We start from the raw sequence: 51976 nt of genomic DNA, 5'->3' as shown, positions 1-51976 counted from the left end.
ACTTTTGGCACGCTGTTGAGTTCTCAAGGAACGGACGCTTCCTTTGTACTCACCCTCTCGGGCTTTCCTCCGGGCGCTTCCCTTCGGTGTTTCATGTCTTGCTGTTCTTGCGTTTCCGACTCTATCAGACTCTTTCGTGTCCGATTTCCTCGGCGCCTTTCCGGTTCCCGCTCCTGCCTTTCGGCTTTCGCGTTTCCCTTTCCGGCGGTTCCGACTTTATCAGAAGTTTTCGGCCGGTCTTACCAGCCTAGAGGATCCGATTTATCGGGTGCGGCTTCTTGGCTTATGAGATTCAAGAAGCAGGCAGATATTAACTGCCGCCGCTGGACTTGTCCAGCTCTAGGCAACTGTTCGAATCTACCTCCCCAGTCCTTCCGTGTCAACGGTTTTTCTGGGGCGTCGAGGACACTAGCAGGTCAGCAGGGGCGTACGCACATCACGCTGCAGTGGGGACCGTGGCGCTGCGTTCCGTGGGGTCGACGTCGCCTGTGGCTCCGGCTCGTGCCGCTCTGCCGCCCAGGACGTAGACGTACACGAGGAAGGCCAGTTCAGCGGCGATTCCGATGCCGATGCGGGCCCAGGTCGGCAGGCCGGAGGGGGTGACGAAGCCTTCGATGGCGCCGGAGATGAACAGGACCAGGGCCAGGCCCACCGCCATGCCGAGGGCGGCTCTGCCCTCTTCGGCGAGGGCGGTTCGGCGTGAGCGCGGGCCGGGGTCGATGACGGTCCAGCCGAGCCGCAGACCTGTGCCTGCGGCTACGAAGACCGCCGTGAGTTCCAGGAGGCCGTGCGGGAGGACCAGGCCGAGGAAGGTGTCGAGGCGGCCTGCGTCGGACATCAGGCCGATGCCTACGCCCAGGTTCAGCATGTTCTGGAAGAGGATCCAGATGACGGGGAAGCAGAGGAAGGCGCCCAGGACCAGGCACATGGCCGCTGCTTGGGCGTTGTTCGTCCAGACCTGGGCGGCGAACGATGCTGCCGGGTGGCTGGAGTAGTACGTCTCGTACTCGCCGCCGGGGCGGGTGAGCTCGCGCAGTTCGCTGGGGGCCGCGATGGAGGCCTGGACCTCGGGGTGCGTGGCGATCCACCAGCCGATGATGGCCGCGAGGACCGTGGAGAGCAGCGCGGTGGGGACCCACCAGTGACGGGAGCGGTAGACCGCTGCCGGGAAACCGTGGCTCAGGAAGTGCGTGGCGTCGCGCCAGGAAGCTCGGCGGGTGCCTGTCACGGCGCTACGCGCGCGTGCCACGAGGTGGGTGAGGCGGCCGGTGAGCTGCGGGTCCGGGGCGCTGGACTGGATGAGCGAGAGGTGGGTGGCGGTGCGTTGGTAGAGCGCGACGAGTTCGTCGGCCTCGGCTCCGTCGAGGCGGCGCTGGCGGCGCAGCAGGGCATCGAGTCGGTCCCACTCCGCTCGGTGGGCGGACACGAAGACGTCGAGGTCCATCAGGTGGCTGCTCCTCGTACTGCGGCGCGATGCTGCCTCAGCTTGGCAGACTGGCCGTTCCGAGGGCAGGGCAGGGAAGGGCGGCTGGCGTGAGTGAGCTTGTGACGGGCGAGGCGGTGGCGCTCGAGCTGCGCCCGGCGAAGCTGCCGAGTCGTGGGCTCGCCGTACTGATCGACTTGGTGGTGGCCTGGGCGGTCTACCTGGGGGTGACCGTGGCGATCGTGGCCTCTACGTCTTCGTTGGACGACGCGGCGGTTGCGGCGGTCGCCGTCGCCAGCTTCGTGCTGGTCCTGGTGGGTGGGCCGATCGCGGTGGAGACGCTCAGCCATGGGCGGTCGCTGGGCAAGATGGCGTGCGGGCTGCGGGTGGTGCGGGACGACGGGGGGCCGATTCGTTTCCGGCACGCGTTGGTTCGGGGTGCCGTGGGGGTCGTCGAGATTCTGCTGACGTTCGGGGTCGTCGCGTGCATTGCTTCGCTGGTGTCGGCGCGGGGGCGGCGGCTCGGGGATGTGTTCGCGGGGACTCTTGTCGTGCGGGAGCGGGTGCCCGCCGCGCACGCGGCTTTCATTCCTCCGCCGCCGCCTTGGCTGGCGGGGCGGTTCTCCGGGCTCGATCTTTCCGGGGTGCCTGAGGGGCTGTGGCTCGCGATCAGGCAGTACCTGACGCGGATGGGGCAGTTGGATCCGCAGGTGGGCTGGACGATGGCGGAGCGGCTTGCCGGGGATCTCGCGGAACGTACGGGGGCTCCGGCTCCGGAGGGGGTTCCGCCGGCGGCGTACCTGGCCGCGGTCGTGCAGGAGCGGCAGGCGCGGGACGCTCGGCGGGCGTTCGGTGGTGGCGGCGAGGGCGGTGGCGGTTCGGTTCCTGTCGCCGGGGCTGCGTACGCGGCGCCGCCTCCCCCGGCCTCCGTGCGGGAGCCGCGTGATGTGCCGTCGGCCGTGCGGCAGGACGATGCGGAAGCCGCGCCTCCCGGTACCGGGTTCGTGCCGCCCGCGTAGGGCTGGGGTCTCTCAGGCGAACGTCGAGGGTGGGGATTCGAGGTTCTCGAGCTCCATGCCGGGGGCGGAGAGTACGACGTCGCCGGCGATGTGGATGGTGTGCTGCTCGCCGGTGTCCAGGGCTGTGACCTGGTATTCGTCCACGATGAGCGGGCCGTTGTCAGTGGCGTGTGCTTCGCTTTTCAGCAGGGCCCAGGACTGGTCGAGGGTGCGGGGGGCGAGGACCGGGTCGGTGAAGGCGACGAGGCGGACGCGGGTCGCGGGGGAAGCGGGGGCGAGGCGCAGGAGTCGTGTGGTGGCGACGAGGAAAGCGGGGGATGTGCCGGTGAAGGCGTGGGCGGGGGCGTTGTCTTCGGTGGCGTGGGTGCCGGTGGGGTCGGTGCGTACCCACGTGACGCCGTCGATCGCCGCGGCGCGGATCTGCCAGTCCCCCGCGTGAAGTTCGAGGCGGATGGGGCGGCCGAGTTCATCGAGGGCGAGGTCGACGGATCCGGTGGGCTCGCCTGAGGGTGCGGTCCGCTGCGAGACGTAGCGCCAGCCGGAGGGGCCGGGGGCGCAGTGGAAGTGTTCTTCACCGAGGGGGGTGTGATCGTGCGGATCGTGAAGCGAATAGTGGCCGCGGGGCATGGGGCTCGGTCCTTGTAGGGGGCGGATTCTCGTCCGAGGGCCGGGGCAGGCTGTCGGTCGTAGGTGGGCCGGGGCGCGCTGTAGGGAGGGGCTGCTCGGTCGGTCCCGGAGCCCAAGGTAGGCCAGCCATGATGCCGTGACGCTTCGGGGCCGGGGGTACGTGCGGGTGCGAGCCTGCTGGGTCCCGGCCAAGCCAGCGGTGCCGGGTGGGGAGCCAGGGCCGGGTCCGGGGCCAGCAACGTCCGGAACCCGAGGCGGGATGGCCATGCGCGTGGCGCCTCGGGCCCTGGCAGCTACGGGTGCGGGCCTGCTCGGTGCCCTGCCATGCCAGTGGTGCCGGGTGGGCAGCCGGGGGCCAGGTCCCTCAGCCCAAGCCCGAGGCAAGACGGCCATGCACGCAGCGCCTCGGCTCCGGGCACCTACGGGCACGAGCCCGCTCGGCGCCCGGGCCAAGCCAACGGTGCCGGGTGGGGAGTCGGGGCCGGGGTCGGCAGACCAAGCCCCAGCCCCCGCAAGGCGAGACGTCGGCGCGCCCCCGGACCAGAGCCCGAAGCAAGCCCGACCGCGCATGGGGCGCCACAGGCCCCGGAACCCACGGGCGCGAGCCTGCGCAGACTGCGCCGCATCCCTGCCGGATCAGCGGTGTCCGGCGGGTCTAGCTGGGGCCAGTTCCGGCAGCCCGTCCCTGCAGCGAGGCAAGGCTGATGCTGCGGAGCAGAGCCTCGCCGCGCCCCCAGCAAAGCGAGGCCGTTGGTGCAGAGCAGAGCCTGGGGTTGGGGCTCGGCCAGCCAGGGGGCTGGGCTCCTTGAGGGGGGTGGGTTTCTGCGGGTGTGAGGCCGCTTGGGCTCGGTGGCGTTCGTACGCACGGGCGCAGGCCCCCGCCCGGGTGGGCGAGGGCCTGCGGTGAGCGTGGGCCAGGCCGTGATTAGCCGCGGCCGGGGTGGCTCAGTAGCGGTAGTGGTCGGGCTTGTACGGGCCCTCTACCTCTACGCCGATGTACGAGGCCTGCTCCGGGCGCAGCGTGGTGAGCTTGACGCCGAGGGCGTCCAGGTGGAGGCGGGCGACCTTCTCGTCCAGGTGCTTGGGCAGGACGTAGACGTCGGTGGGGTACTCCTCCTGCTTGGTGAACAGCTCGATCTGGGCCAGCGTCTGGTCCGCGAACGAGTTGGACATCACGAAGGAGGGGTGGCCGGTCGCGTTGCCCAGGTTCAGCAGACGGCCCTCGGACAGCACGATGAGGACCTTGCCGTCGGGGAACGTCCAGGTGTGGACCTGCGGCTTGACCTCGTCCTTGACGATCCCGGGGATCTTCGCCAGACCGGCCATGTCGATCTCGTTGTCGAAGTGACCGATGTTCCCCACGATCGCCTGGTGCTTCATCTTGGCCATGTCCGAGGCCATGATGATGTCCTTGTTGCCCGTCGTGGTGACGAAGATGTCGACCTGGTCGACGACGTCGTCCAGCGTCGCGACCTGGTAGCCGTCCATCGCCGCCTGCAGCGCGCAGATCGGGTCGACCTCGGTGATGATCACCCGCGCACCCTGACCGCGCAGCGACTCCGCACAGCCCTTGCCCACATCGCCGTAACCGCACACAAGAGCGGTCTTGCCGCCGATCAGGACATCCGTGGCACGGTTGATCCCGTCGATCAGCGAGTGCCGGCAGCCGTACTTGTTGTCGAACTTCGACTTCGTCACCGCGTCGTTCACATTGATCGCCGGGAACAGCAGCGTGCCGTCACGGTGCATCTCGTACAGACGGTGGACACCCGTCGTGGTCTCCTCCGTCACACCACGGATCTCAGAAGCGAGCTGGGTCCACTTCTGCGAGCCGTCGGTGATCGTGCGGTTGAGGAGCTGCAGGATGACGCGGTGCTCGTCCGACTCGGCGGTGTCCTCGGACGGGACCTTGCCGGCCTTCTCGTACTCGACGCCCTTGTGGACGAGGAGGGTGGCGTCGCCACCGTCGTCCAGGATCATGTTCGGGCCGCCGGTGGGGGTGTTCGGCCAGGTCAGCGCCTGCTCCGTGCACCACCAGTACTCCTCCAGGGTCTCGCCCTTCCAGGCGAAGACCGGGATGCCCTGGGGGTTGTCCGGGGTGCCGTTCGGGCCGACGGCGATGGCCGCGGCCGCGTGGTCCTGGGTCGAGAAGATGTTGCACGAGACCCAGCGGACCTCGGCGCCAAGCGCGACCAGGGTCTCGATGAGGACGGCGGTCTGCACGGTCATGTGCAGCGAGCCCATGATGCGGGCGCCGGCCAGCGGCTGGGTGGCGGCGAATTCCTTGCGGATCGACATCAGGCCGGGCATCTCGTGCTCGGCGAGGGTGATCTCCTTGCGGCCGAACTCGGCCAGGGAGAGATCGGCGACCTTGAAGTCCTTGCCGTTGATGAGAGTCGACATTGGTGAGCTGCTCCTCGTGGGGTTGGTCGAGGGTGGGTGGACATGGCTGACCTGCGACAACGGCACAGAAGAGCACCGGCGCGCAGCAGCGCAGTCCGTCGGAGGCCCTCTCTCCCTCGGCCGGCCCGTGCTGGCACCGCCCGACCGCCATCAGCAGCGACGTCTGGCTCGGTCACAAAGCTACACCGATTGGCCCAGCGAGCCCCAGCCCGCCTCCCCGGGGACCGGGGCGGGCGGGCAGTCGCTTGCGGGGTTGGGGACAGGGCGACCGGCCCGGTCATTCGGGACCTTTGCGCTTTTGAACCTGCGCTCGCGTGTTGCAGGATGCCTTGAGATCGGGAACATTTGCGCGATCTTGTTTGACGAAGGTGTTAGGAGATCCACGTGACCCATCCGGCCGATCCCCCCATAGGCGGGAGCAGCGGCGAGCGGAAGAAGCTCAAGCTGCTCGCCGTGACCGCCTGTCCGACCGGTATCGCCCACACGTACATGGCGGCGGAGAAGCTCTCGCAGGCGGCGGAGAGCCTCGGCATCGACATGAAGGTGGAGACGCAGGGCTCCATCGGGGCCGAGAACGTCCTGACTGACAACGATGTCAGGGACGCCGACGGCATCATCATCGCGGCCGACAAGGACGTCGACCGCGGCCGTTTCGTGGGCAAGCGCGTGCTGTCCGTCGGGGTGTCCGAGGGCATCAGCCGCCCTGAACAGCTGATCGAGCAGGTGCAGAGCGCACCCGTGCACGGCGGAGGCGGTGGCGGCAGGTCCGCCGAAGCGGCCGCCACCGGAGGCGGAGGCGGCAAGGAGCGGAGTCTCGTGTACAAGGCGCTGATGAACGGCGTCTCGTACATGATTCCGTTCGTCGTGGTCGGTGGTCTGCTGATCGCGATCTCGCTCGCGCTCGGCGGCGACGCGACCGCCAAGGGCTATGTGATCCCCGAGGGCACCTTCTGGGCGCACGTCAACGCCATCGGAGTCATCGGCTTCACGCTGATGGTGCCGATCCTCTCCGGCTACATCGCCTATGCGATCGGCGACCGGCCCGCGCTCGTGCCCGGCATGATCGGCGGCTGGATCGCCAACACCGGCGAGCTGTACGACTCCAAGGCGGGCGCCGGTTTCATCGGGGCCATCGTGACCGGCTTCCTCGCCGGTTATCTGGTGCTGTGGATCAAGAAGGTCAAGGTCCCGAAGTTCGCCCAGCCGATCATGCCGATCATCGTGATCCCCATCGTCGCGACGACGGCACTCGGCCTCTTCTTCATCTACGTCATCGGCAAGCCGATCTCGTGGATCTTCGAGCATCTGACCGACTGGCTCAGCGGGATGACCGGGACCAGCGCGATCCTGCTCGGAGCGATTCTCGGGCTGATGATCGCGTTCGACATGGGCGGTCCGGTCAACAAGACCGCCTTCCTGTTCGGTACGGGCCTCATCGCGACCGGCAACCAGACCGTCATGGGCATGTGCGCCGCGGCGATCCCGGTCATGCCGCTCGGTCAGGGCCTGGCCACGCTGATCAGGCGTCGGCTGTACTCCCAGCAGGAGCGCGAGACCGGCATGGCCGCACTGTTCATGGGCCTGTTCGGCATCTCGGAGGGTGCGATCCCCTTCGCGGCAGCCCGGCCGGCGCAGGTCATCCCGGCCAACATGCTCGGCGGTGCCGTCGCCGGTGCGATCGCGGGTCTCGCGAGCGTGAAGGACGCGGTGCCGCACGGCGGACCGATCGTGGCGGTTCTCGGCGCAGTCGGGGGCGTACCGATGTTCTTCCTCGCCATCGCCGTCGGCACCGTGGTCACGGCCGTCACCACGGTCACCCTGGTCGACATCAGCGAGCGCAAGCGGCGCGGGCAGCCGGTGGTCGACGTGCCGGGCGGTCCCGAGCCGGTGCTCGCCGGTGTGGGCGCAGGAGCCGTCGCCACAGGCGGTACTAGCACCCCGCAGAAGGCGCCCGCGCCCGCCCCCGCGGCACCGGCCTCCCCCGAGGAGGACGAGGTCCTCTCCGGCTATCTCACCGAACAGACCGTGAAGGTCCAGCTGGACTCCGCCGACAAGGACTCCGCGATCCGCGAGATGGCGAACCTCCTCGCGTCCACCGGCAAGGTCGACGACGTCGAGGAGCTCGTGCGGACCGCGCTGCGCCGCGAGGCCCAGGGCACCACGGGCCTCGGCGAGGAGATCGCCATCCCGCACGCCAAGACCGACGCGGTGACCTCGCCGGTCGTCGGGTTCGCGCGGTCGGCCGAGGGCATCGAGTGGGGTGCGCTCGACGGTACGAAGGCCAAGCTCATCTTCATGATCTCCGTGCCGGAGGCGGCCGCGGGCGACGAGCACCTGCGGATTCTCGCGCTGCTCTCGCGCAAGCTGATGGACACGGGCTTCCGTGAGCGGTTGGAGGCGGCGCCCGACGAGCGGGCGGTCCTCGAAGTACTGCGCGAGGTCCAGTAGGGCAGCTGCCTGTCCTGTACGCCGATGGGGCCCCGCACCTGCACGGTGCGGGGCCCCATCGGCGTACTCGGAAGATCCGAAGGTCAGTGGCCGCCCGGCGACTTGGCCGGGTTCGTGCCCTCGGCGGCGGCCGACTCGTCGTAGATGTCCGGCTCCAGGTAGATCACGCGGGCGATCGGGACCGCGGCGCGGATGCGCTCCTCGGCGGCGTTTATGGCGGCGGCCACCTGGGCGGCCGTCTCGTTCTGGTGGACGGCGATCTTGGCGGCGACGAGGAGCTCCTCGGGGCCGAGGTGCAGCGTGCGCATGTGGATGACGCGGGTCACCGTCTCGCCGTCGACCAGGGCCTTCTCGATCTTCTCGACCTCTTCCGTGCCCGCGGCCTCACCCAGGAGCAGGGACTTGGTCTCCGCGGCCAGGATGATCGCGATGAGGATCAGCAGGACGCCGATGCAGAGCGTGCCGATGCCGTCCCAGACGCCGTCGCCCGTCGCGAGCGCGAGGCTGACGCCGACCAGGGCCAGGATCAGACCGACGAGCGCGCCCAGGTCCTCCAGGAGCACGACCGGCAGCTCGGGGGCCTTCGCGCGGCGGACGAACTGCGTCCACGTGAGCTTGCCGCGCGTCAGGTTCGACTCCTTGATGGCCGTACGGAAGGAGAAGGTCTCGGCGATGATCGCGAACACCAGGACGCCGACCGGCCAGTACCAGGCCTCGATCTCGTGCGGGTGCTTGATCTTCTCGTAGCCCTCGTAGATCGCGAACATGCCGCCGACCGAGAAGAGCACGATGGAGACCAGGAAGGCGTAGATGTAGCGCTCGCGCCCGTACCCGAACGGGTGTTGCGGGGTCGCCTCGCGTTGCGCCTTCTTGCCGCCGAGGAGCAGCAGCCCCTGGTTGCCGGAGTCCGCCAGCGAGTGCACGCTCTCGGCGAGCATCGACGACGAGCCACTGAAGATGAACGCGACGAACTTCGCCACCGCGATCGCGAGGTTCGCGGCGAGTGCCGCGACAATCGCCTTTGTTCCGCCTGACGCGCTCATGTGTGCCCGTTGTCCCTTCGCCTGCGTACGTTCATGACCCAGCACCGGCATCGCTGCCGACCGGGGCGGTGCTTTGCCCGCCCTTTGCGGTGGGTCATTGTTGCAGCACGAGGCGCTGGTGGTGAGTCAGGCCACCACAGTGGCACGGAAGAGCGTGCCCACTCCGGACACTTCGGTCTTTTCGTCCGCGGGGACGAACACGGACTGTCCGGGCGTGAGTTGCCCGGCGTCGCCCACGCGGACGGAGCCCGCCGTGCAGAGCAGGATCTGCGGGGTGGCGGCGGTGAGGTCGTGCGGCGCCGCGCCATCGGCCAGGGCGAAGCGGGAGAGGCGGAACTCGTCGATCGGGGTGTCGTAGACCTCTTCGCCGTCGGGCGACGCCTCGGGGCGCAGGACTCCCGGGTCGGTCGCCTCGAAGCGGACGATGCGCAGGAGTTCGGGTACGTCGACGTGCTTGGGGGTCAGGCCGCAGCGCAGGACGTTGTCCGAGTTCGCCATGATCTCCACGCCGAGGCCGTCGAGGTAGGCGTGCGGGACGCCGGCGCCGAGGAACAACGCCTCGCCGGGCTGCAGTCGGACGTGGTTGAGGAGCATCGCCGCGATGACGCCGGGGTCGCCGGGGTAGTGGTGCGCGATGCCCGCGTACGGGGTGTAGGCGCCGCCAAGTCGCTCGGCGGCGTCGGTGACTTCGGTGACGGTCGCCGCCATCTCCTCGGGGTCCGCGGTCAGTACGGCCGTCAGGACCTCGCGCAGGGCGCCCTCTTCGGGCTTGGCGTGCAGCAGATCGACGTACGGCTTCAAGGAGTCGACGCCGAGCCCGGCCAGCAGGTCCGCGGTCTCGACGGGGTCGCGGAAGCCGCAGAGGCCGTCGAACTCCGTGAGCGCGCAGATCAGTTCGGGCTTGTGGTTGGCGTCCTTGTAGTTGCGGTTCGGGGCGTCGATCGGGACGCCCCTGCTCTCCTCGTCCTCGTAGCCCTCCCTCGCCTGCTCCAGGTCGGGGTGCACCTGGAGGGAGAGCGGGGCGCCCGCGGCGAGGATCTTGAGGAGGAAGGGCAGGCGCGGGCCGAACCTGGCGACGGCCGCCCTGCCGAGCTCGTGCCCCGGGTCCTCGTCGATCACCTCGTCGAGCGGGCCGCGCTCGGTGCGCGATGGCGCGCCGGGGTGGGCGCCCATCCACATCTCGGCCTGCGGTTCACCGGTCGGCTCGACGCCGATGAGCTCCGCGATGGCGGTGGTGGAACCCCAGGCGTAGGGGCGGATGGTGTTGGTGAGGCGGTCCACGGAGGGGTTCTCCCTTACGTACGTACGCGATGCGCTGCGGGGTCTGCTGTCATGACCGGGCTGTGGTCATGATCGGTCCCTCGGGGCGAGCGCCAGGTAAACGGAGGCGAAATCCGTGATGGCGATCAGCTCCGCGAGGGTCTCCAGGTCGTCGCCGTCCTCAGGCTCGAGCTCGCTGATCGCGATGTCGTGGCCGTGGGCGAGCTCGCGGGCCGCGGGCGCGGCGCTGAGGCCTCCGGCGTCCACCGGGCGGTCGCGGAGCAGGACGACGCGGGCGCGCAGCTGCTGGGGTTCATCGACGCGGTCGCGGAAGAAGTCGTCGCCGTCCTCGCTCGGGGCGAGGTTGCCCGCGAGCAGGGCGCCGTGCGCGGGCAGCGACTCGGGCAGCTCGCCCGCGACCGCGGGGTGTCCTGCCAGCTCGGCGAGGGTGGCGGCGAATCGGCGGCCCACGGGGCCCGCGAACCGGCCCTCGGTCCAGATCACCGGGAGGGCCTCGGCGAGTTCGGCGGCGAGCGTCTTGGCGGGGTTGCTGTACGTCGCGATGACGGGGCCGCAGCGTTCCGCGATGTTGTCGAGGCGGTCGGCGATCTTCTCCAGGGTCTCGGCCGGCGCGGTGATCAGGCCGGTGCGGTCCAGGAGGATGAGGAGCGGGGTGAGCAGGGCCCAGAGGGTGGCGGGGGCGGAGGCGGCGGCCTCGTCGTCCAGGCGGCGCGCCTCGTACGACTCGGAGGCGCGCTCTCCGTCGTGCGGGGCTTCGTACTCCCCGTACGGGGATGTGGCCATCGCGACCGTGAGGCCGTGCGAGCCCTCCACGCCCTCGGCCAGCGGGGAGCGGGCGGGGGCGACGGCCACGACCGTGCAGCCACGGCGGTAGGCCTGCTCCGCGAGGAGTTCGAGGCCCGGTTCCGTGCCGTCCGGGGTGGCGATGAGCAGCAGGTCCAGGGGGCCCGCCCAGCCGGGGAGCGCCCAGCGCAGGGCGCCTGCCGCGGGGGCTACGCCGGTGGGGGCGAGGCGGATCACGGGGCAGCCTGCCCCCGCGAGGGTGCCGAGCAGATCCGCCACGCAGGTGGCGGCCGTGCCGGGGCCCGCGATCAGGATGGCCCGGGGGCGGCCGTCCGGCTTGAGCTGCGTGAGGCCCGCCTCCGTGGCGTGCCGCACCGCTGTGCGGACGCGGGCGCCTGCCTCTGCGGCGCCGCGGAGGAGGCCGCGGCGGTCGGCCACGGCGAGGGCCTCGGGGGCGTCAAGGAGCGATTCGTCCAGCATTGGGGTCGGGCCTCCGATTCGCCGGGCGGCGGGGCGGGGCGCCGCCGGTCACACTTCTTGTCGTTTCGCCGTTACGCCTGGCTTTGCGAGCCCTTGGCAGGGGCCTTGCGGTGGCCTTACGCGGGGCGGCGGGCCTCGTCGACGAGGAGTACGGGGATGCCGTCGCGGACGGGGTAGGCGAGGCCGCAGTCCTTCGCGTCCGCCGTGCAGACCAGCTCCGTGTCCGCCTCCTTGAGGGGGGCGTGGCAGGCCGGGCAGGCCAGGATCTCCAGGAGGCCGGTTTCGAGCGGCATGGGGTGGGTCCCTTCGAGCGGGTGGGTGCGGGATGTGGCCTGGTCAGCCTACCGCTGGCCCCTGGGCCTTGGGCGGATGTACGGCCGGGGCTTCGCCCCCACCCGGAGGGTGGATGGACCGGGGCTGCGCCCCAGATCCCCCGGGTGGGGTGCCGGCCGTTGCTTATCTGCGGCCCGGTGGGCGTTTGTGCCCACCCGTTCCGCCCTGCGGAACGCCTGCCCACAAACGCGCGGCCGTCGCTCCTCTCCGCAGTCTTGGATCAGTCCCTGATGATTTTCAGGGCCTCGTCCCTCGTCCTCTTCATTGTGGCCTCGTCCCTTGCTTCCACGTTCAGGCGCAGGAGCGGTTCCGTGTTGGAGGCTCGGACGTTGAACCACCAGTCCGTGGACGTCACCGTGAGGCCGTCCAGTTCGTCGAGGGTGACGCCCTCCTGGGCGGCGTACGTCGTCTTGATCGCGGCGAGGCGGGCCGTCTGGTCGTCGACCGTGGAGTTGATCTCGCCGGAGCCCGCATAGCGGTCGTACTGCGCGACGAGCGCCGACAGCGGGCCGTCCTGGCCGCCGAGCGCCGCGAGGACGTGGAGCGCGGCCAGCATGCCCGTGTCCGCGTTCCAGAAGTCGCGGAAGTAGTAGTGCGCCGAGTGCTCGCCGCCGAAGATCGCGCCCGTCTTGGCCATCTCCTCCTTGATGAAGGAGTGGCCCACGCGGGTGCGGACCGGCGTGCCGCCGTTCTCCCGGACGACCTCGGGGACCGACCAGGAGGTGATGAGGTTGTGGATGACCGTGCCCTTGCCGCCGTTGCGCGCGAGCTCGCGCGACGCGACCAGGGCGGTGACCGCCGACGGGGAGACCGGGTCGCCGTTCTGGTCGACGACGAAGCAGCGGTCCGCGTCGCCGTCGAAGGCGATGCCGAGGTCGGCGCCCTCCTCGCGCACCCGCTTCTGGAGGTCCACGATGTTCTTCGGGTCGAGGGGGTTGGCCTCGTGGTTCGGGAACGTGCCGTCCAGGTCGAAGTACATCGGTACGAGCGTGAGCGGCAGGCCGTCGAAGACGGTGGGGACGGTGTGCCCGCCCATGCCGTTGCCCGCGTCGACGACGACCTTCAGGGGGCGGATGGAGGTCAGGTCCACCAGACTGCGCAGGTGCGCCGCGTAGTCCTTGAGGGTGTCCCGCTCGGTGAGCGTGCCGGGCGTGGCCGCCGGCTCCGGAGCGCCGGCCTGCGACCAGCCCTCCACGAGCGCGCGGATCTCGGCGAGGCCGGTGTCCTGACCGACCGGGGCGGCGCCCGCGCGGCACATCTTGATGCCGTTGTACTGCGCGGGGTTGTGCGAGGCCGTGAACATCGCGCCCGGCAGGTTCAGCGCACCCGACGCGTAGTAGAGCTGGTCCGTCGAGCAGAGGCCGATCTCCGTGACGTCGACGCCGAGCGCCGCAGCCCCGCGCGCGAAGGCCCGGGAGAGGCCGGGCGACGACGGCCGCATGTCGTGCCCGGTCACGATCGCCTCCGCGCCCGTCACCTTCGCGAAGGCCGCGCCGAACAGCTCCGCCAGCGTCTCGTCCCACTGGTCCGGGACCACCCCGCGCACGTCGTACGCCTTCACGATCTGGGACAGATCAGCAGTCACGGCCAACCCTCTCTACAGGTTCTGCGAGTTCAGCGGTTTTCAAGAACACTCGGCGAGTGCTCGTCGGTCACCCCAAACTACCCGCAACGAGTGACAACCAGCTGTGAGCCTCGAGAAGGCACCTGAGGCTCTGGTCACGGCAGCATCCAGCCCAGCACCACCGTGCTCTGCCCCACCACGATCAGGCACATCACCAGCAGCAGGCCGAGGCTCCAGGGCAGCACCTTGCGCAGCAGATCCCCTTCCTTGCCCGCGAGTCCGACCGCCGCGCACGCGATCGTCAGATTCTGCGGGGAGATCATCTTGCCGAGCACGCCGCCCGAACTGTTGGCGGCCGCGAGCAGTTCGGGCGAGAGCCCGGACTGCTGAGCCGCCGTCACCTGGAGTGCGCCGAAGAGGGCGTTGGCCGAGGTGTCCGAGCCGGAGACCGCGACGCCGAACCAGCCGAGCACCGGCGACAGGAAGGCGAGCCCCGCGCCCGCCGCCGCCACGAAGTGGCCGATGGTGGCGGCCTGTCCGGACAGGTTCATCACGTACGCGAGGGCGAGCACAGAGGTCACGGTGAGGATCGCGAACCGCAGTTCGTGCACGGTCGCCAGCCATTCCTTGACCGCCACGCGCGCGTGCACCCCGATGACGGCGGCCGTTCCGACCCCGGCGAGCAGCACGAGCGTTCCGCCCGTCGCCACGAGCGGCAGCGAGAAGAGGTTGCCGCCCACCGGCTCGCCGTCGGGAGCGGCGACGTTCAGGAAGGGCCAGTCGAAGGTCTGCGTCGCCTTGGCCAACAGGTCCTTGACCGGCGGGATTTGGGCGACCGAGAAAATGGCGACGATCAGGGCGTACGGGGCGTAGGCGCGCAGGATCTCGGGGCGTGGGTCGTCCTGGTCCAGGTCTTCACTGCGTACGCCGGTGAGGACGGCGACGCGTACGGGCTCGGCGGCGGGTTTGCGCGCGCTGGGCACCGCCATCAGAGCGCCCGCGCCGGCCAGCGCCGCCCCGATGTCGGCGAGCTGGGCGGAGACGTAGTTGGACGCGGCGAACTGCGCGGCGGCGAAGGCGAATCCGCACACCAAAGCGGGCACCCAGGTCTCGCGCAGTCCGCGCCGCCCGTCCACCAGGAAGACCAGGAGCAGCGGCACCACCAGGGCGAGCAGCGGCGTCTGGCGGCCGACGACCGTGGCGACGGTGTCGAGCGGAAGCCCGGTGACCTGAGCGAGCGTCACCACGGGGGTGCCCATGGCGCCGAAGGCGACGGGCGCGGTGTTGGCGACGAGGGCGACGATCGCGGCTTTGACGGGGTCGAAGCCGAGCGCCACCAGCATCACCGCGGAGATCGCGACGGGCGCCCCGAAGCCGGCGAGCGCCTCGAGGAGCGCGCCGAAGCAGAAGGCCACGACGAGTGCCTGGATGCGCGGGTCGTCCGAGAGCCTTCCGAAGGAGCGGCGCAGGATGTCGAAGTGCCGGGTGCGGACCGTCATCCGGTACACCCACAGGGCGTTGACGACGATCCACAGGATGGGGAAGAGCCCGAAGAGGGCGCCTTGCGCCGCGCCGGACGCTGTCTGGCCGAGCGGCATCCCGTACGCGATCCAGGCGACCAGGACGGCGACTGCGAGGCCGATGAGGCCCGCGTGGTGTGCCTTCATACGGACGGCGCCGAGCAGGACGAGGACGGTGAGGAGGGGCAGGGTCGCGATGAGGGCGGACAGGCCGAGCGAATCGGCCACGGGCTCCAGCTGCTGCACGTACACGGGCGACTCCCCGGTTCCGTTTGCGTATTCCGCGATGCGGAACGTGATCTCTCACGGGTGGGGGAATGGTCATGTCGCCGACATGCGCACGTCAATGGGGCGTGCGGGAGAACTTGTTCAGCGATGAACGACAGGGGTCTCCGGAGAGGGACGGTTCAGAAATCCAGGGAGGGACGGTTCAAGGAATCCGCGAGCGGCGGTTCAGGAATCCGGTGAGCGCAGCACCCGAAGATGGCCGCGGCGCGCGACCTCCATCGGGTCCGCCCTGCGGGCGCCACCACCGGCCTCCGCCGCGCGCTCCTGCGGGCGGGCCGCCTCACGCACCGCGTTGGCGAGCGCTTCGAGGTCGTCACCGCTGGGGCGGGCGGGACCGGAGGCGTCGGCGAGGCGGACGACCTCCCAGCCGCGGGGCGCGGTGAGGCGCTCGGAGTGCTCGGCGCACAGGTCGTAACAGTGGGGTTCGGCGTAGGTGGCGAGGGGGCCGAGGACCGCGGTCGAGTCGGCGTAGACGTACGTCAGCGTCGCGACGGCGGGACGGCCGCAAGCGGTGCGCGAACAGCGACGTACAGGGCTCACGATGTTGGACGGTACCGCACTCTTGAGCGGGCCGCGACGACTCTCCGCGAGGTCACCCCACCGTGTCGCCCTGTGATCCCCGCCACGGCACGCTCCCACGGCGCCTCGCTGACCTGCGGTGACACAAGGGGCCTGGGTGACCAGTGGTGTTGAATCCGGTCACCACTTGGCGCAAATCCCGTCATTCATCGCGAGATCGACGGTCCTGGAGAGATACGGAATCGGGCCCAACCCTGGCCGGAATGGTCATCGGGTGACATGCCGCGCGCCGGACGGAAGCCGTACGGAAGCAGTACGGAAGCCCGGCGGAAGCTGTGCGGAAACGGCGATCTCGAGGACTACTCTTCGTCAGTGATGGACGACCCCGTACAGCCCCGCACCGCAGACCCGAGGCCCCGCCGCCGCGACCGCCACGGCAGGGGCATGCGCGGCCCCGTGGCGCCTCCCCAGGTGCCGCTGTCCGCCAGCCGCGCCGAGGTCTTCACCGACCTGGTGCAGGACTCCGTGGAGCGCCTCGAGCGGCGGTGGCCGCAGCTGAGCGAGATCGAGTTCCTGGTCCTGGAGGTACCCGCGCTGGGGCCGGGCGGGGGCGCAGGCGAGGACGACTGGAGCGATGACGTCGTGCCGTTGGGGGGCACGATCGAGGCTTCCGACGACCGTCCCGCCCGGGTGGTCATCTACCGGCGTCCGGTGGAGATCCGGACCAAGGGGCGGGACGAGCGGGCCGCGCTCGTCCACGAAGTGGTGGTCGAGCAGGTCGCCGAGCTCCTCGGACTCTCGCCCGAGTCGGTGGATCCGCGGTACGGAGAAGACTCCTGAGGGCTCCCCCGCCCCGGCCCGCGGGCCTCTGACGCCTGCTTCCTACTTCTGCTTCCTACTTCTGCAGCACCTTCAGATCCTGTTCCGCCTCCGGCACCGACACCGTGCCCCTGTCGTCCGGCAGGGTCTGGATCGTGAACATCGGTACGCCGTCCTCCGGGTCCTCCAGCATGCGCGAGGCATGGACCTCGCCCCCCGACACCGGTTCCACCGTGAGCGCGTACGTGCCCTTGAGGCCGGTCGGGACGGGGGCCTTGACCCCCAGGGTCGTGCCGCCCTTGACCGTGTACGTCTTGCTCGTCGACGAGCCGCCCTCGCTGCCCTCCGACGCCGTGACCTTCACCTTCCCGGTCTTGCCGGGGGCCACGAGTGACAGCGTGGAACCCTTGGCCCGGTTGTCGGCCACCGTCGCGCGCGTGCCGATCGTGTTCGTGGCGGGGATGAACGCCGTCTCCTGGTCGGCGCCCTTGCCCCGGGTGACGCGCAGGGCCGCCACCACGGGTGCCGCGTCCTCGGTCGGCGTCAGGATCAGCGAGCCCGCCTCGCCCTTGGTGACGTCGCCGAGGTCGACGGCGGTCGTCATGCCGGACTTGACGTGCAGGTTCGCGTGTCCGGCCGGGCTGATCGAGCCGCTGGGCGCGGCCAGTTGGACCTTCATGTCGGCGTCGTCGGAGCCGGGCGCGAAGGCGACCAGGCGTACGGACGTGGCGTCCTTGGGGATGCCGGGCAGGACCACGCGGCTCGCGGGGTCGGCCGACGCGGGCAGCCAGTCGCCGCCGAGCTTGTCGTCCGACGACTGCACGGCGGCGGCGACCCGGCCGCTGCGCGCGGTCACGTGCATCGTGAGGTTGGTCTGTTCCTTGGGCGAGAGCGTGGACAGCAGGACCGGGACGCTGGAGTGCGGCTGGACCTGGATCGCCTCCCCCACCTCGGTCTTGATGGCGCCGTCCTTGCCGTACAGCTCGACGTCGACGACGGCCGCCGAGTCGTCCGGGTTGGTCAGGTGGACGTAGTCGCTGCGGTCCTTGGCGGTGCTCGCGCCCGGGAACCAGAAGTCCGTGTCGGGCGCGGTGCAGTTGGCGCCCTGGAGGCCGCGGCCGCTGCCCACCGCGTACTTGGTGGTCTGCTGGACGGTCCACCCGGGGGCCAGCTTGCCGTCGGCGGTGCCGAGGAGCGCGGGTGACTCCCCTCCGGACTCCTCACCGGTGACGGGCTTGCCCGGTGCCTTCGAGGTCAGGAAGGGCTTGTCGTCCTTCTTCTTTTCCCTGGGGGCGTCCTCCGGTGTGACCTTCAACGCCCTGGTGGCGGGCAGCAGTTCCGCCTTGCCCGTCGCGCCGGAGGCCTCACCCTTGGGCGTGAACGCCGTGTACGAGGTCTCGGCGAGGTCGGACGCGCTGGGCACCGGGCAGAGCAGGCTGGTGCGCTCGACGGGCAGCCGCGCGGCCGCCTTCGCGCCGTCGTCGCCGCTGCCGTCGGGCGTGTTGACCACGGCGAACCCGGTGACGGCGGCGAGCGCGGCCGCGGCGGCGATCAGGGACTGGGTCGTGCGGTTCACTGCTGGCTCCCGTCGGGGCGCTCACTGTCGGGGCTGTGCGGCGGCTGCGGGGGCTGGGGCGGCATCGGGGGCTGCTGCCCGTACGCGGCGTCGTACGACTGCCCGTACTGCTCGCCGCCGCCCTGTGCGCCTCCGTAGGCGTACGGGTCGTACTGGCCGCCCTGGTAGGGGTCCTGATACGCGGTCTGGTCGTAGGAGCCCGCCCCGTACTGCGCGTCCTGGTACTGCTGCTCGCCCTGATAGGTGCCGTAGTCGGCGCCCTGGTGGGCGGGGGCTTCCCACTCGCCGTACGACTGCGACTGCTGCTGGGGCACCGCCGCGTAGGCCCCTTCCTCCTCCGGAGGAGGAGGCGGAGTACCGGCGTCGTCCTGCCCGGCGCCTGCCTGCGCGGCCTCCTGCTCGGCCTGCGCGGCCCGCAGCCTGCGGGCCCTGCGGCCCTCGCCCTCGACGGGCTGCGCCGGGATGACGGGCTCGTCGGGGAGGTCGTCGTCCACGTGGCGGCGGCGTCCGGGAAGGGCGAGGACCACCAGGACCACGGCGAGCGCGCCCTGGGCCCACAGCCATCCCGTGTGGCCCGCGGGCGTCTCGTGCGTGACGTCCAGGCGGCCGCCCGACGCGGGCAGGTCGAAGCCCTGCGCCCAGCCGTCCAGCGTGGTCCTGGTCAGCGGGCGGCCGTCCAGGGTCGCCGTCCAGCCCTCGTCGGCGGCGTCGGCGAGCCGCAGGGTGCGGCCCTCGTCGCCCGCCGGGATGTTCGTGTGCAGTTCCACGGGGCCCGCGGCGACCGGCAGGGGGTCGCCGGACTCGGGCACGATCGCGGCGCGCGCGACCTGCCGGTCCACGCGCCACAGGGCGCTGCCGTCCTCCTGGCTGAGCCGGGTGAGGCCGGGGGTGGAGTCCAGGGTGCGGCTCATCTGGCGGGGCGCGCCGTCGCGTACGAGGACGTAGCGCACGGCGAAGCCGCCGAGCTGGTCGGCCTGGTCGGCGCCGGAGCCCGCGAGGAGCCGAGCCACGATCTTGTCGAGGTTCTTGTTCGAGCCGCCCGCGTCGGCGAGCTCGGCGTCACCGAGCCGGGCGCCCGATCCGCGGACGAGCGTGTACGACACCTGGGCGGCCGACTCGCTGTCCAGGACGAGCGTGCGTGCCTGGTCCTGCGTGCCGCTCTCCTCGGCGACGAACGCGGGCACCTGCACCGGGTCACGCCGCTCCAGAGGGCCGTCGGCGCCGCGGATCATCCATCCGGCGGCGACGAGCAGCGGCCCGGCGGCCGCGGCGAAGGCGATGAGGACGGCGACCGGCTGGCGCCAGCCGAAGCTCTGCTCGGCGACACGCGTGCGTGCCCCGTCGGCGCCGAGCGCGGCGGCGGCCAGGAGCGCGAGGCCGTACCCGAGGGTCGCGGGGCCCGCCCACGCCGAGCCGTTCGAGAGCGCGGCGAAGACCAGCGAGACCAGCGCGACGATCCAGGCGGTGCGGACGGCGCGCTGCCGCTCGGTACGCAGGAGCGCGGCCAGGGCGGCGAGCACGATGCCGATGAGCAGCAGCCCGTCCACGGTCCCGGGGCCGCCGGGGCTGCCCCCGAGCAGGTCGAGCCCGGTCGCCGATCCGGTGCCGAACTCAAGGCCCGCCTCACCGAAGAAGCCGAAGGGCAGCAGCGAGAGCGACCAGGGCGCGAGGATCAGGAGCGGGGTGCCGAGCGCGGCGAGGAAGCGCAGGCCGTACGCCGTGATGTCGCCCCTGCGTACGACGAGGAGCGCGAGGCCGAGCACCAGGGCGATCGGCCACACGATCGGCGTGAAGGCGGTCGTGATCGTCAGGAGCAGGGCGAACGCCCACGAGGCGCGCCAGCTCCCGCGCCTGCCCTCAGGGGAGGTGAGGCCGCTCGCCGCGATGCCCGCGCGTGCCATGAGCGGCAGCAGGATCGCGAGGACGGCGGTGCCGACGCGCCCGCCCGCGAGCGCGCCCGTGGCGGCCGGCAGGAAGGCGTACGCGACCGAGGCCCAGGCACGCAGCAGGCGCGACTCGACCAGTGGCCGTGAGGCGAAGTAGGCGGCGAATCCGGCCAGCGGAACCGAGCCGACCAGGAGCACCGTGACCGCGAGCCCGGTGGAGCCGAACATCAGGGTGCTGAGCCCCGCGACGAGCGCGAGGTAGGGCGGCGCCGACTGCGTGCCGCCGGTCCCGACCGGGTGCCAGGCGTCGAGATACCGCGACCAGAGAGCCGAGGAGTCGCCGGGAGCGGGAAGCAGGGCACCGCCCGCGAGCGCACCGCTGCCGAGGAGTTCGCGGCAGGCGATGAGGGCGGCGAACAGCAGCACCACGAAGAGCATCGGTCCCGGCTTGCGGGCCAGGCGCTTCAGCCGTGCGAACTGCTCGACCTGGAGGAAGTCCGCGTCGTCCCCGCCGGGGCCGGACTCGACGGCTCCGTGCCGCCCCGCTCCGGTGACGGCATCGGGGTCGGAACGGCCGACGACACTGCCAGCGACCTGTTCGACGGTGGCGCGCACGGTGGCGCCCGGCGGCGGGAAGAGCGGCCGCATCTCGGCGGCTTCGAGCGCCGATTTGCCGCGCTGCTTGCGGGCGCTGACGATCCGTCCGGGCCGCAGCAGCGTGCCAAGGAGACCGGCGACCTCGTCGACCGCCTGGCCCGGGACCTTGCCGACCAGATACGCGACAGTGCGCAGCAGGGTGCCGAGGACGAGCCGGAAGAGCACCCAGGGCAGCACGGCCGTACGGGCGTTGACGAGCAGGGTGTAGGCGGCGCCCGCCTTGTCCACGCGGTGCGGCGACGTCGACGTACGCCCGACGCAGTCGACGGTGCGGCGCTCGCGCGAGGAGGCCTCGGCGTGCCGCACGACGGCTTCGGGGGCGATGAGGACGCGGTGGCCCGCGTTCTGGGCGCGCCAGCACAGGTCGACGTCGTCCCGCATGAGCGGAAGGCGCCGGTCGAACCCGCCGAGTTCGTCGAAGACGTCACGCCGGATCAGCATGCCCGCGGTGGAGACCGAGAGGACGGGCCGCACGTGGTCGTACTGGCCCTGGTCCTGTTCGCGCCGGTCGATGCCGGTCCAGCGGCGGCCGCTGTTGGCGATGGAGACGCCGACCTCCAGGAGCTGGCGGCGGTCGTACCAGCCGCGCAGCTTGGGGCCGACGATGGCGACGTCCTTGCCGACCTCGCGTTCGTTCTCCACGACGCGGAGCAGTTCGGCGAGGGCGCCGGGCTCGGGCGCGCAGTCGTCGTGCAGCAGCCACAGCCACTGTTCGGGCTCGCCGTGGGGCAGTTCGGGGAGGTCGTAGGCGTCGTCGCGCCAGGACCTGCTGACCGGGTCCCAGCCGCTGGGGCGCTTCAGATACGGCAGCTCTTCCGGGGTCAGCACGCCGGCGGTGCGGTTCGCCTCGTCGACGGCGGTGCCGAAGCCGGAGCGCCGGGCCAGGTGCAGGACGCGGTCGGGGCCGAGTGCCTCGGTGACCAGGCGGGCGGAGTCGTCCGCGCTGCCGGTGTCCGCGGCCACGGCGTTCTGCACCGGGCGCTCCTGGCCGAGCAGGCCGGCGAGGGCGTCGGGCAGCCAGCGGGCGCCGTCGTGGGAGACGATCACGGCGGTGACGACGTGCCGCGGGAACTCAGGGGCGGCAGCGGCGTCGTGGTGACTGGCTGCCGAATGGCTGTGCACGGACATCGAGGTACGGGCCCCGGTTCGATGGACTGCGGTGGACGCCTGCGCTTCATGGGGGCGCCGGGGCGTCTCGGACGGGGCCCCACACTAACGGCTGGCATCACAACAGCCCGCCGCCTGTGGATAACCCACGGGCGACGGGCTGTTCCTTACGTAGGGGTGTGTGGCGTTTGGTCGGGCGAACCAGCTGGTGTTCAGACGGCGGCCTTCTTCAGTCGGCGGCGTTCCCGCTCCGAAAGGCCGCCCCAGATACCGAACCGCTCGTCGTTCGCCAGTGCGTACTCAAGGCATTCCGAGCGAACCTCACAGGCGAGGCAGACCTTCTTGGCCTCTCGCGTGGAGCCGCCCTTCTCGGGGAAGAAGGACTCGGGGTCGGTCTGGGCGCACAGCGCGCGCTCCTGCCAGCCGAGTTCCTCGTCCGCGTCCTCGACCAGCAGTTCCTGAACCAGCTCGGTCATGTGCGCCCCTCGTCTGTCTGTGCGTCCCCGTCGTGCTTGCCGTTACCGATTTCGGCTGAACGACACGAGTGAAATTACAAGTGTGCCGATCCGGGCCAGTCAAGCCGAGATCTGCTATTGGGTCCCTTATTCACCCTGCGGAACCAAGGTAATGCGGAAAGTGTTCAAATCGGCATAAACCCTGACACTTGCCAGTGACCCATCCCGAGGCGCCCCGCGGCCACCCTCACCAGGGAAGGACGCCACGGAGATCGATCCCGTTGCGACCGGTCCACCGAAGCGAAGGGGATCACATTCGGGTCACGGGAGCACGCCGGGGTTTACGCGCCGGTTGATGCGCCATGTGTCCGGTGCGCTCAGTGCACAAACCTTTCACCGCGGAGAACAACCGGATGAGGTGAAACATATCTCGCATAGCGGACATAGAGTTGACAGGGAAGGTGTGAGCCGCTGTTCTAGTGGGCATGCTCGCAAACTTGGCACTCTCGACGACCCGCACCAGCGGGCTCCTCGGTGCTGTCCACGCGCGCTGTCGCTGTTCCTGCTCCAGCTGTTGAGCCATACCGCTTCCAGCTGTTGAGCCCGCTCCGGCGCTTCATCGCCCGAGCCGCTTCACCCTCCCTCGCGACACCCCAGCACTCACGTTGAGGAACCACCGCACCATGAACAGCGACAGCGACCTCCAGATCGCCGGCGACATCCTCGAAGTCACCCACCTCCTCCAGCCCGCACGCGAGCACCCGGCCACCGTGGCCGAGTTCGTCGGCCTGGCCCGCACCATCGCGGCCGACCGCGCCCAGTGGGCCCACCTCGTCGAGTACGACGCGACGAGCCGGTGGTACCACCGCCTGCGCACCGGGCCGGGGTACGAGGTGTGGCTGCTCTCCTGGGTCCCCGGACAGGGCAGCGGAACGCACGACCACGGCCTCTCCTCCGGCGTACTCACCGTCCTGGAGGGCGAACTGACGGAGCGTACGGAGCGCGGACAGCGTGCGCTCGGCGCCGGGAGCCAACGCGTGTTCGCGCCCGGGTACGTCCACGACGTCGTCAACGACTCCCTGGAACCGGCCGTCAGCCTGCACATCTACTACCCCGGCCTGACCGACATGCCGATGCACGCGGCGCAGTGCGGCGTGCGGGCCGCCGCTCCGGCGGCCGGAGATGTCGTAACCGCCTGACGCGTTGTCGTACCTGCCTGACATGCTTGGCCCCATGCGCATTGTGGTCCTGGCCGGCGGTATCGGCGGCGCCCGTTTCCTCCGCGGGCTCAAGAAAGCCGCGCCTGACGCGGACATCACGGTCATCGGCAACACCGGTGACGACATCCACCTGTTCGGGCTCAAGGTCTGCCCCGACCTCGACACCGTGATGTACACACTCGGTGGCGGCATCAACGAAGAGCAGGGCTGGGGACGTACGGACGAGACGTTCAAGGTCAAGGAAGAACTCGCGGCGTACGGAGTCGGGCCCGAGTGGTTCGGGCTCGGCGACCGGGACTTCGCCACGCACATCGTGCGGACGCAGATGCTGGCCGCCGGATTCCCGCTCAGCGCGGTGACGGAAGCGCTGTGCGAGCGCTGGCAGCCGGGCGTGCGGCTCATCCCGATGTCGGACGACCGCGTCGAGACGCATGTCGCCGTCACGGTCGACGGCGAGCAGAAGGCCGTGCACTTCCAGGAGTACTGGGTGCGGCTGCGGGCTTCCGTGGACGCGCACGCCGTCGTGCCGGTCGGCGCGGACCAGGCCAAGCCCGCGCCCGGCGTCCTTGAGGCGATCGCCGATGCGGACATCGTGATCTTCCCGCCGTCCAACCCCGTGGTGAGCGTCGGGACGATCCTCGCCGTGCCGGGGATCCGCGAGGCCATCGCCGACGCGGGTGTGCCCGTCGTCGGGCTCTCCCCCATCGTCGGGGACGCGCCCGTGCGGGGCATGGCCGACAAGGTGCTCGCCGCGGTGGGCGTGGAGTCGACGGCCGCCGCGGTCGCCGAGCACTACGGAAGCGGACTGCTCGACGGATGGCTCGTCGACACCGTGGACGCCGGGGTCGTGGAGCGGGTCGAGTCGGCGGGCATCCAGTGCCGGGCGATTCCGCTGATGATGAGCGACATCGACGCGACCGCCGAGATGGCGCGCGCGGCGCTCGCCCTCGCGGAGGAGGTGCGGGCGTGAGCTCTTCCGGGGGAGGTCCTTCACCGTCGTTCCGTGTCTGGGCCGTGCCCGGACTGCCCGAGGTGCGCCACGGCGACGACCTCGCCAAGCTGATCGCGGCGGCGGAGCCGGGGCTCGCCGACGGTGACGTACTGCTCGTCACTTCGAAGATCGTCAGCAAGGCCGAGGGGCGGATCGTCGAGGCGAGCGACCGCGAGGCGGCCATCGACGCGGAGACCGTGCGGGTCGTGGCGCGGCGCGGGACCCTCCGCATCGTCGAGAACCGGCAGGGCCTGGTGATGGCCGCCGCCGGTGTCGACGCGTCCAACACACCTGCCGGGACCGTGCTGTTGCTGCCCGAGGACGCCGACGCCTCGGCGCGTGCGATCCGGGACGGGCTGCGGGACGCGCTGGGCGTGGACGTCGGCGTCGTGATCACGGACACCTTCGGGCGGCCCTGGCGCAACGGCCTGACGGACGTCGCCATCGGGGCGGCGGGCGTGCGGGTCCTCGACGATCTGCGGGGCGGCGTCGACGCGTACGGCAATCCGCTGAGCGCGACGGTCGTCGCCACCGCGGACGAGCTGGCCGCCGCGGGCGATCTGGTCAAGGGGAAGGCCGGGGGGCTGCCGGTCGCGGTGGTCCGCGGGCTTTCGCACGTCGTCGGGGAGAGCGGTGAGCCGGGTGAAGGGGCCCGGGTCATGGTGCGCGACTCCCGTGACGACATGTTCCGGCTCGGGACGTCCGAGGCCGTGCGGGAAGCGGTGACGCAGCGGCGGACCGTGCGCGAGTTCACGGACGAACCAGTGGACCCCGGGGCGGTGCGGCGGGCCGTGGCGGCCGCGGTGACCGCGCCCGCGCCGCATCACACGACGCCGTGGCGGTTCGTCCTCCTTGAGTCCGAGGCCTCGCGGGTGCGGCTGCTCGACGCGATGCGGGACGCGTGGGTCGCGGACCTCGAGCGGGACGGTAAGTCTTCGGAGTCCATCGCCAAGCGGGTGCGTCGGGGGGATGTGCTGCGCAGGGCGCCCTACTTGGTGGTGCCTTGTCTGGTGATGGACGGCTCCCATACGTACGGGGATGCTCGGCGGGACGCGGCCGAGCGGGAGATGTTCGTGGTCGCGGCCGGGGCCGGGGTGCAGAACTTCCTCGTCGCGCTGGCCGGGGAGCGCCTTGGGTCCGCGTGGGTCTCGTCGACGATGTTCTGCCGGGATGTCGTACGGGACGTGCTTGGGCTTCCGGGGTCTTGGGATCCGATGGGGGCTGTGGCTGTGGGGCGTGCGGCGGGCGAGCCTGCGGCTCGGGCTGGGCGGGATGCGGGGGACTTCGTCCGGGTGTTGTGACTTGGCTCGCCCTGGCGTTGGGCCGGGGGGGCTGCCGGGCTGTTTTCGACTGCGGGCCTGTGGGGGCTTGTCGCGCAGTTCCCCGCGCCCCTTACGGGGCCCCTCGCCGTTCCCCGCAGCCCCTTAGATCTTGGCTATGTCGAACTTTGGCATGCCCGGCTTTCTGCGCGACGGTGTGTGGCCGCTCAGGAGGATCAGGCGGGCCGCCCGGTGGCGTTGGCCCGCGTAGGGCTCCAGGAGCCGCAGCATCTCCTCGTCGTCCGCCGTGCGGTCGCCGGCCAGCGCGTAGCCGACGATGCCCGGCAGGTGGAGGTCGCCCACCGTGACCGCGTCCGGGGCGCCGTTGCTGCGCTGGATCGTCTCCGCCGACGTCCACGGGCCGATGCCCGGGACCAGTTCCAGGCGGGCCTGGGCCTTGAGGGGCTCCATCCCCGCCGCCTCCTCCAGGCGCGCTGCCACGCGTGCCGCCCTCAGGATCGTCGACGCGCGCTTGTTGTCCACGCCTGCCTTGTGCCACTCCCAGGACGGGATCAGGGTCCAGGTCCTCGGGTCCGGCATGACGTGCATGCGGAGCTGGGCGGGGACCGGGCCCGGGGCCGGTTCGCCGTACTTGCGGACCAGGAGGCGCCATGCGCGGTACGCCTCGTCCGTCGTGACCTTCTGTTCCAGGATCGACGGGATCAGGGACTCCAGGACCAGGCCCGTGCGGATCAGGCGGAGGCCGGGTCTGCGGTGCGCTGTCGCTGCGAGGAGGCGGTGGCGGGGGGTGAAGGCCTCCGGGGTGTCCGATTCGCCCAGTAGGTGCGGGAGTTGGTCCAGGAGCCAGGTGGCGCCCTGGCCCCACGCCTCGGCCTCCACTGTGTCGCCGCGTAGGGCCACCCTGAGCGTGCCGGGGCCCTCCGGGGTTCGGCTTGCCCGCCAGGCCTCGCCGGCCGGCGTCGTACGGAACGTGGGGTCCGCGGGGCCTCTGCGGAGGGGGCCTATCGTCAGGCCCAGGTTCAGGGGGTAGGGCGGGGTCCAGGTGCGGGTCTGCCCTGCCGTGGCCTGGCGGGGTATGCCCTGGCTCGCAGCCTGGGGGATCGCCGTTTCGCCGCCGCGCACTGTGGTGCGGGTGGGGGTGGAGCGGGGGGCGAAACGGGATGACATCTGTATGAGGGTAAGGGCTTCTATTTCCCCAACCCCGCCCCTTCCCGAAAACCCGCTGCGCGGGCGCCTTGCGTGCCGTCGATCACCGGCTTCGCCGAGTTCGTCCTCAAACGCCGGACGGGCTGAAGGACCAATCCCCGGCCCGAGCTGGAAACCTCGTCGCCCAGCCCGAGAAAGATCTACTGGTCCGACGAGAACCTCACCGCCCCCGCCGGCAGTCCCGCCCCGCACCACACCCGTACGCCCTCGCGCAGTTCGTTGTCGGCGCCGACGTCCGCGCCGTCGCCGATCACCGCGCCCGCGAGGATCGTGCGTGCGCCCACCCTCGCGCTCGCGCCGATCAGCGAGTCCGTGATGACCGCGTTCGGTTCGATGACCGCGCCCGCGAGGACCGTGCTGCCGTCCACCCGTGCGCCCTCGCCGATGACCGCGTGCTCGCCGACCACCGTGCCGCCGGTGAGCTTCGCGTCCGGGGCGACCGTGGCGGTCGGCAGGACCAGGCTGTCGCCGCAGCGGCCGGGGATGGCGGGGGACGGGGCGCGGCCGAGGACCAGGTCCGCCGAGCCGCGTACGAAGGCCTGGGGCGTGCCCAGGTCCAGCCAGTACGTCGAGTCGACCATGCCCTGGAGGTGGGCTCCGGAGGCCAGCAGGTCGGGGAACGTCTCGCGTTCGACCGAGACCGGGCGGCCTGTCGGGATCGTGTCGATGACCGAGCGGCGGAACACGTACGCGCCCGCGTTGATCTGGTCGGTGACGATCTCCTCGGGGGTCTGCGGCTTCTCCAGGAAGGCCTGCACCCTGCCCGTCGCGTCGGTCGGCACGAGGCCGTACGCGCGGGGGTCGTCGACCTTCGTGAGGTGCAGGGAGACGTCCGCTCCCGACTCCTCGTGCGTCGTGACCAGGGCGCGGATGTCCAGGCCCGTGAGGATGTCGCCGTTGAAGATCAGGACCGGCTCGTCGGGTCCCGAGCTCAGGTGCGATGCCACGTTGCGGATCGCGCCGCCCGTGCCGAGGGGCTCGGTCTCCGTGACGTACTCGATGTGGAGGCCGAGCGCCGAGCCGTCCCCGAAGTACGGCTCGAAGACCTCGGCGAGGTAGGAGGTCGCCAGGACGATGTGCTCCACGCCTGCCGCGCGGGCCCGCGCCAGCTGGTGGGTGAGGAACGGGACGCCCGCCGCCGGAACCATCGGCTTGGGGGTGTGCACCGTGAGCGGACGAAGCCGGGTGCCCTTGCCGCCGACCAGGAGGATCGCTTCTGTCACCTGTCGTCTCTGCTTCCTGCTGGGGCCGGCCGAACTTGAGTCGCGGCCGGCCAGTGTATGCAGATGGCTTTGCAGATCGTGCAGTGCGCTGTGCGGGTCGTGCGGTGTGCTTCGTGGTAGGGGGCCGGCCTCAGCGGCCCTGGTAGCGGGCCGACGCGGACCGGGCGCTGCCCAGCTTCTTGTAGAGGCGGATGCCGGGGCATTCCGTGGCGAATCCGTCGCGGTGCCCGGAGATCACGTTGAGCCGGACGTTGCTGCCTTTCTTGTACAGATTTCCTCCCCCGGACCTCAGGTATGTCTTCCCACGCGGATTCGCGCCGTACAGGCCGAGCTTCCAGGCGGTCAGCCGGGCGACGGCGTTCACGGCGGCCGATGGCGGGCTCGATGACCCGAAGCTGCCGAGGACGGCGATGCCCATGCTGTTGCTGTTGAAACCGAGAGTGTGGGCCCCGAGGACGGGCTTGGCCACACCTCCGGCACGTCCTTCGTAGATGTTTCCGCACTTGTCGACGGCGAAGTTGTAGCCGAAGTCACGCCAGCCGCTGCTCTTGACGTGGTAGCGGTAGATGCTGCGCAGGACGGAGCCCGCCTGTGAGCAGCGGTAGTTGTTGCCGGACGCGCTGTGGTGCACGAAGGCGGCCTTCACGGTCTTCGAGTACCCGAACTGCCTCTCGCGCAGCTTCTCGTTCGCGCCCCAGCCCTTGCGCGTGATGATGCGCGGCCGGGGTCCCACGTAGGGCTTTGCCTTCCCCGCGGCGTCCTCCGGGCCGCCGCGCGCGGCGATGAGGTCGGACTCCGTCTCCTTCTTGCTGAGCGCGGGGATGACGGAGGCGCCGAGCGGGGCGAGGTCCGCGTTGACCGCGGAGGAGGCGGCGGTCTCGGCGGTCAGGACCGGGGAGCGGGGACCTTCGGGGGCGGGGCCCTGCGGGGGCGGCTCGGCTCCGGGGTCGACGAGTTCGAGACGCAGGCCGGTCGGGAGGGCCCGCTCCACGGAGGGCTGTGCGCCGCCGCGGTGCTCTCCGCGATCCCGCGGCGCCTCGCCGCGTACACGGATCTCGACCCCGTCCGAGTCGCCGACCCACAGCGGCGCCGTGGAGCCGCGGACCCTGCCCGTGGCTCGCTCCGGGTCGTCCGGGTCGGCGGCGTGCTCGTGGTTGTGCGTCTCCACGGGCTGCCAGCCGGACCAGTTGTCGGTGCCGCTCGCACGGGTGCGGACCTGGACGCTGCCGTGCAGTTCGTCGTCCGGGTCGTCCCAGATGACGCCTACCAGGGAGAAGGGCCTGACCTCTCGCTGGAGCAGGCCCTGTTCGGTGGCCTCGCCGCCTGCCGAGCGGTCGGAGCCGAGTGGGGTGAGCGGGAGTGACTGGGTGCTGCCTGGGACGGGTTGGGCGGATCGCCCCACGGGCGACTCCGCGGCCGGGGTCGCGGCGCGGGCGCCGGACGACGGCAGGGTGAGGGGAAGGGCCAGGGCGGCCGCGCACGTGACGCCGATCGAGGAAGCTAGAAATCCACGCATACGTCTGATAGTTGGCATAGGTGGACAATTCTGTCCATTGGGGAATTGACGGGTCGTCGGTTCGTGTCCGCCGAACCGGTGGCCCGCGCTCCCCCGCCGCGCCCCGGGGCAACAGAGCACGCGCGTACCCTTGCGCCCGTGAACGCCACCGACCGCACCCCTGCCGACCTGCTGCGATCCGCGCTCGCCGCGGACCCGGGCCGCCCGCTGATCACCTTCTACGACGACGCCACGGGCGAGCGCGTCGAATTGTCCGTGGCCACCTTCGCCAATTGGGTGGCCAAGACCGCCAATCTGCTCCAGGACGATCTCGCCGCCCAGCCCGGCGACCGGCTCGCGCTGCTGCTGCCCGCGCACTGGCAGACGGCGGTCTGGCTGCTCGCCTGTTCGTCGGTCGGCGTCGTCGCTGACGTGGGCGGCGACCCGGCAGGTGCCGACCTCGTCGTCAGCGGGCCCGACGCGCTGGACGCGGCGCGGGCCTGCTCCGGGGAGCGGGTCGCGCTCGCGCTCCGGCCGCTCGGCGGGCGCTTCCCGCAGACCCCCGAGGGCTTCGTGGACTACGCGGTCGAGGTGCCGAGCCAGGGCGACCGCTTCGCGCCGTACGCGCCCGTGGATCCGGACGAGCCCGCCGTCGCCGTCGGCGGGGCCGGCGAGCTGACGGGTGCGGAGCTGGTGGAGCGGGCCCGCGCCGACGCCGCCGCGCTGGGGCTCACGCCCGGCTCCCGGCTCCTTTCGGGGCTTTCGTACGACACCTGGGATGGCCTGAGCTCCGGCCTGTACGCCCCGCTGGCGGCGGGCGGCTCCGTGGTGCTCTGCCGCCACCTCGACCAGCTCGCCGAAGCGGGTCTGGCGAAGCGGATCGAGGACGAGCGGGTCACCGCCACCGCCAAGTAGCCCCTCCCCCGTTCGGCCCACCCGAGCCCCTGGCCCGCAGGCCCCCGGCGTCACGTCGGTCCATGGTCGTAAGAGCGCACCATGCACCGACGTCGCTATGAGGGGTGGCCCTACACGTGTCCGACACCGCAGGCATGCCCGCCGGACCGGAGCGCCCGGGCCCCGACGGCGCCCCGCCTGAGCCACCGGCCACGTACGCACCCGGCGCGGGCTCCAGCCCCACGGGTGCGGGCGTCGCCCGGCGCAGGCGGCGCTGGCTGCGCTGGACGGCCATCGGGGCCGCCGGGCTCGTCCTGGTGGCGGGGGGCGCGGGGTGGGCGGTCTACAACAAGCTCGACGGCAACATCACCAAGGACACCGACGCCGCGGCCGAGCTCGCGCGCTACGAGAAGGAGCGCCCGACGGCGCTGGTGAACGGCGCGCAGAACATCCTGCTCATCGGCTCCGACACCCGGGCGGGCCGGGGCAACAAGAAGTACGGGCGCGACCCCGGCACCCAGCGCTCCGACACCACGATCCTGTTGCACCTCGCCGCCGACCGGGAGAGCGCGACCGCGGTGTCGATCCCGCGGGACGTGATGGTGGACATCCCCAGCTGCCGCACCGCCGACGGATCGCGGACGCGGGCCCGGTTCGCGCAGTTCAACTGGGCGTTCCAGTTCGGCGGGACGGCCTGCACCATTCGTACGGTCGAGAAGATGACGAAGATCCGCGTCGACCACCACATGGTCGTGGACTTCGCGGGGTTCAAGGACATGGTCGACGCGGTCGACGGCGTACAGGTCTGCCTCAAGGCCCCGATCAACGACAGGGCAGCGCGTCTGAAGCTCCCCGCGGGCCGGCACACCCTCAACGGCGAGCAGGCGCTCGGCTACGTGCGGGCCCGCAAGAGCATCGGCAACGGCAGTGACACCGACCGGATGGACCGCCAGCAGCAGTTCCTCGCGGCGCTCGTCAACAAGGTGCAGAGCAATGACGTCCTGCTGAATCCGGCGAAGCTCTATCCCGTTCTCGACGCGGCCACTTCTTCGCTGACCACGGACCCGGCACTTGCGAGTTTGCGTGGTTTGTACGAACTGGTGCGCGGCATGCGCAACATCCCCACAGAACAGGTGCAGTTCCTCACGGTGCCCCGGCGGTCGTATGTCTACGACGCCAATCGCGATGAACTCGTGGAGCCCGCGGCGGACGAACTTTTCACCCGGCTCCGGACGGACGCACCCCTCCAAGTGACGCGCAAGGAGCCCGAGAGCGCCGCCCAGGACGAGCGGTCGGAGGGCTACGAGGACTCCGAGGACGGCTCGGAGAGCTACGACTACTCCGGGGAGAACGGAAGCGACGAGAAGCCGGACGACCCTTCTCCCACACCGAGCCCCGCTCCCACTTTCCGCGGCAACACGGCCGCCGGAACGACCTGCGAGTAAAGCCATCCTCAAGCGCAAGACCGCCCACACAAAGAAATAGGGCGGATTGCCCAGTTGTAGGGGAGTGGAATTTGTCACCGGCGTCGTCCGGCGCTGAACTGGCCGGATAGTGTGAGCGATCCGGTGCGCCGGGCCCTTCGTGCCCGCGCACCGCTGGACGATTGACCGAGCGCCTTACTTGAGGGGGGAAAGGCGCCGCGTGGCCCCGACGGAGGACGCAGCTAACCGTGGACGCGCAAGGCCGTGGGCGGGCGGAGAACATCGACCCCGCAGACCAGTGGGTGCTCAACCCGAACACAGGCGATTACGAACTGCGACTGAGCCCTTCCGCAGGGCAGTCGACAGTGCCTGGACCTCGCAGATCACCGCGGTCCACGCCACGCAAGGGAACGCGCGGCCGCGATGGCCGACGCGACGAGCACCGTGACGAGCAGCGCGATGTGCCGCCGCAGCGCAGACGCCGGGCTCCGCAGCCGGAGGCCGCGGGCGGGCGGCGCAAGCAGAAGCCGAAGAAGACCAAGGGCAAGAAGGCCCTGATGTGGACCGGCGGCACGCTCGCCTTCGTCCTGGTCGCGGCGGGTGTCAGTGGGTACCTCTACTACCAGCACCTCAACGACAACATCAACTCGATCGCCGACGACGGCGCGAGCACCGGCGGCTTCAGCAAGGACCGCGCCATCAACATCCTGGTGATGGGCACGGACAAGCGCAGCGGCAAGGGCAACGAGAAGTACGGCGACAAGGGGAGCGTCGGCCACGCCGACACGACGATCCTGCTGCACGTCTCCAAGGACCGCACGAACGCCACCGCGTTGAGCATCCCGCGCGACATGATCACGGACATTCCGGACTGCCCGACCACGATGGAGGACGGCAGCAAGAAGACCATCCCGGGTACGGAGGGCGCCCGCTTCAACGAGAGCCTCGGGCAGAGCGATCGCACGCCGAGCTGCACCATGCGTACGGTCACGAAGATCACCGGGATCGTCCCCGACCACTTCATGGTGGCCGACTTCAACGCGGTCAAGACGCTCTCCAGCGCGGTCGGCGGCGTCGACGTCTGTCTGGCCAAGGACATCGACGACCCGGACTCGCATCTGAAGCTGCCCGCGGGCAAGCACACCATCGAGGGCGAGGACGCGCTCGCGTTCGTCCGCACGCGTCACTCCGTGGGCACCGGCGGCGACTTGAGCCGCATCGAGCTGCAACAGCAGTTCCTCAGCTCGCTGATGCGCAAGCTCAAGTCCAACGACACGCTGACCAGCCCGTCGAAGATGATAAAGCTGGCCGAAGCGGGCACCAAGGCGCTCACGGTCGACTCCACGATCGCGGACATAATGAAACTCCGTGACCTGGGCATGGAGCTCGGCAAGCTCGACATGAAGAACCTCAGCTTCGCGACCGTGCCCGTGATCGACAACCCGGCCGAGAAGGTCCACACGACGGTCGTCGTGAACAAGGCCAAGGCCGACCCGCTGTTCTCCATGATGCGCGCCGACGAGTCGCTGACCGCGGTGAAGAAGAAGGAGAAGAAGGAGAAGGCCGCGGTGGCCGCCCGCCTCAAGGGCAGCAAGTCCGCCGCCTCCGACGTACGGGTCAACATCTACAACGGCAGCGGGAAGACCGGCGCCGCTCAGGCAACTCTCACGTACTTGCAGAACACTGAGGGCATGTCCAAGGCCAGCCAGCTCGGCAACGCGCCGTCCGACCTCAAGAAGACGACGCTGGAGTACGCGCCCGACCAGGCCGACCAGGCCCGGCGGCTCGCCGACGTCATGGGGCTCTCCGGCTCCGCGATGAAGCCCGGCAAGAGCGAGAAGAACTCGCAGGGGCTTCCCGCCATCAAGCTGACGCTCGGCAGCGACTTCAAGGGGGCCGGGGTGCCCATCAGTACCCCGTCGAAGGCGCCGGAGGGCATTCAGAAGGTCGAAGCGGACAAGACTGTGTGCGCCAAGTGACCTGAGGCGGCCATTCTGCGTCTAACTGGGCGCAGGATGGCCGTATTTCGGGGTAGCGCGGGGAGGGGCAGGGGATGGGGAGAAGCAGCGTGCGTGGGGAGGGGGCGCGACAACGCGTCCCGCACGCCAGTGATCATGGCCTGGAAGGAGGCCCGTCGCACGAGGGAGGGGAGCCCTCGGCGAGCGGCGGGCACCGCAGGCGTGGCCGTGGGGGCGGTGGCTCAGGCAGTGGCGGTGGCGGCCGGGCGCCGCGTCCGAAACGGCGGATACTCCGCTGGTCGGCAACGATCCTTTCGGTGCTGATACTCGGCACGGCCGGCGCCGGATATCTCTGGTACCGCCACCTGAACAACAACCTGGAGACGGACGACCTGAACCTCGGCGAGCACCGGGCCCCCGAGCCCACGCCGAACGCGGCGGGCCAGACCCCGCTGAACATCCTGCTGATCGGGTCGGACGCGCGGGACTCCAAGGAGAACCAGAAGCTCGGCGGCGCCAAGGAGACCTTCGGGGGCACACCGCTCGCCGACGTCCAGATGCTGCTGCACCTGTCGGCCGACCGCACGAACATGTCGGTCATCAGCATGCCGCGCGACACGCTCCTCGACATCCCCAAGTGCACCGACCCGGACGACGGCAAGGTCTACGAGGCCTCCACGCAGCGGACGATGACGAACCAGACGCTCGGCCGCGGTGGCCCCGGCTGCACGGTCGCCACCTGGGAGAAGCTCACCAACATCCACATCAACCACTTCATGGAGGTGGACTTCGCGGGTGTGGTCTCCATGGCCGACGCCATCGGCGGCGTACCGGTCTGCGTGGACGCCAACATCCACTCGCGCGACAGCCAGGGCCACGGCTCCGGTCTGAAGCTGGAGAAGGGCACCACGGCCGTCAAGGGCGAGCAGGCCCTGCAGTGGCTGCGCACCCGCTACGGCTTCGACGGCGGCACCGACATCAGCCGCGCCAAGGCCCAGCACATGTACATGAATTCGCTGGTGCGCGAGCTGCGGAACAACGCCAACCTGAGCAGCCCCAACAAGCTGCGCAGGCTCGCCGAGACGGCCACCAGCGCGCTCAAGGTCGACGACGGCCTCGGCAGCGTCAAGAAGCTCTACGACCTCAGCAACGAGCTCAAGAAGGTCTCGCCGGAGCGGACGACGATGACGACCATGCCGTACGAGTACGTGGGCGCGCGCGTCATTCCCAAGCCGGGCGACGCCGAGCAGCTCTTCCGCCTCGTACGCGACGACATCCCGCTGGACGGCAAGGGCAAGAAGAAGCCCGCCAAGGAGAAGGTCTCGGACGACCCGGCGGCCGCGGACGACGAGATCGCCGTGCAGGTGCAGAACGGCACCCGCACGGATGTCGAACCGCCGGTCAGCGGGCGCGCGAACGCGGTCACGCAGATCCTCGCCGGCAAGGGCTTCACCAAGGCGGCGGCCGACACGGCGACGCTTCTCGCCCAGGAGAAGACCGTCATCAGGTTCCCCAGCGCCGACCTGGAGGGCGATGCCCAGCGGGTCGCCAAGTCCCTTGGCATGAAGCTGAGTTCGGTGAAGAAGTCGACGGACGTCTCCGGGGTCACCCTGATCGTCGGCGCCGACTGGCGGGAGGGGAACGCACCTCCCAAGTCGAAGCAGGACGACAAGACGCCGGACTCGGCCGAGGCGCTCAACGGCTCGGACAAGAAGGCGTGCATGCACGTGGACCCGGATTTCACCTGGAAGTGAGTCCCGGGCCCGCGGCACGCCGCGGGCCCGTCGGCCGCGCTCAGGCCTCGCTGACGCGCTCAGGCCTCGCTGAGCACGGCCGGACGCCGGGAGGCGATGACCCTCTTGGCGAGGGAGCGCGGGCTGGTCAGGAAGCCCCAGCCCCACGCCATGTGCATGGTCGCGAGGGCCACCGGGATCTGGAGGCGCGCCTTCAGCGGCAGGCCCTTGCCCGCGGGCAGTGAGCCCGCCGTGATCGCCGCGAGGTAGCCGGCGGGGACGACGAAGCCCCAGGGCGTGACCAGGGCGCCCACGACGACGCCCGCCGCGATGGCACAGACCGCGGTCGGCGGCGCGAGGTAGCGCAGGTTGATGGAGCCCTCGTGGTAGCGGGCGACGACGTGCCGCCAGCGGCCGTAGTCCTTGTACTGCTTGGCGAGCGCCTTCACGCTCGGCCGGGGGCGGTACTGCACCTTCAGCTCGGGCGAGAACCAGATGAGGCCGCCCGCCTCACGGATGCGGAAGTTCAGCTCCCAGTCCTGGGCGCGGATGAACTCCTCGTTATAGCCGCCCTGCTGCTCAAGGGCCTCGCGGCGGAAGACACCGAGGTAGACGGTCTCCGCCTGCTGGGCGGCGCCGCCGGTGTGGAAGGCGGCGTTGCCCACGCCGATCTTCGACGTCATGGCGGCGGCGACCGCGTGCTCCCAGTCGTTCTCGCCCTCGGCGTGCATGATGCCGCCGACGTTCTGCGCGCCGGTCTCCTCCAGGAGACGTACGGCTGTGGCGATGTAGCCCTGCGACAGGATGCCGTGGCCGTCCACGCGCACCACGATCGGGTGACTGGAGGCCTTGATCGCGGCGTTCAGAGCGGCAGGCGTGCGTCCCGTGGGGTTCGGTACGGTCTGCACCCTCGCGCGGTGCCCCGCGGTCTCGGCGACCAGTTCGGCGGCGATCTCGTCCGTCCGGTCCGTGGAGGGACCGAGCGCGACGACGACCTCCATCTCACCGTCGTAGTCCTGCTCAAGGATCGCGGTGACGGCAGCACGCAGATGCCGTTCCTCGTTGAGCACCGGCATGATCACGGATACGGCAGGAAGCTGCTCGTCGGGCGTCGCGTTCATCGGCGCCACGTTACCGCGAATGGGGGACACGGGCGCGCGCCGCCCGGCCTGCTGCCCCGGGTCGCAGATCGTATGGGCCTACGGTTCTCGCATTCCCCGGCCCCCCACGAGTCCCCCTGCCCGTCCGGCCAGGCCCGCCCGTCACCGCGGAGGTGTCCCCCCACGTGCCCACACCGCCCCGCCGCTCCCCCACCCCGCCCCCGCATGGCCCGCGCCCCCCTCGTGCGAGGCAGCCCGTGCAGCAGTCCGCGGGGCGGCCGGTCAAGCAGCGCAGGCGGCCGCGGTGGGCCATGCGGGTGGCGACCGGGTTCTCGGTGACGGTGCTCGCGGCGGCCGGGATCGGGCACGGCGTCGTCACCAGTCTCGACACCGAGATCGCGCGGGTGGACGCCTTCAAGGACATGAAGAACCGGCCCAAGGGCGGCAACGGCATGAACGTCCTGCTCGTCGGCACCGACGGCCGGGACAAGATCACCAAGGTGGAGAAGGAGAAATACCGCCTCGGCGGCGCGCCCTGCCACTGCACCGACACGATCATGATCGTGCACATCTCGGAGGACCGGAATCGCGCCAGCGTCGTGAGCCTGCCCCGTGACAGTTACGCCGAGATGCCCGAGCACATCGACCGGAACTCCGGCGACCGGCACAAGGCACATCCGGTCAAGCTGAACGCGGCGTACGCGGAGGGCGGCCCCAACCTCACCGTGCGGACGGTCGAGAACATGACGAAGGTCAAGATCGACCACTATCTCGAGGTCGACTTCACGAGCTTCATGAAGACCGTGGACGTGCTCGGCGGCGTCGACATCTGCACGACCCGCCCGCTGAAGGACTCCTACACCGGGCTCAACCTGCCCGTCGGCACGCACAGGCTGAACGGCGGCGCGGCGCTCCAGTACGTCCGCACGCGGCACGTCGACGGCTCGTCGGACCTGGGGCGGATGCAGCGCCAGCAGCGGTTCCTCGCGGCGCTGATCTCCAAGGCGACCAGCAGCGGGGTGCTCCTCAACCCGCTCAAGTTCCGTGACGTGTCCAGGACGCTGCTCGGCTCGGTCCGGGCCGACAAGGGCTTCGGTACGAACGAGATGCTCGCCCTCGGCCGGGCGATGCGCGGCTTCTCGCCGCGGTCGTCGGAATTCACCACCGTGCCGCTGCTCAGCAAGGGGGTGCAGGTGCCGGGCATCGGGTCGACGCTGAAGTGGGACCCGAGAAGGTCCGCGAAGCTCTTCCAGGCGCTGCGCGACGACCGCCCCCTGGCCGCGCACAACACCGGGCGCAAGGCCATCGTCGACGTGTCACCGCAGCAGATCCGGGTGCAGGTCGACAACGCCACGGGCGTGCCGGGTCTCGGCAAGCGGGTCGACAGCGGTCTGCGGGCCACCGGCTTCCGTACGACGCGAACCCCCGGAAACGTGCCGGCCAATGTGCCCGGCATGCCGCTGAAGCGCACGATCGTCGCGTACGACCCGCGCTGGGACCGCTCGGCGAAGTCCCTGGCGACGGCGCTGCCCGGCTGCCAGATGCGGGCGATCAGGGGGCAGGGGGCGACCCTGAAGGTGCTCGCGGGCCAGGACTTCAAGCAGGTCAGGCCGGTACGGGCGGAGGATGCCTACCAGGGCGAGTTCGGGGCGGTGACCGGTGACCAGGTGATGTGCCAGTAGGAGGCGACGTGCAGCGGGAGGGGTGCGCGCCCGTCCTACCGGGATTCAGTCGTCGAGACCCTCCGCGGCGCGTGCCTGCCGCAGCTCCTTGATGGCCCGGCGCCGCGCGAGACGGTGCGTACGCCGGATCTGCGCCTCCTGATAGCGGCGGCGGTCCCGCTCGGTCTCCGGGAGCACCGGCGGCACGCCCCGCGGCTTGCCGTCCGCGTCGACGGCGGCGAAGACGAGGTACGCCGACCCCACCTGCTGCGCGGGCGTCGACTCGTTCCAGCGCTCGGCGAGGACCCGGACGCCGACCTCCATGGAGCTGCGTCCCGTCCAGTTCACCTGCGCTTTCACATGGACGAGGTCGCCGACCCGCACCGGCTCGAGGAAGGCCATCTCGTCCATGGACGCGGTGACCGCGGGTCCGCCCGAGTGCCGTCCCGCGACAGCCCCCGCGGCGTCGTCCACCAGTTTCATGATCACACCGCCGTGCACCGTTCCGAGGAGGTTGGTGTCGCTGTGGGTCATGATGTGGCTGAGAGTCGTGCGGGACGCCGAAGTCGGCTTGCCCGGAATCTCCGATTCCGCGCCAGGGGCCAGGTCTGTCATGGGCTCTACCCTAAGTCGGACGAATGTCCTGGCCGCGCGCGGCCGCTTTGCATCAGCTCTGCAACAGCCCTGAACCGAAATCACGCCTGCCCTGTATGGCGCATAGGCAGAGACGGCACACTGGGCCACATGAGCGATTGGCCTGACGACCAGGGGAACGGCCGGGCATACGGCCGTGGCAGCGGGAACCCGCAGCCTGAGGGCGCCCGCGTGATGCGGCATGTCCAGCGCGGCGGCCCCTCCGGCCGACCGGGCCAGCAGCAGGGAGGCGTCCCGCAGCAGCCGTCGTACGACGACGGGTACGGCCAGCCGTACGGCGACGCGCGCGACGACATGTTCGAGCCCCGCAGCCCCCGTCGGGGGAGCTACGACAGCGGCTACAACACCGGACAGGTCTACGGCACGCCGAACGGCCAGGGTCAGGGCGGCGGCTACCGCCAGGGCGGTGAAGGCGACGACGGGTACGGCACCCGCGCGCCCCGTCCCGCCCCGAACTGGCGGCGCCGCCTCAAGATCGGTTCGCTCACCCTCGTCGTGGTGCTGCTCGCCGTCTCCATCGGCACGTACTTCTGGGCCGACTCCAAGCTCAAGCGCGAGGTCGACCTCTCCAAGGTCATCGAGCGCCCCGAGGGCGGCGCGGGCACGAACTACCTGATCGTCGGCTCCGACAGCCGCGAGGGCATGTCCGACCAGGACAAGAAGGATCTCCACACCGGCTCCGCCGCGGGCAAGCGCACGGACTCGATGATGATCCTGCACGTCGCGGACGACGGCGGGAACACGATGATCTCCCTGCCGCGCGACTCGAACGTGACGATCCCCTCCTTCAAGGGCGCCGAGTCCGGCAAGCTCTACCCGAACCAGGGCCGCCAGACGAAGCTCAACGCGGCGTACGCGGAGGACGGCCCCGAGCTGCTCGTCCGCACCGTCGAGTACAACACCGGCCTGAAGATCGACCACTACGCCGAGATCGGCTTCGGCGGCTTCGCCAAGATCGTGGACGCGGTCGGCGGCGTCGAGATGGACATCCCCAAGGGCTTCAAGGACGAGAAGTCCGGCGCCGACTTCGAGGCGGGCAAGCAGACCCTCGACGGCAAGCAGGCGCTGGCCTTCGTCCGTACGCGCTACGCCCTGCCGGGCAGCGACCTGGACCGTACGAAGAACCAGCAGAAGTTCCTCGCGGCCCTGGCCAACCAGGCGGCGACGCCGGGCACGGTCCTCAACCCCTTCAAGCTCTACCCCACGATGGGCGCGGGCCTGGACACGCTGATCGTCGACAAGGACATGGGCCTGTTCGACGTGGCGTCCATGTTCTGGGCGATGAAGGGCGTCACCGGCGGCGACGGCAAGTCCATGAACATGCCACTCGCGGGCTCGACCGGCGGCAATCTCCTGTGGGACAAGGCCAAGGTCAAGCAGATGGTGGAGCAGCTGAACAACGACGAGAAGGTCACCGTCTCGGGCGGCTGAGCCGTTTCTCGAGTACGTCCAAGGGGCCCCGCCGGTCGATCGGCGGGGCCCCTTCGCGTGCCGCCGCCACGGCCCCGTACCCCGAACGCTTCGCCCGCCGCGAAGCCGCGGCTCCCGCGTGTCACGGTGGACCGGACCCTCCCTGAAGCCGGAGCGCAGCCATGGCAGATTTGCAGGTCGAATACGACACCACCGCCGAAGCCGGACTTGACCGGCCCGCCGAGCGGCCCCCCGAGTCCCCACCCATATCCGAGCCCGGACCGGAGCCGACCGCTCAGGAGCCGCCCGCTCCGGAGCCCCCCGCGCCGGACCCGCTGCGGCATGCCCGTGCCCTGCTCGCCGCGCATCCCGTCGCCGACGGCTACAGCGGGCTGCCCTGGGCGTTGCGCGCACTGCCCTGGTACGACCTGGAGCTGGGCGACAGCGCCGTGGACGCCGACGTGCCGCGGCTGCGGGCGGGCGGCGTGGGGGCGCAGTTCTGGTCCGTACACGTCCCGGAAGACGTCCCGGACGGCGTCACCGGTGACCGCGTACTCGGCGCGACCCTCGAACAGATCGACCTCGTCAAGCACGTCGTCGGCGGCCACTCCGAGGGGCTGCGCCTGGCCCGCACGGCGTCCGAGGTGGCCGACGCCCGCCACTGCGGCCGCATCGCCACCCTGATCGGCCCGGCGCGCGCCGAAGCCATCGGCGACTCGCTCGCCACGCTGCGCGCACTGCACGCCCTCGGCCTGGTCTCGCTCACTCTCTCCGGTACGTCATGGGCGGGCCCTCAGGGGCTCACCCCGTTCGGCGAGGAGGTGGTGCGCGAGCTGAACCGGCTCGGGGTGCTCGCCGAGCTGTCCGGCGCGTCCGAGGCCACGGCGCACCGGGTGCTCACCGTCTCCAGGGCGCCCGCCGTGTTCACCCGCTCGGGGGCCCGCGCGCTGCGGGACGCCCCGGCGAACCTCCCGGACGACCTGCTCACCGCGCTCGGCGCCGCCAAGGGGCTGTGCCTCGTGCCCCTGGCGGCCGAGCAGACGGGTTCCTCGATCAGCGAGGTTGCGGACCACGTCGATCACGTACGCCGCCTCGCGGGCCCGGAGTGCGTGGGCCTCTCGGGGATGTACGACACCGCGGTCGCGCACCCCGAAGGCCTGGCCGACACCTCGCGCTATCCGCACCTCGTCGCCGAGCTCGTCGAACGCGACTGGTCCGACGACGACTTGGCGCGCCTCACGTGGGGCAACGTCCAACGGGTGCTGCGCGGTGCGGACTTCGCGGCACGGGCGGCGCGGGACAGGCAGCAGCGGCAGCAGGCGGCCGGCTGAGACCTCAGCCCTGGTCGATCCAGCAGAGGCAGAAGGGGTGCCCTGCCGGATCGGCGTAGACGCGGAAGTCGCGCTCGCCGTTGTCGTCGTCCACGTCGAGCGGCTTGGCGCCCAGGGCGAGTACCCGTTCCTGGGCGCGCTCGACGTCCTCGACGGTCGGCCCCACGTCGATGTCGAGGTGGATCTGCTGGGACCCGGCGTCCGCGTGCGGCCAGTCGGGCGGGCGGTGCCCGGGGGCTTCCTGGAAGCAGAGACGCAGGCCGCCGGGGGTGTGGAGGGTGACCCAGTCATCCTCCTCCTCGGTATCGCTCTCGATCTCGCCGCCGAGCAAGTGGCCGTAGAACGCGGCGAGTTGGTGGGGGTCCTGGCAGTCGAGCACGATGTTGCGCAGGCGTCCGACGGGTGCCATGGGCGTTCCTTTCTCCAGCGTGCGTGGGTTCAGCAGGCGCAGAGGCAGAAGGGGTGTCCGGCTGGGTCGGCGTACACGCGGAAACTCCGTTCGCGGTCCTCCGCGTCGAGCGCGGTGGCGCCGAGCGCGAGCACGTCCTTCTCGACGGCGTCCAGCTGCGCCCGTTCCACTTCGAGGTCCAGATGGAACTGCTGGGAGCGCGTGGCCTCGGGCCACTGCGGCGGTACGTGGCCGGGGGCGGCCTGGAACGCGAGCGGTGTGCCGCCGGGGACTTCGAGGTTCACCCAGCCGTCGCCGTCGTCCTTGGGGGTGCCGCCGAGGACGGCCGCGTAGAAGGTGGCGAGCGCGAGGGGGTCGGGACAGTCGAGTACGACGACGCCGAGTTTGGCGAGGGGCATGACTACTTCTCCTCGTTCGCGGGTGGGTTACCGGATGCTTGGAGCTACCAGTAACGGTTACTGCATACTCCCGCACAAGAGGTAACGTCGCAAGCATGAATGACAGAGCACCCGCTCCCGGGGGCCTCGCGCTGATCCAGGCGCTGGTGAACACCTTGGATCTGGAGTCGGGCGCCGACGCGCTGGACTCGGCGGAGGGGCGCGCGCCGTTCGGCATCTCCGCGGGGCCGGGGGAACTGGCGGGGGCGCGGGAGCTGCGGGAGTCGCTGCGGGTGGCGTGCCTCGCCCATGCGGGGCACGGACCGCACGCGCCGACGACTCCCCTGGGTCAACTCCTCGCTGCTGCCCCGCTGTTGGTGAGGGTCTCCGAGGAGGACGGCTCGGCGTCACTGACTCCCGCGGAGCCGTCCGCGCTCACCTCGCGGGTGGCCGCGGCCATCGCGGAGGCGGTGACCGCGGGCACCTGGTCCCGGCTCAAGGCCTGCGAGGCCGCGGACTGCCACTGGGCGTACTACGACCGGAGCCCGGCCGGACGGAGCCGGTGGTGTGACATGGGGGTGTGCGGGGCCCGCGCCAAGATGCGGGCGTACCGGGCGCGGAAATCCCCGCCGGGCGCCCGGCGCTAGGCCTTCACCCGCATCCGCCTCGCGACGAACAAGCCTTTCCCGCCCACCCACCCGATTGCCCCGCAGCGACAAGGGCAGGCGGGAAGCCCGCCAGGCCTCAGGCCGAAGGCCGGCCCATAGCCCGGTAAGTCCACCCGGCCGCCCGCCACACGGCGGGGTCAAGCGCGTTGCGGCCGTCCAGGATCAGTCGCTGGGAAGCCACCTCGCCCAGCGTCTCCGGGTCCAGCTCGCGGAACTCCCGCCACTCGGTCAGGTGCAGTACGACATCGGCGCCCCGCACCGCCTCCACGACCGTCTCCGCGTACGCCAGCGTCGGGAAGAGTCGCCCCGCGTTCGCCATCCCCTTGGGGTCGTACACGGTGACCTGGCCGCCCTGGAGGTGGATCTGCCCGGCGACGTTCAGCGCGGGCGAGTCTCGGACGTCGTCCGAGTCCGGCTTGAACGTGGCGCCGAGTACCGCGACCCGCTTGCCCAGGAAGGAACCGCCGCCGAGCGCCTCGCGCGTCATCTCCACCATCTGCCCGCGCCGCCGCATGTTGATGGAGTCGATCTCGCGGAGGAAGGTCAGGGCCTGGTCGGCGCCCAGCTCCCCCGCCCGCGCCATGAACGCCCGGATGTCCTTCGGCAGGCACCCGCCGCCGAAGCCGATCCCGGCCCGCAGGAACTTCTTGCCGATCCGGTCGTCGTACCCGAGCGCCTCCGCCAGCTTCACGACGTCCCCGCCCGCGGCCTCGCACACCTCGGCCATCGCGTTGATGAACGAGATCTTCGTGGCGAGGAAGGAGTTGGCCGACGTCTTCACGAGCTCTGCGGTCGGGAAGTCCGTCACTACGAAGGGCGAGCCCTCGCCGACGGGGCCCTCGTACACCTCGCGAAGCAGCTTCTCGGCGTGCGCGCTGCGTACGCCGACGACGATGCGGTCCGGGTGCAGCGTGTCCTTGACGGCGAAACCCTCCCGCAGGAACTCCGGGTTCCAGGCCAGCTCGGCCTCGGCGCCCACCGGCGCGTTCGCGGCGAGCTCGCGCGCCAGGCGGTCCGCCGAGCCGACCGGCACGGTCGACTTGCCGACGACCAGCGCGGGCTTCGTCAGATGCGGGGCGAGCTGCGCGAAGGCGCTGTCGACGTAGCTCATGTCGCAGGCGTACTCGCCGTGCTTCTGCGGGGTGTTCACGCACACGAAGTGCACGTCACCGAAGGCCGCGACCTCCGCGAAGTCCATGGTGAAGCGCAGCCGCCCGCTGGAGCCCTCGATCCCGGCGACGTGCTTGCGCAGCAGTTCCTCAAGACCGGGCTCGTACATCGGGACCTCGCCCCGCTGCAGCATCTCGATCTTCTCGGGCACGACGTCGAGGCCGAGCACCTCGAAACCGAGCTCGGCCATGGCCGCTGCGTGCGTAGCGCCGAGATAGCCGGTGCCGATCACGGTGATCTTGAGGGCCATGCGGTGCTCCAGGGGTCTACGGCGTCAGTGCGGTGCCCGAGCATAGTCGGGCCTCTGGCAGGGCACGTTTCCGCCATCGCCACCCGTCGGATGCCCGCTGTCGGGAAGCTCACGTATCCCTCGCGTGAGCCGCCCTCTAAAATTTGGGTTACTTAACGGTAATTAGCCCCTTGGAGCGTGAGAGACCTTGGCCGGATCGGCTGATTTCGACCTGTACCGCCCGTCCGAGGAGCACGACATGCTCCGTGACGCGATCCGTTCGCTCTCCGAGGCGAAGATCGGTCCGTTCGCCGCCGCGGTGGACGAGGAGGCCCGCTTCCCGCAGGAGGCGCTCGACGCCCTCGTCTCCTCCGACCTGCACGCCGTGCACGTACCGGAGAGTTATGGAGGCACGGGCGCCGACGCGCTCGCCACGGTCATCGTGATCGAGGAAGTGGCCCGCGTCTGCGCCTCGTCCTCCCTCATCCCGGCCGTGAACAAGCTGGGCTCGCTCCCCGTGATCCTCTCCGGGTCCGAGGAGCTGAAGAAGAAGTACATGACGCCGCTCGCCAAGGGCGAGGGCATGTTCTCGTACTGCCTCTCCGAGCCGGACGCCGGTTCGGACGCGGCCGGCATGAAGACGAAGGCCGTCCGTGACGGGGACTTCTGGGTCCTCAACGGCGTCAAGCGCTGGATCACGAACGCGGGCGTCTCCGAGTACTACACGGTGATGGCCGTGACCGACCCGACCAAGCGCTCGAAGGGCATCTCCGCCTTCGTCGTCGAGAAGTCGGACGAGGGCGTCTCCTTCGGCGCCCCGGAGAAGAAGCTCGGCATCAAGGGTTCGCCGACCCGCGAGGTCTACTTCGACAACGTCCGCATCCCCGCCGACCGCATGATCGGCGAGGAGGGCACGGGCTTCGCCACGGCGATGAAGACCCTGGACCACACCCGCATCACGATCGCGGCCCAGGCGCTCGGCATCGCGCAGGGCGCGCTGGACTACGCCAAGGGGTACGTCCAGGAGCGCAAGCAGTTCGGGAAGCCGATCGGCGACTTCCAGGGCGTGCAGTTCATGCTCGCGGACATGGCGATGAAGATCGAGGCCGCGCGTCAGCTGACGTACGCGGCCGCGGCCAAGTCGGAGCGCGGCGACGCGGACCTCACCTTCCAGGGTGCGGCCGCCAAGTGCTTCGCCTCGGACGTCGCGATGGAGGTCACCACGGACGCCGTCCAGCTGCTCGGCGGCTACGGCTACACCCGTGACTACCCCGTCGAGCGGATGATGCGTGACGCGAAGATCACGCAGATCTACGAAGGCACGAACCAGGTCCAGCGGATCGTGATGGCCCGCAACCTGCCGTAGCCAAGGGCGCGTTGACGCCTCGGCCTGCCCCGATCGCCCTTCCCTCGCTTCGAGGGGAGGGCGTTCGGTGTTTCAGGCCTGGGGGCGGGCCAGTACCGGCGGACTCCCCCAGGGGGTCTCAAGAGCCGCCCGCAGCGCCCGAGTCGCCTCCGGGCCGATCCGGTCGGCTAGTACCTCCTCCAGGCGGCGCAGGACCAGCTCCGCCTCGCGGTGCGTCCGCTCCCCCTCCGCCGTGCGCCGGATGAGCCGCTGCCGACCCGACGACGGGTCGGGGACCTGCTCCAGGAGACCGGCGGCGACCAGGCCGTGCACCGCCTGATGCGCGGTCTGCCGGGTGACGCCCATGCGGCGGGCCAGCTCGGAGACCGTCGTGCCCTCCTCGTCGAGTACGGCGAAGAGGCCCGCCTGGGTGGGCGAGACGTGGACCTCCCCCGCCTCCTCCAGGGTCGCGAGGAGCGCGTCCTCGAACCAGCGGCGGGCGTCGCCGAGGAGCTGGGGGAGGTTTCGGCCGGTGGCGTGCATGCGGTGAGCCTATGGGTTCGGGGCCGGCGCTTGCCCGTCGTGAACTCATTATGTCAGGCTACCTGACATTCTACGTTTCACTCCGCACCCCCTCCGGGAGAGCCATGACCATCGAGTACGCCACCCGCCACCGGCGCTCCTCACGTATCCCCGCCGAACCGGGCAAGCCCTACGTCATCGAGAAGGGCGAGGGCGATCGCGCCCATCTGTTCGGCGACCTCATCACCATCTACGCGGGCGGCGAGCAGACCGAGAACGCCTTCAACTTCTTCACCGTCGAGGGCCCCAGGGGCAACGTCATCCCGGCCCACCTGCACCCCGACACGTACGAGGTCTTCTACGTCACCCAGGGCGCCGTCCGCCTGTTCGTCGAGGACCTGGAGGGCGAGCAGCAGGAGAAGCTCCTCACCCCCGGCGACTTCGGTTTCGTACCCAAGAACTGTCCGCACGCCTATCGCATGGAGCGCCACCACAGCCAGGTCGTCGGCGTCGCCGCGGGGCCCGGTGGCACCTTCGAGCGGTTCTTCGAGACCCTTGGGGCGCCTGCCGACGGGCTCGGGCTGCCGCGCGAGCCCGTCGTACCCACGCCGGAGAAGTTCGCCACCGTCCCCGAGCGGTACGACGTGCGTTTCCTGCCCGAGCACCAGTGGCGCACGCGGTGAGCGACGCTCTGCGGGCGTTGATCGCCGCGCCCCACCCGGATGTCGCGCCGCTTCCGGCACCGGATCCGCGGGTCCTACGCGGCGTCCCGTACGGGGATGTCGATGGCGGCCGTCCGCTGGAGCTCGACCTCTGGCTGCCGGAGGCCGGACACGGGCCCGCCCCGCTCGTCCTGTTCGTGCACGGCGGCGCGTGGCGGCGAGGGCGCCGTGATGACATGGGGCTGCGGACCCGGCACTGGAATCCCGGTCCGTTCGCGCGCATCGCCGCGGCGGGCTTCGCGGTGGCGTGCGCCGACTACCGGCTCAGCGGCGAGGCCCGTTTCCCCGCGCCGCTGGAGGACCTGCGAACCGCGCTGCACTGGCTGGCTCTGCGCGGCCCCGAGCTCGGCGTCGACCCCGCGCGGACCGTGGTGTGGGGCGAGTCCGCGGGCGGGCACCTGGCCTCGCTCCTGGCGCTCGACCCCGAGGTCTCGGCCACCGGCGCGGTGATCTGGTACGCCCCGAGCGACCTGACCGTCCCCCGCGGCCCGTTCGACCCGCAGAGCGCCGAGACCCCGGAGGCGCTGCTGCTGGGCGCGGCCCCCGCCACGGTGCCCGAGCTCGCCCGCGCGGCAAGCCCCGTCGCCCGGGTCCACCGCGACGCCCCACCGTTCCTCCTGATCCACGGCGAGCAGGACACGATGGTCCCGGCCACGCACAGCGAGGCGCTGGCAGCCCGGCTGCGGGAGGCGGGCGCCAGCGCCGAACTGCGCACGATCCCGGACGCCGACCACGCCTGGCACGGCGCGCCCGACGCCACGGTGGAGAACCTCTTCACCCACTCGCTGCGGTTCGCCCGAGCACTCGTCAGCTGAAGCAAGGCGAAGAGGATAAGGACCGCCGTCCGGCCACCCCACCCCTCCTCCCGCCCGCCTGCGGGAGGTGAGCGCCCGCGCCGAGCCGCGCACTCTCCGCGGTTCGCACGGCGGAGGCGTCAGCTGAAGCAAGGCGAAGGGCGGGGGCGGCCGATCGGCCGCCCCCGCCCTTACCTCAAGTGCCTGCCTCAGCCGTCCAGTTGCTGGAGCGTCGCGTTCGACGGGCCTCGTCGGGACTGTTCGTCGCGTGCCACGTCCTCCGCCGCGCCCAGTACGCGGACCGCGTTCTGCCACGTCAGCTTGGCCAGGTCCGGCTTCGACCAGCCGCGGGTCAGGAGCTCCGCGATCAGGTTCGGGTAGCCGGCGACGTCGTCGAGGCCGTCCGGGGTGAACGCCGTGCCGTCGTAGTCACCGCCGATGCCGATGTGGTCGATGCCCGCGGCCTCGCGCATGTGGTCGAGGTGGTCGGCGACCGTCGCGGCCGTGGCGACCGGGCGCGGCGTCGACTCCTCGAAGGCCGCGTGGACCTTCATCGCCTCCGGCGTCGTGTCGAGGTGGTGGAAGCCGTGCGCCCGCATGTTCTCGTCGGCCGCCGCCGTCCAGTCGACGGCCGCCTGGAGAACGAACTTCGGGACGAAGGTCACCATCGCCACGCCGCCGTTCGCGGGCAGGCGTTCCAGGACGTCGTCCGGGATGTTGCGCGGGTGGTCGCACACCGCGCGCGCCGAGGAGTGCGAGAAGATCACCGGAGCCACGGAGGTGTCCAGGGCCGCCCGCATCGTCGTCGCCGCCACGTGGGAGAGGTCCACGAGCATGCCGCTGCGGTTCATCTCGCGGACCACCTCGTGGCCGAAGGCCGACAGGCCCCCGACCCCCGGCTCGTCCGTCGCCGAGTCCGCCCACGCGATGTTGTCGTTGTGCGTCAGCGTCATGTAGCGGACGCCGAGCGCGTGCAACGCCCGCAGTGTGGCAAGGGAGTTGTTGATGGAGTGGCCGCCCTCGGCACCCATCAGGGACGCGATGCGGCCCTCTGCCCGCGCCTCCTCCATGTCCGCGGCCGTCAGCGCGCGCCGCAGGTCCTTCGGGTAGCGCGTGAGCAACTGCTCGACGCAGTCGACCTGTTCGAGCGTCGCGCTCACCGCCGCGTCGCCCGTCAGGTCCGTGCGGACGTACACCGACCAGAACTGCGCACCGACACCGCCCGCCCGCAGGCGCGCGATGTCCGTGTGGAGGTGGCCCGTCTGGTCGGCCGCGATGTCGAGGCGGTCGATGTCGTAACCGGCCTTCTCGCGCAGCGCCCAGGGCAGGTCGTTGTGGCCGTCGACCACCGGGAAGTCGGCGAGCAGGGCCCGGGCTTCGGCAAGAGCGGGAGAAGTCATGCCGCTCACTTTCCCGAGCCGAAGCCGAAGCCGGAACCCATGCTTTCGACCTTGCTACGGAGCCGCTTGCCCTTCTCCGTGGCCTGTTCGTTCAGCTCCTGCTGGAACTCCCGCATACGGGCCAGGAGTTCGGGATCGTGCGCGGCCAGGATGCGTGCCGCGAGGAGGCCCGCGTTGCGCGCGCCGCCCACCGAGACCGTCGCCACCGGCACGCCCGCGGGCATCTGCACGATGGAAAGGAGGGAGTCCATGCCGTCGAGGTACTTGAGCGGTACGGGTACTCCGATCACCGGCAGCGGCGTCACCGACGCCAGCATGCCCGGCAGGTGCGCGGCGCCGCCGGCCCCCGCGATGATCGCCTTGAGGCCGCGGTCCGCCGCTTCCTCGCCGTACGCGACCATCTCGCGCGGCATGCGGTGCGCCGATACGACGTCGACCTCGTACGGGATCTCGAACTCGTCGAGGGCCTTGGCCGCGGCCTCCATGACCGGCCAGTCGGAGTCCGAGCCCATGACAATGCCAACCACAGGTCCTACAGGTGCGGTCATTCCGTGATCGTCCCTCTGAGATAGCCGGCCGCGTGACGCGCGCGTTCGAGCACGTCGTCCAGGTCGTCGCCGTAGGTGTTGACGTGGCCGACCTTGCGTCCGGGCTTCACGTCCTTGCCATACATGTGGATCTTCAACTGCGGGTCACGCGCCATGCAGTGCAGGTACGCCTGGTACATGTCCGGGTAGTCGCCGCCCAGGACATTGGCCATGACCGTCCACTTCGCCCGCGGGCGCGGGTCGCCGAGGGGCAGGTCGAGCACCGCGCGGACGTGGTTGGCGAACTGGGACGTGATCGCACCGTCCTGCGTCCAGTGGCCGGAGTTGTGCGGGCGCATCGCCAGTTCGTTCACCAGGATGCGGCCGTCGCGCGTCTCGAAGAGCTCGACCGCCAGGTGGCCGACCACGCCGAGCTCCTTGGCGACGCGCAGGGCCAGTTCCTGCGCCTGGCCCGCGAGGTCTTCCGAGAGGCCGGGAGCGGGGGCGATCACCGTGTCGCAGACGCCGTCGACCTGCTGCGACTCGACGACGGGGTAGGCCACGGCCTGGCCGTGCGGCGAGCGCACGACGTTCGCCGCGAGCTCCCGTACGAAATCGACCTTCTCCTCGGCCAGTACGGGGACACCGGCCCGGAAGGGGTCTTCGGCGTCCTCGACGGAACGTACGAACCACACCCCCTTTCCGTCATAGCCGCCACGCACCGTCTTGAGGATCACGGGGAAGCTGTCGCCTTCGGCCGCGAAGGCCGCCACGTCGGCCGGATCGCGCACGATCCGGTGGCGTGGACACGGCACGCCGATCTCCGTGAGCTTCTCGCGCATCACGCCCTTGTCCTGGGCGTGCACCAGCGCGTCGGGCCCCGGACGCACGGGGATGCCGTCCGCCTCCAGGGCCCGTAGATGCTCGGTGGGTACGTGTTCGTGATCAAAAGTGATCACGTCGCAGCCCCTCGCGAACTCACGCAGCGTGTCGAGGTCGCGATAGTCGCCGATGACGACATCGCTGACGACCTGCGCCGCGGAGTCCTGAGGGGTGTCACTGAGGAGCTTGAACTTAAGGCCGAGGGGGATGCCCGCCTCGTGGGTCATGCGGGCGAGCTGACCGCCGCCGACCATGCCGACTACCGGGAACGTCACACCCCCAGGGTATCGGCCTGTATCGGCCACCTCGGAACGGCCGGTTTCCGTGCACCGCACGGGCTCTCCCGTCACAGAGCCGCCACAGTGTGGAGGCGTCCCCGCGCGACGGACGGGGGTCGCTGGTTAGCATGGCTGGGTTGACGCGACCGAATCACCACATACGTCGACGAGGACGAAACCGAACGAATCGACGACGGGGGTTGAGGCGACCACCATGACGGAACGTGGCGCACTACGGGTGCGACTGGAGCAGCTCGCGCGCGAAGTGGCCAAGTTCGGTGCCGTGGGGGCGCTGGGCACGCTGGTGAATTTCAGCGTCTCCAACCTGCTGTGGCACACCACGGACCTCCAGGCCGTGCGCGCGAACGTGATCGCCACCGTCGTCGCCATCGCCTTCAACTACGTGGGCTTCCGTTACTTCACGTACAGGGACCGTGACAAGACCTCCCGCACCAAGGAGCTCACGCTGTTCCTGGCCTTCAGCGCGGTCGGCCTGGTGATCGAGAACGGCGTCCTGTACGCGGCGATCTACGGCTTCGACTGGGACAGCCCGCTCCAGCGCAACATCTTCAAGTTCGTGGGCATCGGCATCGCCACCTGCTTCCGCTTCTGGTCCTACCGCACCTGGGTCTTCAAGGCACTGCCCGCGCGGGAGACCGTCGCCCGTGCGGAATCGTTCCTGGAGGGCGGGTCCAGCGGCTCCACGGTGGCGCCGCCCACCCCGAAGCGTCCTGCCGGGCGCGGCACGCGCTAGGCCCCCTCTAGCGCACCGTCTCCTCGTGCTCCCGGTCGCGCTTCTGCGGCGGCGTACGCGACAGGAAAAGACCGAAGACCGGCGGCTT

General features: G+C 70.6%; 44 protein-coding genes (1 of these 44 running past the window's edge). 18 read left to right on the top strand and 26 right to left on the bottom strand.

All coding sequences use genetic code 11. From position 1 onward, the window contains the following. Positions 1-436 precede the first annotated feature (436 nt). A complete protein-coding gene (locus ACWGI2_RS30870) occupies positions 437-1444 on the bottom strand; it encodes a stage II sporulation protein M (protein WP_453698873.1) in 1008 nt (335 codons plus the stop codon). 89 nt (positions 1445-1533) lie between these two features. On the opposite strand from ACWGI2_RS30870, the gene ACWGI2_RS30865 reads away from it, so the two are divergent. Then, positions 1534-2442 carry an RDD family protein gene (locus tag ACWGI2_RS30865; RefSeq protein WP_453698871.1) on the top strand — a complete coding sequence of 303 codons (909 nt, stop codon included), beginning with the start codon at positions 1534-1536 and terminating at the stop codon, positions 2440-2442. Between the two features lie 12 nt (positions 2443-2454). Here ACWGI2_RS30865 and ACWGI2_RS30860 read toward each other — a convergent pair whose 3' ends face one another. Then, on the bottom strand, positions 2455-3069 hold the full coding sequence (locus ACWGI2_RS30860) for a hypothetical protein (RefSeq protein WP_453698869.1): 615 nt from the start codon (positions 3067-3069) through the stop codon (positions 2455-2457). A gap of 945 nt (positions 3070-4014) precedes the next feature. Further along, complete coding sequence (gene ahcY / locus ACWGI2_RS30855; RefSeq protein ID WP_453698867.1) at positions 4015-5472, bottom strand: adenosylhomocysteinase; 1458 nt, start codon at positions 5470-5472, stop codon at positions 4015-4017. 384 nt (positions 5473-5856) lie between these two features. Between ahcY and ACWGI2_RS30850 the strand changes: the two genes are divergently transcribed. Then, the gene (locus ACWGI2_RS30850) at positions 5857-7920 is read left to right on the top strand and encodes a fructose-specific PTS transporter subunit EIIC (RefSeq protein ID WP_453698866.1); all 2064 of its coding nucleotides are present in this window, start codon (positions 5857-5859) and stop codon (positions 7918-7920) included. An 83-nt stretch (positions 7921-8003) separates the two neighbouring features. On the opposite strand, the gene ACWGI2_RS30845 is transcribed toward ACWGI2_RS30850, so the two are convergent. From ACWGI2_RS30845 to ACWGI2_RS30815, 7 genes are all read right to left on the bottom strand, one after another. After that, on the bottom strand, positions 8004-8963 hold the full coding sequence (locus tag ACWGI2_RS30845; RefSeq protein ID WP_453698865.1) for a cation diffusion facilitator family transporter: 960 nt from the start codon (positions 8961-8963) through the stop codon (positions 8004-8006). Between the two features lie 126 nt (positions 8964-9089). After that, complete coding sequence (gene manA / locus ACWGI2_RS30840) at positions 9090-10244, bottom strand: mannose-6-phosphate isomerase, class I (RefSeq protein WP_453698864.1); 1155 nt, start codon at positions 10242-10244, stop codon at positions 9090-9092. Between the two features lie 66 nt (positions 10245-10310). After that, on the bottom strand, positions 10311-11507 hold the full coding sequence (locus ACWGI2_RS30835; protein ID WP_453400293.1) for an SIS domain-containing protein: 1197 nt from the start codon (positions 11505-11507) through the stop codon (positions 10311-10313). A gap of 116 nt (positions 11508-11623) precedes the next feature. Further along, positions 11624-11800, bottom strand: coding sequence for a Trm112 family protein (locus ACWGI2_RS30830; RefSeq protein WP_453400292.1), 177 nt, complete (start codon positions 11798-11800; stop codon positions 11624-11626). 260 nt (positions 11801-12060) lie between these two features. Further along, a complete protein-coding gene (locus tag ACWGI2_RS30825) occupies positions 12061-13425 on the bottom strand; it encodes a phosphomannomutase/phosphoglucomutase (RefSeq protein WP_453698863.1) in 1365 nt (454 codons plus the stop codon). Positions 13426-13559: 134 nt separating this feature from the next. Then, positions 13560-15176, bottom strand: a complete 1617-nt coding sequence (locus ACWGI2_RS30820; RefSeq protein WP_160505392.1) for a lactate permease LctP family transporter — start codon at positions 15174-15176, stop codon at positions 13560-13562. A gap of 201 nt (positions 15177-15377) precedes the next feature. Beyond that, entirely contained in the window at positions 15378-15752 is a 375-nt protein-coding gene (locus ACWGI2_RS30815) for a DUF3499 domain-containing protein (RefSeq protein ID WP_030793262.1), read from the bottom strand. 354 nt (positions 15753-16106) lie between these two features. On the opposite strand from ACWGI2_RS30815, the gene ACWGI2_RS30810 reads away from it, so the two are divergent. Beyond that, positions 16107-16571, top strand: coding sequence for a metallopeptidase family protein (locus ACWGI2_RS30810; RefSeq protein ID WP_453400290.1), 465 nt, complete (start codon positions 16107-16109; stop codon positions 16569-16571). 55 nt (positions 16572-16626) lie between these two features. Here ACWGI2_RS30810 and ACWGI2_RS30805 read toward each other — a convergent pair whose 3' ends face one another. The 3 genes from ACWGI2_RS30805 to ACWGI2_RS30795 all read right to left on the bottom strand — a co-directional run bounded on the left by ACWGI2_RS30805 (position 16627) and on the right by ACWGI2_RS30795 (position 22252). After that, a complete protein-coding gene (locus ACWGI2_RS30805) occupies positions 16627-18126 on the bottom strand; it encodes a DUF5719 family protein (protein ID WP_453698861.1) in 1500 nt (499 codons plus the stop codon). Next, complete coding sequence (locus tag ACWGI2_RS30800) at positions 18123-21797, bottom strand: glycosyltransferase (RefSeq protein WP_453698860.1); 3675 nt, start codon at positions 21795-21797, stop codon at positions 18123-18125. Before ACWGI2_RS30800 ends, ACWGI2_RS30805 begins: the two co-directional genes overlap by 4 nt. Before the next feature lie 191 nt (positions 21798-21988). Continuing rightward, positions 21989-22252, bottom strand: a complete 264-nt coding sequence (locus ACWGI2_RS30795; protein WP_016642094.1) for a WhiB family transcriptional regulator — start codon at positions 22250-22252, stop codon at positions 21989-21991. Between the two features lie 662 nt (positions 22253-22914). On the opposite strand from ACWGI2_RS30795, the gene ACWGI2_RS30790 reads away from it, so the two are divergent. From ACWGI2_RS30790 to ACWGI2_RS30780, 3 genes are read left to right on the top strand one after another with little or no spacing between them, the layout of a single operon-like run. Then, entirely contained in the window at positions 22915-23430 is a 516-nt protein-coding gene (locus ACWGI2_RS30790; RefSeq protein ID WP_453400287.1) for a cysteine dioxygenase, read from the top strand. Between the two features lie 34 nt (positions 23431-23464). Beyond that, positions 23465-24421, top strand: a complete 957-nt coding sequence (gene cofD, locus ACWGI2_RS30785) for a 2-phospho-L-lactate transferase (protein WP_453400286.1) — start codon at positions 23465-23467, stop codon at positions 24419-24421. Continuing rightward, the gene (locus ACWGI2_RS30780; protein WP_453698858.1) at positions 24418-25743 is read left to right on the top strand and encodes a coenzyme F420-0:L-glutamate ligase; all 1326 of its coding nucleotides are present in this window, start codon (positions 24418-24420) and stop codon (positions 25741-25743) included. Before cofD ends, ACWGI2_RS30780 begins: the two co-directional genes overlap by 4 nt. A 123-nt stretch (positions 25744-25866) precedes the next feature. Here the strand turns inward: ACWGI2_RS30780 and ACWGI2_RS30775 are convergent, their stop codons facing one another. The 3 genes from ACWGI2_RS30775 to ACWGI2_RS30765 all read right to left on the bottom strand — a co-directional run bounded on the left by ACWGI2_RS30775 (position 25867) and on the right by ACWGI2_RS30765 (position 29667). Continuing rightward, a complete protein-coding gene (locus ACWGI2_RS30775; protein WP_453698857.1) occupies positions 25867-26889 on the bottom strand; it encodes a DNA-3-methyladenine glycosylase family protein in 1023 nt (340 codons plus the stop codon). 179 nt (positions 26890-27068) lie between these two features. Beyond that, on the bottom strand, positions 27069-28151 hold the full coding sequence (locus tag ACWGI2_RS30770) for a sugar phosphate nucleotidyltransferase (protein ID WP_453698855.1): 1083 nt from the start codon (positions 28149-28151) through the stop codon (positions 27069-27071). A 130-nt stretch (positions 28152-28281) separates the two neighbouring features. Next, positions 28282-29667, bottom strand: coding sequence for a peptidoglycan recognition protein family protein (locus ACWGI2_RS30765; RefSeq protein ID WP_453400282.1), 1386 nt, complete (start codon positions 29665-29667; stop codon positions 28282-28284). A 138-nt stretch (positions 29668-29805) separates the two neighbouring features. Here ACWGI2_RS30765 and ACWGI2_RS30760 point away from each other — a divergent pair, with 138 nt between their 5' ends. The 4 genes from ACWGI2_RS30760 to ACWGI2_RS30745 all read left to right on the top strand — a co-directional run bounded on the left by ACWGI2_RS30760 (position 29806) and on the right by ACWGI2_RS30745 (position 35676). Continuing rightward, on the top strand, positions 29806-30561 hold the full coding sequence (locus ACWGI2_RS30760) for a TIGR03089 family protein (RefSeq protein WP_453698854.1): 756 nt from the start codon (positions 29806-29808) through the stop codon (positions 30559-30561). Between the two features lie 116 nt (positions 30562-30677). Continuing rightward, a complete protein-coding gene (locus ACWGI2_RS30755; RefSeq protein WP_453698852.1) occupies positions 30678-31985 on the top strand; it encodes an LCP family protein in 1308 nt (435 codons plus the stop codon). Positions 31986-32212: 227 nt separating this feature from the next. Then, a complete protein-coding gene (locus tag ACWGI2_RS30750; RefSeq protein WP_453400279.1) occupies positions 32213-33943 on the top strand; it encodes an LCP family protein in 1731 nt (576 codons plus the stop codon). A gap of 74 nt (positions 33944-34017) precedes the next feature. Continuing rightward, positions 34018-35676, top strand: coding sequence for an LCP family protein (locus ACWGI2_RS30745; RefSeq protein WP_453698851.1), 1659 nt, complete (start codon positions 34018-34020; stop codon positions 35674-35676). A gap of 59 nt (positions 35677-35735) precedes the next feature. Here the strand turns inward: ACWGI2_RS30745 and ACWGI2_RS30740 are convergent, their stop codons facing one another. After that, the gene (locus tag ACWGI2_RS30740; RefSeq protein ID WP_453698849.1) at positions 35736-36776 is read right to left on the bottom strand and encodes a glycosyltransferase family 2 protein; all 1041 of its coding nucleotides are present in this window, start codon (positions 36774-36776) and stop codon (positions 35736-35738) included. A gap of 164 nt (positions 36777-36940) precedes the next feature. Between ACWGI2_RS30740 and ACWGI2_RS30735 the strand changes: the two genes are divergently transcribed. Beyond that, a complete protein-coding gene (locus tag ACWGI2_RS30735) occupies positions 36941-38437 on the top strand; it encodes an LCP family protein (RefSeq protein WP_453698848.1) in 1497 nt (498 codons plus the stop codon). Between the two features lie 45 nt (positions 38438-38482). Here the strand turns inward: ACWGI2_RS30735 and ACWGI2_RS30730 are convergent, their stop codons facing one another. Then, positions 38483-39031, bottom strand: coding sequence for an acyl-CoA thioesterase (locus tag ACWGI2_RS30730; RefSeq protein WP_453400275.1), 549 nt, complete (start codon positions 39029-39031; stop codon positions 38483-38485). 129 nt (positions 39032-39160) lie between these two features. On the opposite strand from ACWGI2_RS30730, the gene ACWGI2_RS30725 reads away from it, so the two are divergent. Beyond that, positions 39161-40501 carry an LCP family protein gene (locus tag ACWGI2_RS30725; protein ID WP_453400274.1) on the top strand — a complete coding sequence of 447 codons (1341 nt, stop codon included), beginning with the start codon at positions 39161-39163 and terminating at the stop codon, positions 40499-40501. A gap of 161 nt (positions 40502-40662) precedes the next feature. After that, entirely contained in the window at positions 40663-41811 is a 1149-nt protein-coding gene (locus ACWGI2_RS30720; protein WP_453698847.1) for a dipeptidase, read from the top strand. Positions 41812-41815: 4 nt separating this feature from the next. On the opposite strand, the gene ACWGI2_RS30715 is transcribed toward ACWGI2_RS30720, so the two are convergent. Both ACWGI2_RS30715 and ACWGI2_RS30710 read right to left on the bottom strand, forming a co-directional pair. Further along, positions 41816-42220, bottom strand: a complete 405-nt coding sequence (locus ACWGI2_RS30715) for a VOC family protein (RefSeq protein WP_453698846.1) — start codon at positions 42218-42220, stop codon at positions 41816-41818. A 29-nt stretch (positions 42221-42249) separates the two neighbouring features. Then, complete coding sequence (locus tag ACWGI2_RS30710; RefSeq protein WP_453698844.1) at positions 42250-42618, bottom strand: VOC family protein; 369 nt, start codon at positions 42616-42618, stop codon at positions 42250-42252. 95 nt (positions 42619-42713) lie between these two features. Here ACWGI2_RS30710 and ACWGI2_RS30705 point away from each other — a divergent pair, with 95 nt between their 5' ends. Next, complete coding sequence (locus tag ACWGI2_RS30705) at positions 42714-43244, top strand: CGNR zinc finger domain-containing protein (RefSeq protein ID WP_453698842.1); 531 nt, start codon at positions 42714-42716, stop codon at positions 43242-43244. Between the two features lie 97 nt (positions 43245-43341). Here ACWGI2_RS30705 and ACWGI2_RS30700 read toward each other — a convergent pair whose 3' ends face one another. Beyond that, the gene (locus ACWGI2_RS30700) at positions 43342-44685 is read right to left on the bottom strand and encodes a UDP-glucose dehydrogenase family protein (RefSeq protein WP_453698841.1); all 1344 of its coding nucleotides are present in this window, start codon (positions 44683-44685) and stop codon (positions 43342-43344) included. A gap of 187 nt (positions 44686-44872) precedes the next feature. On the opposite strand from ACWGI2_RS30700, the gene ACWGI2_RS30695 reads away from it, so the two are divergent. Next, positions 44873-46030 (top strand): acyl-CoA dehydrogenase, encoded by a 1158-nt coding sequence (locus ACWGI2_RS30695; protein WP_160505415.1) that lies wholly within the window; start codon positions 44873-44875, stop codon positions 46028-46030. 72 nt (positions 46031-46102) lie between these two features. Here ACWGI2_RS30695 and ACWGI2_RS30690 read toward each other — a convergent pair whose 3' ends face one another. Beyond that, complete coding sequence (locus tag ACWGI2_RS30690; protein ID WP_453698840.1) at positions 46103-46552, bottom strand: MarR family winged helix-turn-helix transcriptional regulator; 450 nt, start codon at positions 46550-46552, stop codon at positions 46103-46105. A 104-nt stretch (positions 46553-46656) separates the two neighbouring features. On the opposite strand from ACWGI2_RS30690, the gene ACWGI2_RS30685 reads away from it, so the two are divergent. After that, entirely contained in the window at positions 46657-47214 is a 558-nt protein-coding gene (locus ACWGI2_RS30685) for a quercetin 2,3-dioxygenase (RefSeq protein WP_453698839.1), read from the top strand. After that, positions 47211-48068: an alpha/beta hydrolase fold domain-containing protein gene (locus ACWGI2_RS30680; RefSeq protein ID WP_453698837.1), complete on the top strand. Its 858-nt coding sequence runs from the start codon at positions 47211-47213 to the stop codon at positions 48066-48068. The genes ACWGI2_RS30685 and ACWGI2_RS30680 overlap by 4 nt, the downstream gene beginning before the upstream one ends. A 188-nt stretch (positions 48069-48256) precedes the next feature. On the opposite strand, the gene ACWGI2_RS30675 is transcribed toward ACWGI2_RS30680, so the two are convergent. The 3 genes from ACWGI2_RS30675 to ACWGI2_RS30665 are packed head-to-tail and all read right to left on the bottom strand — an operon-like array spanning position 48257 to position 51110. Further along, positions 48257-49447, bottom strand: coding sequence for a dipeptidase (locus tag ACWGI2_RS30675; RefSeq protein WP_453698835.1), 1191 nt, complete (start codon positions 49445-49447; stop codon positions 48257-48259). Between the two features lie 5 nt (positions 49448-49452). Then, on the bottom strand, positions 49453-49995 hold the full coding sequence (gene purE / locus ACWGI2_RS30670; RefSeq protein ID WP_453400252.1) for a 5-(carboxyamino)imidazole ribonucleotide mutase: 543 nt from the start codon (positions 49993-49995) through the stop codon (positions 49453-49455). Beyond that, the gene (locus ACWGI2_RS30665) at positions 49992-51110 is read right to left on the bottom strand and encodes a 5-(carboxyamino)imidazole ribonucleotide synthase (protein WP_453698910.1); all 1119 of its coding nucleotides are present in this window, start codon (positions 51108-51110) and stop codon (positions 49992-49994) included. Before ACWGI2_RS30665 ends, purE begins: the two co-directional genes overlap by 4 nt. Positions 51111-51348: 238 nt before the next feature. On the opposite strand from ACWGI2_RS30665, the gene ACWGI2_RS30660 reads away from it, so the two are divergent. Next, complete coding sequence (locus tag ACWGI2_RS30660; RefSeq protein ID WP_453400251.1) at positions 51349-51888, top strand: GtrA family protein; 540 nt, start codon at positions 51349-51351, stop codon at positions 51886-51888. Positions 51889-51895: 7 nt separating this feature from the next. Here the strand turns inward: ACWGI2_RS30660 and ACWGI2_RS30655 are convergent, their stop codons facing one another. Further along, positions 51896-51976, bottom strand: partial view of an ATP-binding protein gene (locus tag ACWGI2_RS30655; protein ID WP_453400250.1) — the final stretch only. 1197 nt of this gene lie beyond the right edge of the window; only the last 81 of its 1278 coding nucleotides appear in the window; its start codon lies beyond the right edge, outside the window; the stop codon is at positions 51896-51898.

The sequence above is a fragment of the Streptomyces sp. NPDC054866 genome (assembly GCF_053610745.1).
Note: the sequence above shows the minus strand (reverse complement) of the source record. Positions and strands in the feature narration are given on the sequence as shown.

Excerpts from the sequence above, each read along its gene's own strand:
- ACWGI2_RS30870 (WP_453698873.1), bottom strand. The coding sequence starts at position 1,444 with ATGGACCTCGACGTCTTCGTGTCCGCCCACCGAGCGGAGTGGGACCGA.
- ACWGI2_RS30860 (WP_453698869.1), bottom strand. The coding sequence starts at position 3,069 with ATGCCCCGCGGCCACTATTCGCTTCACGATCCGCACGATCACACCCCC.
- ahcY (WP_453698867.1), bottom strand. The coding sequence starts at position 5,472 with ATGTCGACTCTCATCAACGGCAAGGACTTCAAGGTCGCCGATCTCTCC.
- ACWGI2_RS30845 (WP_453698865.1), bottom strand. The coding sequence starts at position 8,963 with ATGAGCGCGTCAGGCGGAACAAAGGCGATTGTCGCGGCACTCGCCGCG.
- ACWGI2_RS30835 (WP_453400293.1), bottom strand. The coding sequence starts at position 11,507 with ATGCTGGACGAATCGCTCCTTGACGCCCCCGAGGCCCTCGCCGTGGCC.
- ACWGI2_RS30830 (WP_453400292.1), bottom strand. The coding sequence starts at position 11,800 with ATGCCGCTCGAAACCGGCCTCCTGGAGATCCTGGCCTGCCCGGCCTGC.
- ACWGI2_RS30810 (WP_453400290.1), top strand. The coding sequence starts at position 16,107 with ATGGACGACCCCGTACAGCCCCGCACCGCAGACCCGAGGCCCCGCCGC.
- ACWGI2_RS30800 (WP_453698860.1), bottom strand. The coding sequence starts at position 21,797 with ATGTCCGTGCACAGCCATTCGGCAGCCAGTCACCACGACGCCGCTGCC.
- ACWGI2_RS30795 (WP_016642094.1), bottom strand. The coding sequence starts at position 22,252 with ATGACCGAGCTGGTTCAGGAACTGCTGGTCGAGGACGCGGACGAGGAA.
- ACWGI2_RS30790 (WP_453400287.1), top strand. The coding sequence starts at position 22,915 with ATGAACAGCGACAGCGACCTCCAGATCGCCGGCGACATCCTCGAAGTC.
- cofD (WP_453400286.1), top strand. The coding sequence starts at position 23,465 with ATGCGCATTGTGGTCCTGGCCGGCGGTATCGGCGGCGCCCGTTTCCTC.
- ACWGI2_RS30775 (WP_453698857.1), bottom strand. The coding sequence starts at position 26,889 with ATGTCATCCCGTTTCGCCCCCCGCTCCACCCCCACCCGCACCACAGTG.
- ACWGI2_RS30765 (WP_453400282.1), bottom strand. The coding sequence starts at position 29,667 with ATGCGTGGATTTCTAGCTTCCTCGATCGGCGTCACGTGCGCGGCCGCC.
- ACWGI2_RS30745 (WP_453698851.1), top strand. The coding sequence starts at position 34,018 with ATGGGGAGAAGCAGCGTGCGTGGGGAGGGGGCGCGACAACGCGTCCCG.
- ACWGI2_RS30740 (WP_453698849.1), bottom strand. The coding sequence starts at position 36,776 with ATGAACGCGACGCCCGACGAGCAGCTTCCTGCCGTATCCGTGATCATG.
- ACWGI2_RS30730 (WP_453400275.1), bottom strand. The coding sequence starts at position 39,031 with ATGACAGACCTGGCCCCTGGCGCGGAATCGGAGATTCCGGGCAAGCCG.
- ACWGI2_RS30725 (WP_453400274.1), top strand. The coding sequence starts at position 39,161 with ATGAGCGATTGGCCTGACGACCAGGGGAACGGCCGGGCATACGGCCGT.
- ACWGI2_RS30720 (WP_453698847.1), top strand. The coding sequence starts at position 40,663 with ATGGCAGATTTGCAGGTCGAATACGACACCACCGCCGAAGCCGGACTT.
- ACWGI2_RS30715 (WP_453698846.1), bottom strand. The coding sequence starts at position 42,220 with ATGGCACCCGTCGGACGCCTGCGCAACATCGTGCTCGACTGCCAGGAC.
- ACWGI2_RS30710 (WP_453698844.1), bottom strand. The coding sequence starts at position 42,618 with ATGCCCCTCGCCAAACTCGGCGTCGTCGTACTCGACTGTCCCGACCCC.
- ACWGI2_RS30705 (WP_453698842.1), top strand. The coding sequence starts at position 42,714 with ATGAATGACAGAGCACCCGCTCCCGGGGGCCTCGCGCTGATCCAGGCG.
- ACWGI2_RS30700 (WP_453698841.1), bottom strand. The coding sequence starts at position 44,685 with ATGGCCCTCAAGATCACCGTGATCGGCACCGGCTATCTCGGCGCTACG.
- ACWGI2_RS30690 (WP_453698840.1), bottom strand. The coding sequence starts at position 46,552 with ATGCACGCCACCGGCCGAAACCTCCCCCAGCTCCTCGGCGACGCCCGC.
- ACWGI2_RS30685 (WP_453698839.1), top strand. The coding sequence starts at position 46,657 with ATGACCATCGAGTACGCCACCCGCCACCGGCGCTCCTCACGTATCCCC.
- ACWGI2_RS30675 (WP_453698835.1), bottom strand. The coding sequence starts at position 49,447 with ATGACTTCTCCCGCTCTTGCCGAAGCCCGGGCCCTGCTCGCCGACTTC.
- purE (WP_453400252.1), bottom strand. The coding sequence starts at position 49,995 with ATGACCGCACCTGTAGGACCTGTGGTTGGCATTGTCATGGGCTCGGAC.
- ACWGI2_RS30665 (WP_453698910.1), bottom strand. The coding sequence starts at position 51,110 with ATGGTCGGCGGCGGTCAGCTCGCCCGCATGACCCACGAGGCGGGCATC.
- ACWGI2_RS30660 (WP_453400251.1), top strand. The coding sequence starts at position 51,349 with ATGACGGAACGTGGCGCACTACGGGTGCGACTGGAGCAGCTCGCGCGC.